This window comes from Rhodococcus sp. NPDC059179, assembly GCF_042754885.1.
In the GTDB taxonomy this organism is placed as follows: Bacteria; Actinomycetota; Actinomycetes; order Mycobacteriales; family Mycobacteriaceae; genus Rhodococcus_G.
The window spans coordinates 1-53,917 of the sequence record NZ_JBHZBV010000019.1 but is presented as its reverse complement, the minus strand read 5'-3'; the positions used below and the strand labels follow the sequence as shown (position 1 = coordinate 53,917).

The 53,917-nt window shown below is 69.6% G+C and carries 48 protein-coding genes and 1 pseudogene; 22 read left to right on the top strand and 27 right to left on the bottom strand.

Annotated features, from left to right (window positions below):
* Positions 1-91: 91 nt before the first annotated feature.
* Both ACFXMV_RS22665 and ACFXMV_RS22660 read right to left on the bottom strand, forming a co-directional pair.
* The gene (locus tag ACFXMV_RS22665) at positions 92-1,321 is read right to left on the bottom strand and encodes a hypothetical protein (protein WP_378500818.1); all 1,230 of its coding nucleotides are present in this window, start codon (positions 1,319-1,321) and stop codon (positions 92-94) included.
* A 76-nt stretch (positions 1,322-1,397) separates the two neighbouring features.
* Entirely contained in the window at positions 1,398-3,047 is a 1,650-nt protein-coding gene (locus ACFXMV_RS22660; protein ID WP_378500817.1) for an NERD domain-containing protein, read from the bottom strand.
* Between the two features lie 115 nt (positions 3,048-3,162).
* Here ACFXMV_RS22660 and ACFXMV_RS22655 point away from each other — a divergent pair, with 115 nt between their 5' ends.
* The 4 genes from ACFXMV_RS22655 (at position 3,163) to ACFXMV_RS22640 (ending at position 6,627) form a co-directional block, all read left to right on the top strand.
* Positions 3,163-3,738 (top strand): histidine phosphatase family protein, encoded by a 576-nt coding sequence (locus tag ACFXMV_RS22655; protein WP_378500816.1) that lies wholly within the window; start codon positions 3,163-3,165, stop codon positions 3,736-3,738.
* A gap of 142 nt (positions 3,739-3,880) precedes the next feature.
* A complete protein-coding gene (locus tag ACFXMV_RS22650) occupies positions 3,881-5,467 on the top strand; it encodes a hypothetical protein (protein WP_378500819.1) in 1,587 nt (528 codons plus the stop codon).
* Between the two features lie 39 nt (positions 5,468-5,506).
* Entirely contained in the window at positions 5,507-5,995 is a 489-nt protein-coding gene (locus ACFXMV_RS22645) for an SgcJ/EcaC family oxidoreductase (protein ID WP_378500815.1), read from the top strand.
* Positions 5,992-6,627, top strand: coding sequence for a hypothetical protein (locus ACFXMV_RS22640; protein ID WP_378503180.1), 636 nt, complete (start codon positions 5,992-5,994; stop codon positions 6,625-6,627). The genes ACFXMV_RS22645 and ACFXMV_RS22640 overlap by 4 nt, the downstream gene beginning before the upstream one ends.
* Positions 6,628-6,658: 31 nt before the next feature.
* Here ACFXMV_RS22640 and ACFXMV_RS22635 read toward each other — a convergent pair whose 3' ends face one another.
* Together ACFXMV_RS22635 and ACFXMV_RS22630 are read right to left on the bottom strand one after the other, a co-directional pair.
* Positions 6,659-9,166 (bottom strand): ABC transporter permease, encoded by a 2,508-nt coding sequence (locus ACFXMV_RS22635; RefSeq protein ID WP_378499733.1) that lies wholly within the window; start codon positions 9,164-9,166, stop codon positions 6,659-6,661.
* Between the two features lie 33 nt (positions 9,167-9,199).
* Entirely contained in the window at positions 9,200-10,000 is an 801-nt protein-coding gene (locus ACFXMV_RS22630; protein ID WP_378499732.1) for an ABC transporter ATP-binding protein, read from the bottom strand.
* A gap of 179 nt (positions 10,001-10,179) precedes the next feature.
* On the opposite strand from ACFXMV_RS22630, the gene ACFXMV_RS22625 reads away from it, so the two are divergent.
* On the top strand, positions 10,180-13,311 hold the full coding sequence (locus ACFXMV_RS22625) for a BTAD domain-containing putative transcriptional regulator (RefSeq protein WP_378503181.1): 3,132 nt from the start codon (positions 10,180-10,182) through the stop codon (positions 13,309-13,311).
* Positions 13,312-13,313: 2 nt separating this feature from the next.
* On the opposite strand, the gene ACFXMV_RS22620 is transcribed toward ACFXMV_RS22625, so the two are convergent.
* Genes ACFXMV_RS22620 through ACFXMV_RS22610 form a run of 3 tightly spaced genes read right to left on the bottom strand, consistent with a single transcriptional unit; the run spans position 13,314 to position 15,891 of the window.
* The gene (locus tag ACFXMV_RS22620; RefSeq protein WP_378499730.1) at positions 13,314-14,150 is read right to left on the bottom strand and encodes a DUF4097 family beta strand repeat-containing protein; all 837 of its coding nucleotides are present in this window, start codon (positions 14,148-14,150) and stop codon (positions 13,314-13,316) included.
* Between the two features lie 59 nt (positions 14,151-14,209).
* On the bottom strand, positions 14,210-14,953 hold the full coding sequence (locus ACFXMV_RS22615; RefSeq protein WP_378499729.1) for an ABC transporter permease: 744 nt from the start codon (positions 14,951-14,953) through the stop codon (positions 14,210-14,212).
* Complete coding sequence (locus tag ACFXMV_RS22610) at positions 14,950-15,891, bottom strand: ATP-binding cassette domain-containing protein (RefSeq protein WP_378499728.1); 942 nt, start codon at positions 15,889-15,891, stop codon at positions 14,950-14,952. Before ACFXMV_RS22610 ends, ACFXMV_RS22615 begins: the two co-directional genes overlap by 4 nt.
* A gap of 163 nt (positions 15,892-16,054) precedes the next feature.
* Here ACFXMV_RS22610 and ACFXMV_RS22605 point away from each other — a divergent pair, with 163 nt between their 5' ends.
* Both ACFXMV_RS22605 and ACFXMV_RS22600 read left to right on the top strand, forming a co-directional pair.
* On the top strand, positions 16,055-16,831 hold the full coding sequence (locus ACFXMV_RS22605; RefSeq protein ID WP_378499727.1) for a deoxyribonuclease IV: 777 nt from the start codon (positions 16,055-16,057) through the stop codon (positions 16,829-16,831).
* 73 nt (positions 16,832-16,904) lie between these two features.
* A complete protein-coding gene (locus ACFXMV_RS22600; protein ID WP_378499726.1) occupies positions 16,905-17,423 on the top strand; it encodes a hypothetical protein in 519 nt (172 codons plus the stop codon).
* Between the two features lie 46 nt (positions 17,424-17,469).
* On the opposite strand, the gene tatA is transcribed toward ACFXMV_RS22600, so the two are convergent.
* Genes tatA through ACFXMV_RS22585 form a run of 3 tightly spaced genes read right to left on the bottom strand, consistent with a single transcriptional unit; the run spans position 17,470 to position 19,941 of the window.
* The gene (gene tatA / locus ACFXMV_RS22595) at positions 17,470-17,664 is read right to left on the bottom strand and encodes a Sec-independent protein translocase subunit TatA (RefSeq protein WP_378501580.1); all 195 of its coding nucleotides are present in this window, start codon (positions 17,662-17,664) and stop codon (positions 17,470-17,472) included.
* Entirely contained in the window at positions 17,664-18,335 is a 672-nt protein-coding gene (locus ACFXMV_RS22590) for a Rid family hydrolase (protein ID WP_378501579.1), read from the bottom strand. Before ACFXMV_RS22590 ends, tatA begins: the two co-directional genes overlap by 1 nt.
* 28 nt (positions 18,336-18,363) lie before the next feature.
* The gene (locus tag ACFXMV_RS22585) at positions 18,364-19,941 is read right to left on the bottom strand and encodes a flavin monoamine oxidase family protein (protein WP_378501581.1); all 1,578 of its coding nucleotides are present in this window, start codon (positions 19,939-19,941) and stop codon (positions 18,364-18,366) included.
* A gap of 268 nt (positions 19,942-20,209) precedes the next feature.
* Here ACFXMV_RS22585 and ACFXMV_RS22580 point away from each other — a divergent pair, with 268 nt between their 5' ends.
* The 3 genes from ACFXMV_RS22580 (at position 20,210) to ACFXMV_RS22570 (ending at position 23,213) form a co-directional block, all read left to right on the top strand.
* Positions 20,210-21,709 (top strand): APC family permease, encoded by a 1,500-nt coding sequence (locus ACFXMV_RS22580; RefSeq protein WP_378503182.1) that lies wholly within the window; start codon positions 20,210-20,212, stop codon positions 21,707-21,709.
* The gene (locus ACFXMV_RS22575; RefSeq protein WP_378503183.1) at positions 21,709-22,479 is read left to right on the top strand and encodes an IclR family transcriptional regulator; all 771 of its coding nucleotides are present in this window, start codon (positions 21,709-21,711) and stop codon (positions 22,477-22,479) included. Before ACFXMV_RS22580 ends, ACFXMV_RS22575 begins: the two co-directional genes overlap by 1 nt.
* 140 nt (positions 22,480-22,619) lie before the next feature.
* On the top strand, positions 22,620-23,213 hold the full coding sequence (locus ACFXMV_RS22570; RefSeq protein ID WP_378500726.1) for a hypothetical protein: 594 nt from the start codon (positions 22,620-22,622) through the stop codon (positions 23,211-23,213).
* 55 nt (positions 23,214-23,268) lie between these two features.
* Here the strand turns inward: ACFXMV_RS22570 and ACFXMV_RS22565 are convergent, their stop codons facing one another.
* Entirely contained in the window at positions 23,269-25,017 is a 1,749-nt protein-coding gene (locus tag ACFXMV_RS22565) for a DEAD/DEAH box helicase (protein WP_378500725.1), read from the bottom strand.
* A 38-nt stretch (positions 25,018-25,055) separates the two neighbouring features.
* Positions 25,056-25,481 carry a GyrI-like domain-containing protein gene (locus ACFXMV_RS22560; protein WP_378500724.1) on the bottom strand — a complete coding sequence of 142 codons (426 nt, stop codon included), beginning with the start codon at positions 25,479-25,481 and terminating at the stop codon, positions 25,056-25,058.
* A 107-nt stretch (positions 25,482-25,588) separates the two neighbouring features.
* On the opposite strand from ACFXMV_RS22560, the gene ACFXMV_RS22555 reads away from it, so the two are divergent.
* The 3 genes from ACFXMV_RS22555 (at position 25,589) to ACFXMV_RS22545 (ending at position 29,061) form a co-directional block, all read left to right on the top strand.
* A complete protein-coding gene (locus ACFXMV_RS22555) occupies positions 25,589-26,386 on the top strand; it encodes a carbon-nitrogen hydrolase family protein (RefSeq protein WP_378500723.1) in 798 nt (265 codons plus the stop codon).
* Between the two features lie 91 nt (positions 26,387-26,477).
* Positions 26,478-27,104, top strand: coding sequence for a phosphoribosyltransferase (locus ACFXMV_RS22550; RefSeq protein WP_378500722.1), 627 nt, complete (start codon positions 26,478-26,480; stop codon positions 27,102-27,104).
* A gap of 169 nt (positions 27,105-27,273) precedes the next feature.
* Positions 27,274-29,061 (top strand): AMP-dependent synthetase/ligase, encoded by a 1,788-nt coding sequence (locus ACFXMV_RS22545; RefSeq protein ID WP_378503184.1) that lies wholly within the window; start codon positions 27,274-27,276, stop codon positions 29,059-29,061.
* A 247-nt stretch (positions 29,062-29,308) separates the two neighbouring features.
* Here the strand turns inward: ACFXMV_RS22545 and ACFXMV_RS22540 are convergent, their stop codons facing one another.
* Positions 29,309-30,064, bottom strand: a complete 756-nt coding sequence (locus ACFXMV_RS22540; RefSeq protein ID WP_378503185.1) for a maleylpyruvate isomerase N-terminal domain-containing protein — start codon at positions 30,062-30,064, stop codon at positions 29,309-29,311.
* On the bottom strand, positions 30,061-30,675 hold the full coding sequence (locus ACFXMV_RS22535; protein ID WP_378503186.1) for an alpha/beta hydrolase: 615 nt from the start codon (positions 30,673-30,675) through the stop codon (positions 30,061-30,063). The genes ACFXMV_RS22540 and ACFXMV_RS22535 overlap by 4 nt, the downstream gene beginning before the upstream one ends.
* A gap of 60 nt (positions 30,676-30,735) precedes the next feature.
* On the opposite strand from ACFXMV_RS22535, the gene ACFXMV_RS22530 reads away from it, so the two are divergent.
* Complete coding sequence (locus ACFXMV_RS22530) at positions 30,736-31,374, top strand: hypothetical protein (RefSeq protein WP_378502197.1); 639 nt, start codon at positions 30,736-30,738, stop codon at positions 31,372-31,374.
* An 18-nt stretch (positions 31,375-31,392) separates the two neighbouring features.
* Here the strand turns inward: ACFXMV_RS22530 and ACFXMV_RS22525 are convergent, their stop codons facing one another.
* Complete coding sequence (locus tag ACFXMV_RS22525) at positions 31,393-32,157, bottom strand: NAD-dependent deacetylase (RefSeq protein WP_378502198.1); 765 nt, start codon at positions 32,155-32,157, stop codon at positions 31,393-31,395.
* Between ACFXMV_RS22525 and ACFXMV_RS22520 the strand changes: the two genes are divergently transcribed.
* The gene (locus ACFXMV_RS22520; RefSeq protein WP_378503187.1) at positions 32,156-32,659 is read left to right on the top strand and encodes a hypothetical protein; all 504 of its coding nucleotides are present in this window, start codon (positions 32,156-32,158) and stop codon (positions 32,657-32,659) included. The two genes, ACFXMV_RS22525 and ACFXMV_RS22520, sit on opposite strands and share 2 nt — an antisense overlap.
* A gap of 133 nt (positions 32,660-32,792) precedes the next feature.
* On the opposite strand, the gene ACFXMV_RS22515 is transcribed toward ACFXMV_RS22520, so the two are convergent.
* Positions 32,793-33,257, bottom strand: coding sequence for a hypothetical protein (locus ACFXMV_RS22515; protein WP_378503188.1), 465 nt, complete (start codon positions 33,255-33,257; stop codon positions 32,793-32,795).
* A gap of 785 nt (positions 33,258-34,042) precedes the next feature.
* Here ACFXMV_RS22515 and ACFXMV_RS22510 point away from each other — a divergent pair.
* Entirely contained in the window at positions 34,043-37,522 is a 3,480-nt protein-coding gene (locus ACFXMV_RS22510) for a TM0106 family RecB-like putative nuclease (protein WP_378503189.1), read from the top strand.
* Here ACFXMV_RS22510 and ACFXMV_RS22505 read toward each other — a convergent pair.
* Both ACFXMV_RS22505 and ACFXMV_RS22500 read right to left on the bottom strand, forming a co-directional pair.
* Entirely contained in the window at positions 37,519-38,697 is a 1,179-nt protein-coding gene (locus ACFXMV_RS22505; RefSeq protein WP_378498653.1) for an amino acid deaminase/aldolase, read from the bottom strand. The two genes, ACFXMV_RS22510 and ACFXMV_RS22505, sit on opposite strands and share 4 nt — an antisense overlap.
* Positions 38,698-38,772: 75 nt before the next feature.
* Positions 38,773-39,429: a TetR/AcrR family transcriptional regulator gene (locus tag ACFXMV_RS22500; protein ID WP_378498648.1), complete on the bottom strand. Its 657-nt coding sequence runs from the start codon at positions 39,427-39,429 to the stop codon at positions 38,773-38,775.
* 76 nt (positions 39,430-39,505) lie between these two features.
* On the opposite strand from ACFXMV_RS22500, the gene ACFXMV_RS22495 reads away from it, so the two are divergent.
* A complete protein-coding gene (locus tag ACFXMV_RS22495; RefSeq protein ID WP_378498647.1) occupies positions 39,506-40,819 on the top strand; it encodes a D-arabinono-1,4-lactone oxidase in 1,314 nt (437 codons plus the stop codon).
* Positions 40,820-40,864: 45 nt separating this feature from the next.
* Here ACFXMV_RS22495 and ACFXMV_RS22490 read toward each other — a convergent pair whose 3' ends face one another.
* The 6 genes from ACFXMV_RS22490 to ACFXMV_RS22465 are packed head-to-tail and all read right to left on the bottom strand — an operon-like array spanning position 40,865 to position 46,966.
* Positions 40,865-41,833, bottom strand: coding sequence for an adenosine deaminase (locus ACFXMV_RS22490; protein WP_378498646.1), 969 nt, complete (start codon positions 41,831-41,833; stop codon positions 40,865-40,867).
* A 39-nt stretch (positions 41,834-41,872) separates the two neighbouring features.
* Positions 41,873-43,252 carry a DUF1254 domain-containing protein gene (locus ACFXMV_RS22485; RefSeq protein ID WP_378503190.1) on the bottom strand — a complete coding sequence of 460 codons (1,380 nt, stop codon included), beginning with the start codon at positions 43,250-43,252 and terminating at the stop codon, positions 41,873-41,875.
* Positions 43,253-43,254: 2 nt separating this feature from the next.
* Positions 43,255-44,016 carry a crotonase/enoyl-CoA hydratase family protein gene (locus ACFXMV_RS22480; protein ID WP_378498644.1) on the bottom strand — a complete coding sequence of 254 codons (762 nt, stop codon included), beginning with the start codon at positions 44,014-44,016 and terminating at the stop codon, positions 43,255-43,257.
* 46 nt (positions 44,017-44,062) lie between these two features.
* Positions 44,063-44,860 (bottom strand): enoyl-CoA hydratase/isomerase family protein, encoded by a 798-nt coding sequence (locus tag ACFXMV_RS22475; protein ID WP_378498643.1) that lies wholly within the window; start codon positions 44,858-44,860, stop codon positions 44,063-44,065.
* Positions 44,861-44,864: 4 nt separating this feature from the next.
* The gene (locus ACFXMV_RS22470; protein ID WP_378498642.1) at positions 44,865-46,361 is read right to left on the bottom strand and encodes an MFS transporter; all 1,497 of its coding nucleotides are present in this window, start codon (positions 46,359-46,361) and stop codon (positions 44,865-44,867) included.
* Positions 46,358-46,966 carry a PadR family transcriptional regulator gene (locus ACFXMV_RS22465; RefSeq protein WP_378498652.1) on the bottom strand — a complete coding sequence of 203 codons (609 nt, stop codon included), beginning with the start codon at positions 46,964-46,966 and terminating at the stop codon, positions 46,358-46,360. The genes ACFXMV_RS22470 and ACFXMV_RS22465 overlap by 4 nt, the downstream gene beginning before the upstream one ends.
* A 126-nt stretch (positions 46,967-47,092) precedes the next feature.
* On the opposite strand from ACFXMV_RS22465, the gene ACFXMV_RS22460 reads away from it, so the two are divergent.
* Both ACFXMV_RS22460 and ACFXMV_RS22455 read left to right on the top strand, forming a co-directional pair.
* Positions 47,093-47,797: a GNAT family N-acetyltransferase gene (locus tag ACFXMV_RS22460; RefSeq protein WP_378498641.1), complete on the top strand. Its 705-nt coding sequence runs from the start codon at positions 47,093-47,095 to the stop codon at positions 47,795-47,797.
* 4 nt (positions 47,798-47,801) lie between these two features.
* Positions 47,802-48,845: a glutathione S-transferase family protein gene (locus ACFXMV_RS22455; protein ID WP_378498640.1), complete on the top strand. Its 1,044-nt coding sequence runs from the start codon at positions 47,802-47,804 to the stop codon at positions 48,843-48,845.
* Here the strand turns inward: ACFXMV_RS22455 and ACFXMV_RS22450 are convergent.
* Both ACFXMV_RS22450 and ACFXMV_RS22445 read right to left on the bottom strand, forming a co-directional pair.
* Positions 48,815-49,228, bottom strand: coding sequence for a VOC family protein (locus tag ACFXMV_RS22450; protein WP_378498639.1), 414 nt, complete (start codon positions 49,226-49,228; stop codon positions 48,815-48,817). The two genes, ACFXMV_RS22455 and ACFXMV_RS22450, sit on opposite strands and share 31 nt — an antisense overlap.
* Positions 49,225-50,073 carry a helix-turn-helix domain-containing protein gene (locus ACFXMV_RS22445; RefSeq protein WP_378498638.1) on the bottom strand — a complete coding sequence of 283 codons (849 nt, stop codon included), beginning with the start codon at positions 50,071-50,073 and terminating at the stop codon, positions 49,225-49,227. The genes ACFXMV_RS22450 and ACFXMV_RS22445 overlap by 4 nt, the downstream gene beginning before the upstream one ends.
* A 132-nt stretch (positions 50,074-50,205) precedes the next feature.
* Here ACFXMV_RS22445 and ACFXMV_RS22440 point away from each other — a divergent pair, with 132 nt between their 5' ends.
* The 3 genes from ACFXMV_RS22440 to ACFXMV_RS22430 all read left to right on the top strand — a co-directional run bounded on the left by ACFXMV_RS22440 (position 50,206) and on the right by ACFXMV_RS22430 (position 52,133).
* A complete protein-coding gene (locus ACFXMV_RS22440) occupies positions 50,206-50,883 on the top strand; it encodes a hypothetical protein (RefSeq protein WP_378503209.1) in 678 nt (225 codons plus the stop codon).
* 24 nt (positions 50,884-50,907) lie between these two features.
* A complete protein-coding gene (locus ACFXMV_RS22435; RefSeq protein WP_378498637.1) occupies positions 50,908-51,441 on the top strand; it encodes a hypothetical protein in 534 nt (177 codons plus the stop codon).
* 65 nt (positions 51,442-51,506) lie between these two features.
* Positions 51,507-52,133, top strand: a complete 627-nt coding sequence (locus ACFXMV_RS22430) for a DUF305 domain-containing protein (RefSeq protein WP_378498636.1) — start codon at positions 51,507-51,509, stop codon at positions 52,131-52,133.
* A 66-nt stretch (positions 52,134-52,199) separates the two neighbouring features.
* Here the strand turns inward: ACFXMV_RS22430 and ACFXMV_RS22425 are convergent.
* Positions 52,200-53,917 (bottom strand): annotated as a pseudogene (locus tag ACFXMV_RS22425) (hypothetical protein); the annotation flags it as partial.

The following is a 53,917-nucleotide window of genomic DNA, read 5'->3' as shown; positions in this document are numbered from 1 at the left end:
CTCGAGTACTACAACACTCGACGCCGCCACAGCGCACTCGGAGGGCTCCCACCGGTCAGCCGCCTGGCACCAACCTGATGGCCGGGTACACCTAGGGCCGGTCCCGGCCCGGTTCCGCGCGCGAGGTCAGCGCGAGGATGTCCCCGTACAGCACGCTCTGGTACGTCCCCATCAGCTCCTCCACCCCGTCGAACTGGTCGCCGACATGATGGGTGTTCTCCGCCGACAGTTCCCGGCTGCCCGAGCGTGCGATGAGGTCGTCGATCCTCGAATCGAGGCTCATCGTTCGCTGCACCGCCGCGATCGACTGCAGCTGATCCTCTGCCTCGGCGAGCAGGTCCCCGATCCGGGCCAGCGCCGCCACCCGGTCAACCAGCTGGTCCCACACCGGCTCGAGCGCCTGCTGACGGGCCCGGATCTGGGCGCGAGCACCCTCGCTGCGGGCCGCGTGCAGCGCGCCGAACAGTTCACCGCCGATCCCGCGCAGCGCGACGGCGTCCACCGCGATCTGGATCAGCTCGTCCGGCAGGTCCAGCTGGGCACGCTGGATCGCGAAGTGGTCGGAGTGCCAGGCCGCGGAGCCGTTGATCCGGTCGAACAGGGTGCCCGCCAGGAACAGGAGCGCGTCGAAGCGGTCCGAGAACCGGTCCCCCGGCTGCCCCGCGACCCCGCCGAGCGCCTCCGCGGCGCGGCGACCCGCCGCCGCCCACGGGGTGCGCTCGGCCAGGACCGCCAACCGGTCGGCCGCCGCGGCCAGCGCGGCCGCGGTGACCTGGTCGGTCGGCACGCGGCCCTCCACCAACGGGACGGGAGTGCGCGCCAGCGCGTCGAACAACGCCTCGCGCTGCGCCGGTTCCAGGTGCACCCCGTCCCGGCGGTCCCGGCGGATGGTGCGGACCCCGTTCGCGTAGTGCGCAGGCGAGTGCACGAAGCTCGACCGCGCCGAGAGCAGCCGCCGCTCGACCTCCCCCGCGCGGTGCGCGGCGACCGCCTGCAGCACCCCGGGTCGCATGCCCTTGGCCTTGCGGTCCAGCCGCGCGTGGTCGTCGGTCAGCAGCCGCAGCGCGCCGAACCCCCCGACGTCCGGGAGCGCCCGGCCTGCGCTGCGCCGCGCGGCGAGCACCGCGCGGGTCGGCTCGTCGAGGTACCCGGCCGCGATGAGCACCGCCGCCTCGTCGGACAGCTCGCGGCCCAGTCCGATCGCCGACGGCGTGTCGCCGATGTGCGCGTCGTCGCACCACGTCCGCACCTGCGCGGTGATGCGGGCCCGCCGCTGCGCGGCCGTCTCGGCCGGTGCCGGTGAATGCGTGCCGTCGGACATGGAGCCTCCCCGAGTCGAACCTCTCCAGCACCACTGTTCCAGAAGTCCGACGCGTGTGCCCGGGCCACCGGTGCCGTCAGATCCCCAGCCTGCGCAGCAGTTCGTCGCCGCCGACCTCACGGATGAGTTCGGGGTCCCCACACACCACCAGCTGATCGCGAGCCCGGGACAGCCCCACGTACAGCCGTTCCCGCGAACGCTCCTGCGCAACCACTTCGTTCACCGCGAGCACCACCGCCCGACGCTCGAGGCCCTTGAACCCGAGGACGTGACCGTAGAACACCTGTTCGTTGTCCCAGAAGCTGTTCCAGTAGGCCTCGCTACCGGCAGCCTGCCTGGAGACCTGCTCCGGATGGCGGCTGCCCGTCGCGAGCAGCGCCAGATCCTCGGGCCGCCAGCCGGCGTCGAGCAATACCTCGATCTGGTCGTCGGCGACGCCGAGCGCGTCGGCGGATCCGCACGGCACGAAGCGCACCTCCGGACCGTCCCCGCCGCGCAGCCGCATCCGCTGTCCGACCAGCGGCGTAAACGATTCCGCGATCTGCCGGGTGTTGCGCAGGTTGTGGTCGAGCACCAGCGGAACCAGTTGCACTGGCGGAACCCCCTGCCGGTCGAACACCCGCTGCCCCTCGTCGCTGAAGACGTAGATGCCTCCGGCCTCCTCGTCCTTGAGGGCCGCCAACACCGGCTCCCACCAGGCATCGGCGAAGTCTTGCGCCTCGTCGATGACCACCGCGTCAAACCGCTGCCCCGGCGGCAGGGCCGCCGCCAACTCGGCCATCTGCCGCGGCAATTCGTGCTCCCAGAAGTCCTGATTCCGGGGGCTGCGCACGCTCTCGTCCGGCCCCTCCGCCGCCGCCCACTGTCGCCCGAGCGTATGGAACTCGCCCACGTATGCGGGCTTGTCCCGTCGATGCCAGTTCGCGGTGAGCCTGCGCAGGTAGGAGGCGAGGCCGTGCGAGTAACAGATCAGCGCCACCCGCTGACCCGACTTCGCCAGTCGCCGAGCCTGTTCCACCGCGAGGAAGGTCTTGCCACTGCCCGCGCCGCCGCGCACCTCGACCCGCTTGAGCAACCGGACGGCGTCGAGGATGACGGCCTGCTGCGCGGTCAGCGCGTCGGCGGCATCCTCGTTCGCGATTGCCCGCGAGACAACGTCGCGCTGCGGCAACCCGCGCCCGGCGAGCACCTCGGCCAACTGCTCGACGCCGTCAGCGCCCAGGGCTGGCCGATCCAGCTGCTGCCCGGCAAGCACCTTCCACAGCATCGCGGCCAACTGGTCGAGCTCGTTGCGGTCGACCACCTTCCACCGCGGGCACTCCGGCAGCGCGAAGTCGGCCGCGATCTCGGCGTTCGGGAACACCACGATGTGGTCCCAGCGCACCCGGCCCGACGACCAGCGCGGGTCGTTCTCGACGAAGCTGCGCAGCGCGTAGCACCCGTCGCGGGCCTGCCGGACCGGATGGATGACGGCCGGTCCGGTACGGCGCTCCTGATACCAGTCGACGCCGTCGTGCCAGATCTGTCCGCCCTTGACCTCGACGCAGATGATGCCCTGGCCCTCAATCGCGACCACGAAGTCGATCTCATGGTCCTTCTGGTGATCGGTGACGCGCTGGTTCGCCACGACGAGGTCGCCGTCGCCGAGATTCCTCGTCAACGCCTGCCACACGGCGGTCTCCGCTGCGTTGACCAGGCGCGGGTTCTCGGGGATGCGGATCGGCATGCAGTCAGCTTGGCATGTCGCTCCGCGGCGCCATCGGCGGCCGGGAGAACAGCACCGCCTGTCGCACGGCGATTCGGGTGGCGCCGTCCCCGCCCGGTGTTAATCTGCCGCGACCATGACCTACCTGGCGCTGATCCGACATGGCGAGACCGAGTGGAACGCGCACCGACGACTGCAGGGTTCCTCGGACATCCCGCTCAACGACACCGGCCGCGTGCAGGCCCGCGGGGCCGCCGACGCCCTGACCGGCCGGACGTGGGATCTGCTGGTCAGCTCGCCGCTCTCGCGCGCCAGCGAGACCGCCGACATCATCGGGGCGCGGCTCGGTCTCGCGCGCTCCGCCGCCCACTCCGAGCTGGCCGAACGGCATCTCGGCGAGGCCGAGGGCGTCACCGACTACGAGGCCTACGACCGCTGGCCGCACGGGCGGTATCCGGGACTCGAGCCGAAGCCCGAGGTCGCGGCGCGTGGGCTTCGGGCCATCGACGACCTCGCGCGACGCCACCCGGGGTCCGCCATCATCGCGGTCACACACGGCGGGGTGATCCGCGCGATCCTCGACACCGTCCACTCTGCTCGCGCGCCGCGGATCCGCAACGCGGGTATCAGCACCCTCAGCCACGACGGGCGTCGGTGGACCGTGCACAGCATCAACGGGATCGACGTGGAACGGTCCCGGGCCAAGGGCTGAGGGTCTCCCCCGCTCGCAGCCCGTGGATCTTCCGCACCCGAGGTGCGAAACTCAGGGGGTGAGGCAACCACCTGAACGTGGAAATGCACGCCGGATTCGTCCGTCACTGCTGCGCTTCTGGGGTATCGCGGCGGTAGGCCTGCTGTGGCACGCTCCCGTCGCCGAGGCCGCGCCACCGCCGAGTCGGCCCGCAAGCTGTGTGCCGTTCGGGACCGCCCAACTGCCGCCGGGACTGCCGTCCGGCGGGGGCAGGATCGGGCTGACGATCCTGCCGGTGTTCACCGGGCACTCCGCCCCCGCAAGCGTCGAACTGCGCACCCCGACCACGCAGTTCAACCGGTTCTCCGATTTCGCGCTGGTCGGCCGTGACCTGCTGACCCGCCCCCGAACGCCTGGCAGTCCCACCGCGCAGCCGTGGCGCTACGTCCCGATGCCCGAGTGCCTGCGGGGTCGTCTGGTCGGAATCTCCCTGGACGACGACGAGTTGATCGCCGTCGACGCCAACGGCTGGATCTATACGATGGACAACGCATCACAGGATCCGATCCTGTGGAACTGGACCTCCGCGTGGGGCTCGCCGCTGTGGTTCGGTCCTGGACAACAACTTCCGGGCGCGAACGGGAACGGCTGGGCACTGAGCGTCTCCTCCCCGTGGGACAACCAGACCTACACCGACATCGCGGGACGCATTCACTACGTCGGGCTGGGGAAGATGACGATGGTGCCCGCGCTGACCGGCGACGGCAGCCGCATCACCTTCGCGGACCCGTGGCTGCCCAACGACAACAGCTACGAGATCGGCGGCCCACTCGGCGGGCGATTCCGGTCCACCGCACTGTCCGCGGCCGGGTCGACGACCTTCGTGATGAACAGGTACGGCGACATGTACGCCCGCAGTTTCGACTTCGACTCGTCGGGATCGGACTCGATCTTCTTCCGGTACAGCTGGGAGAGCCAGGCCGGCAGGCCCACCGCGCCAAGCATTTTCGCCGAGTCCCTCGATCGGGGCACCGCCGCCATCCAGTTGCCCGCACCCGACTGGACCCATCAGCCCAAGATTCCCGGCGAGATCACCACGGCGATCAGCGTCAACTCCACCGGGCCTGGACCGGACCAACGCGAACTGCGGGTGGAGGGCGGCCGGGACGGCGTCACGGGCTTCTGGCACAAGCCCCTGACGGCACCTGCCTGGGAGTTCACCCGCACGGACGCGGCCAGGTTGGGCACCCCGGTGGACAACCCCCCGACGGACCGGTCGACCGACACCCTGGCACCGCCCGCGCCCTGGCATCTGTCGGGAAGCCTGCCCGCCAGGAACGGCGCGATCGACGGTCAGGCGATGATCGACATCGGTTACCCGTATTCGGTCGTCGACCCACGCCTGCTCGACGCCGTCGGGCAGCATGCGGCGCCGTCGGGATACCGCCTCTCGGTTGCACACTTCGACCCCGCGGCCACCAGCAGGAAGGCCACGGTGACCGCCCCCGACGGCACCGAACTCCCGGTCGTGCTGCACACCGCCGACGGACTGAGACTGGTCGGCACGCGGGGTCCCGGACTCGACGGCGATCCGCGCCATCTCATCGGCGCCATCGAGATCCCCCGAGACGCATTCGACTCGCGCGGCGACGATCCGGCGCTCGACGAGTTCGTCCGGGACTGGATGCGCGGCAGGCAGTTCGCCGCCATCACCCTCAGTGCCACCGACCACGACCTGGTGGTGCGGTAGACCCCCGAATCCGACCAATCGACGAAATCAGGCGCCGCGATGCACAAGTCAACCGTTCGATTCATCGCACTGGCCGCGGGCGCCATTGCGTGCGCCACTGCGTGCGCGGACCCCATTTCCGGAGTCGCGCAGGATGATCCGCCGTCGCCGGAACAGGTCACCGAGTTGTTCGACACGTGGAACGACACCCTGGCGAGCGGTGACCCCGAGGCCGTCGCCGACCTGTACGCCCCGGACGCCGTGCTCCTCCCAACGGTGTCCAACGTGGTGCGCACCGACCGCGCGGGCATCGTCGACTACTTCACCGGGTTCCTGCCCACCAAGCCGAGCGCGGTGATCGAGCAGTCCACCGTCAACGTGCTCGACTCGGACAACGCGATCGACACCGGCGTGTACCGGATCACCCTGAGCAAGTCCGGCGTCCCGGAGGTCATCGACGCCCGCTACACGTTCGTGTACGAGAAGCGAGACGGCGAATGGCTGATCGTGAACCACCATTCCTCCGAGATGCCGGAATCCGAATCATGAACCGCCCGACCACGCCCCGCACACGCCTCCTCGGGCGGGCCGCGACCGCACTTTGTGTCGTGCTCACCTTGAGCGGCTGCGGCGACGGCAGCGACGGCGGCGCGATCTCCACGGGATCCGTCACCGCGGCGCCGGTGGACTCCCCCACCTCGGCAGCCGTCACCGCCGCCCCGGCGTCGACCACCCCGAGGCCGACGGGGAACACCGGCCCCCAGCGGGCCGACGCGTCCGACGACGCACACCTGACGGTCACCGGCCTGCGGGTCGGCGCCCACGACGGATTCGACCGCGTGGTCTACGAGTTGGGCGGCATCGGGGTCCCCGGCTGGGCGGTCCGCTACGTCGACCTCGCCGTCCAGGAAGGCAGCGGCGACGTGATCCCGATCTCCGGCAATGCGATCCTCGAGGTCCTGATCACCGGCAGCGGCTACCCCTTCGACACGGGCGTCGCCGAGTACGACGGGCCCAACCCGCTGCCGGGCGAGGACACCGAACTGGTCACCGAGGCCCGGATCTCCGGGGTGTTCGAGGGGACGACCCAGTCGTTCGTCGGCCTCGACAGTGGCGGCCATCCCTTCACGGTGTCCACCCTGAGCGACCCGACCAGGCTGGTCGTCGACATCGAGCGTTGATGTCGACGACCAGCCTGCGGCAGCCCCGCGATCACACCCCGGCGATCGCCTCCAGAGGCTTGGTGCGCGCCGCCCGCGCGGCCGGCCACAATGCGGCCAGCACGCCGACCACCGCGGAGCCGAGCAGCATCGCGACCACCTGTGCCCACGGCACCGCGATCACGTCGAGGCCCTGATCGGCGAGCGTGCTCACGAAACCCCAGCCGAAGGCGAGGCCGAGCAGCACCCCGACCGCCGCCCCGAAGACCGCGATGAGCACCGACTCGAGGTAGATGGTGCGCCGCACCTGCGGGCGTTGCATCCCGACGGCCCTGAGCATCCCGATCTCACGGCGCCGCTCCACCACCGACAACGCGAGGGTGTTGATGATGCCGAGGATCGCGATCACGATGGCCAACGCCAGCAGTCCGTAGAGCACCGCGAGCAGGGTGTCGATCTGCTGGCTCTGGCTGCCCTTGAACTCGTCCCGGTCCTTGACCTGCACGACCAGGAACTTGTCCGTCGCCGCCGCCAGGTCCCCGCGCATCGCCGCCAGGTCCGCGCCCGGCTGCGCCGCGATCAGTACCGCCCAGACGGCTCTGGCCGCGGCCGGGGTCACCTGCTCGTACACCGATTGGGGCACCACCCAGTCGCCGAGCAGTTGGGTGTCGGCGTAGATGCCGGTGACCGTGGTGGTCACCTGCTCGCCGTCCCGGTCGGTCATGACGACCGGCGAGCCGAGCTGCCAACCCTTCTCGGCGGCGGTCTTCCCCGAGACGAGCATGTTGTTGCCCGACAACGCCGCGGACCCCTCCTCCAGGGTGTAGTCGAGGACACCGTCGAGCTGGCCGTCCAGCGCGGTGCCGACCTGCGCCTCGTCGTCGATCTTGACCGAGACACCGTGCAGCGCAACCGCGTCCGCCACGCCGGGCACCTCCTTGACCGCGGCGGCCGCGCCGAGGGGAACACCCATCATCTCCGGGCCCGCGAGGATGTAGTCGGCGCGAACGCCGTTGTCCACCAGCGAGTTCACGCTCTCCTTCGCGGAGGACCCGAACACCCCGATCACCGACACCAGCATCAGCCCGAGGGTCAACGCGAACGCGGTCGCCGCGGTGCGGCGGGGATTGCGCACCGCGTTGGTCCGGGCCAGCCGACCCACCGGACCGAACGGCTTGGCCAGCACCGCACCGAGCGCCCCGACCACCGGGCGAGAGAGCGCGGGCGCCGCGAGCAGGACGGCGACGATCAGTGCGGCCGCACCGAGCCCGACGATCGCGGCCGCACCGCCCCCGGTTCCGCGCGAACCGGCCAGCAGCAGGCCGCCACCGATCACCGCGGCGATCACACCGACCAGCGTCCGCACCCGCAGCGAGTCACCGGTGGACGAGAACTCCTCCCGCATCGCCGCGACCGGCGGCACCTTGGCCGCCCGGCGCGCGGGCGCGTAGGCACTGACCACCGTGACGAGCACGCCGATGACGAGGGCCACGATGATGGTGCGCGGCTGCAATTGCAGTGGTCCGGAAGGCAATCCGACGTCGAAGGTGTTGAGCAGCGCGCGCAGCCCGTAGGCCAGCCCGACGCCAGCGGCGATGCCAACGGCGCTGCCGAGCAGGCCGACGATCAGCGCCTCGAGGACCACCGAGCGTCCGACCTGCTGGCGGCTGGCGCCGATCGCCCGCAGCAGCGCGAGCTCGCGCAGGCGCTGGGCCACGATCATCGAGAAGGTGTTGTAGATGATGAACGTCCCGACCAGCAACGCGATCGCACCGAACGCGAGCAGGAAGTAGTTCATGAAGCTGAGGGCCGAGTTCACCTCCGCCTTCACGTCCTCGCGAACCTGATCGCCGGTGTCCACCTTGAGGTCCGGCAGCGCCGCGGCGACCCGGTCGCGCAGCTCTGACTGTGACTCGCCGGAGCCGGCCACGTCGATGTAGTCCACATGGCTGCCGTCGGTGAACAGCTCACGTGCCTGCGCACCATCGAACACGGCCCCGATGAATCCACCCGTGTCGGAAGGTGTTTCGTAGATGCCGGAGACGGTGACGTCGACGACGCCGTGCGCCGAGACGAGCACCTGCGTGCTGTCCCCGACGGCGAGTCCGGCCTTGCGTGCACCTGCCTCGTTGAGCGCGATCTGACCCGGCCCCGTGGGAGCCGTTCCCTCGACCATCACATCGGGGTCGCCGAGCGCCTGCTCCGGCGGGGTGTAGGACAGACCGATGCTGGGCGCACCACCGGTCTGCACCGGCTTCTTGTCCGAACCGAGCAGCACGATCTGACCGTCGACGGCCGGCACGACCGCACGCACCCCGTCGACGGCCTCGAGCGTCGGGATGTCGGTCAGCGGTACCCCGCTCGAGCCCTCCTCGGGGCTGCTGACGCGGACGTCGACGCCCTTCGCCGCGTCCTCGAACAGTCCGTTGAACGTCTTCTGCAGCGTGTCGGTGAACACGAACGAGCCGGCCACGAAGGCGGTGCCGAGCACGACCGACAGCACCGTGAGCGCCAGCCGGACCTTGTGCGCCGCGAGGTTTCGTAGCGAGACCTTGCGCATGGGTGATGCTCTGTTGATGGGTGATGACATGCCTCAGCCCTGTCCGTCGACGCTGATGGTGTCCAGTCGCTTCATCCGGTCCAGGACCGTCTCGGCGGTCGGGTCGCGCAGCTCGTCGACGATGTGCCCGTCGGCGAGGAACACCACCCGGTCCGCGTAGCTCGCCGCCCGCGGGTCGTGGGTGACGATCACGACGGTCTGGCCGAACTCGTCGACCGCCGCGCGCAGGATGGCGAGCACCTCCCCCGACGAGCGGGAGTCCAGGTTGCCGGTCGGCTCGTCGCCGAAGATGATCTCCGGCTGGCCCGCGAGGGCCCGGGCGCAGGCGACCCGCTGCTGCTGGCCACCGGACAGCTCGCTGGGGCGATGGTCGAGCCGGTCCTTGAGCCCGAGCCGGGTGAGCACGTTGTCGAGCCAGGACGCGTCGGCCTTGCGTCCCGCGATGTCGAGCGGGAGGGTGATGTTCTCGAGCGCGGTGAGCGTCGGGACCAGGTTGAACGACTGGAATACGAACCCGATCCGGTCGCGGCGCAGCTGCGTCATCTGCTTGTCGGACAGGGTCGTCAGCTCGGTGTCGCCGATCAGCACCGACCCCGAGGTGGCGGCGTCCAGCCCGGCCAGGCAGTGCATCAGCGTCGACTTGCCGGACCCCGAGGGGCCCATGATCGCGGTGAACTCGCCGCGCGCGAAGTCCGCCGACACCCCGTCCAGCGCCCGGACCTGGGTGTCCCCCGAGCCGTAGGTCTTGGTCAGGTTCTGCGCGCGGGCCGCGACGGTGGTGGGGGCGGGCGTTTCGGTTGACACCGCTACGGCGCCGAGGGCATGCGAGCTCATGACTGCCTTTCGTCCTTGGGGCTGGGCTGACACTGCGACCGCATCAGTCTTGTCGGAGCCGGTACCCGGGCGCCATCGGGGACCACCCTGATCTTTTGCTCAGGGTGGTCCGGCGCGGGGCACTAGAGCATTCAGAACGGATTGCCGGTGAGGGCGAGCCGCCGTGGGAGAGTTGCCGAGTGCAGATCGGGATACTTGGATCATTCGAGGTTCGCACGGACGACGGCGTCGTGGCCGACGTGCCGGGTGCCCGGCTGCGCGCGCTGTGGATCGCCCTCGCACTCGAACCGGGCCGCGTGGTCCCGAAGTCGACGCTCATCGACTGGATCTGGGGCGAGAACCCGCCAGCCGATGCGGCGAATGCCCTGCAACGCTTGGTTTCCCGGCTGCGGAAGGCACTGCCGGACGGCTTGGTCGAGGGGCAGACGGGCGGCTACCGCTCGGTGGTCGACCCCGACGCTGTCGACGCCCTTCGGTTCGAACGCCTCATCGGCAGGACTCGCCAGGAGGAGGGTCTCCAGCGAGTTCGGCTGCTGCGCGAGGCCCTCGCGTTGTGGCGCGGTGCGGCCATGCAGGATGTCGGGCTGGAGGACAGTGACGCGTTCGACGCGGCGGCGACTCGGCTCGAGGGGCTGCGCCTGACCGCGATGGAGGATCGCTTCGAAGCGGAGGTCGGTCTCGGCCGCGGCACCGAGGTGGTCGCGGAACTGACCGACGCGGTGTCCGCGCATCCGCTGCGGGAACCGCTGGTTGCTGCGCTGATGCGGGCGCTGGTTGCGGCCGGTCGCGACTCCGAGGCCGTGCTCGCCTACGAGCGCCTGAGGGAGGCCCTTGCCGACGCGCTCGGCATCGATCCCTCGCCGGAGTTGTCGGCCCTGCACGTCGCGTTGCTGCGGGGCGAGCTGGGGCGGCGCGAGGAGAACCGGCAGACCAACGTCCGTGCCGAGCTCACAAGTTTCGTCGGCCGGGACGCTGATGCCGCCGCCGTCCGCGACCTCGTCGCGGAGCATCGGCTGACCACCTTGATCGGGCCGGGCGGTTCGGGCAAGACCAGGCTGGCAACGGAAACCGCGCGCACGCTGATCGGCGACCTGCCGGACGGGGTCTGGTTGATCGAGCTCGCCGCCAGCGGCGCTGACGGCGACGTGGCGCAGGCCGCGCTCACCGGACTAGGGCTCCGGGATGCCTTGCTCGGCGCGGCACCGAGCGCGGACCCGGTTGATGGGCTCATCGCCGCGATCCGCGAGCGGGAAGCGCTGCTGATCCTGGACAACTGCGAGCACGTGATCGAGGCGGCGGCCAGGTTCGCCGATCGGGTGCTCGGCGAATGCCGCCGGCTGCGGATCCTGGCGACCAGCAGGGAACCGCTCGGCATCACAGGTGAGGCGCTGTGGCAGGTCGAGCCCCTGTCCGTGCCAACCGACGCAGGCCTTGCCGAGATCGCGTCCTCGCCTGCCGTCCGGTTGCTGCGCGACAGGGCGGGCGCGGTGCGCAGGGACCTCGGAGTCGACGACCACACCTTGTCGACGATGGTGCGCGTATGCCGGGCGCTGGACGGGATGCCGCTGGCGATCGAACTGGCCGCGGCGAGGCTACGCACCATGTCCATCGATCAGCTCGCCAACCGGCTCGATGACCGGTTCCGCCTGCTGACCGGCGGGAGTCGTACCGCATTGCCGCGACACAAGACGCTGCGCGCGGTGGTCGACTGGAGCTGGGAGTTGCTCACCGATGCCGAGCGGACGGTTCTGCGCCGGCTGTCGGTGTTCTCGGGCGGGGCGAGCCTGGAGGCGGCCGAACGGGTCTGCGTCGAGGCGGTCGAACAGGACGAGGTGTTGGAACTACTCACCTCGCTGGCCGAGAAGTCACTGCTGGTCACCGAGGGCGACGGCGCCCCGCGCTATCGGATGCTCACCACGATCAAGGAGTACGCCGCGGATCGGCTCGCCGAGGCGGGGGAATCGGACGTGGCTCGCCAGGCGCATCTCGCCTACTTCACCGACCTCACCGAGACCGCGGAACCACATCTGCGCCGCGCCGCGCAACTGGAGTGGCTCGCCACGCTCGAGGCCGACCACGACAACATCGGTGCCGCGATGCGGGGGGCGCTCGCGGCGGGTGAAGCACAGGCGGCGATGCGGCTCGCGGCGGCCGCCGGTTGGTACTGGTGGCTCGGCGGGCGCAGGGCCGAAGGCATCGAGCTGTTGATCGCGGCCGCCGACGTTCCCGGCGAGGTGACCGATGACGTCCGGGCCATGACCTACGGGTTGGTGGTGCTCTTCGTGACCTCCGGGCGGGGTGACGAACACCTGGGCGCCGAATGGATCCACAAGGCGTATCGGTTCAGTCGGCAAAGTCGGCACCGCAACCCGCTGCTGGGATTGGTGACACCGCTCGAACGCTTGCTGCAGGCGCCGGACGAAGCGGTGTCCGCGTTCGAGTCGTTGCTCGACAGCGAGGACCCCTGGGTGCGCGCCCTGGCGCGGCTACAGGCGGGCAAGATGCGGATCATGCTCGGCCAGGGCGGCCGGGACGCGGAGGCCAATCTGGAGATGGCGTTGGCCGAGTTCCGGACGCTCGGCGAACGATTCGGGATTTCGTTGGCCCTGTCCCAGCTGGCGGACCAGCTCGCCATGCGCGGTGAGTTCGCCGGTGCGTGCGAGCACTACGAACAGGCGGTCACGGTCATCACCGAGGTCGGCGCCATCGAGGATGTCATCCGGCTGCGGACCCAACAGGCCCAGCTGTACTGGCTGCACGGCGATCGGGACTCCAGCGCGGCCGCCATCGCCGAGGCCGAGCGGTGCGCCAAAGGGGTCACCTGGCCGCATGCGCTGGTCGAGCTGGCGCTCGCCAAGGCGGAGCTCGCTCGGTGGGGCGGTGACGCCGAGGAGGCTCGCCATCAACTCGGCGTCGGGACCGCCCTTCTCGGCGACGAGGCGGAGCTGGCGAACATCCGCGCGGTGATACATGACGCGCTCGGCTACCTGGCCGACGATCTCCGTGAGGCCCGTACACATCGTGTGGCTGCTTGGCAGGCGGCGTCCGAGGCGGGATACGCACCCACGATCGCCCAGATACTCGTCGGGGTCGCGGACCTGGCAGTTCGCCTCGACGAGCACGAACAGGCGGCGCGGTTGCTCGCGGCCAGCGTCGGGGTGCGCGGACTGCCGGATCGCTCACGCCCGGATGCGGCCAGGATCGAGCAGAACGCGCGACGTCACCTCGGCGAAGCACGGTTCGCCGAGGTGACGCAGGAGGGTACGCAGGCGAGCTGGTCTCAGCTGATCGAGGTCACGCTCGCTTCGTGAGGTCAGCTTGCTGCGCGTTGAATGATGATGTCGCCGTGCCGAGTTCGGGCGTGAACCATGACCTTGGCGTCGGATGCGCTCGGCTCTCCCAGCGACGAGACGAAGTTGTGCACGGCCCCTCGCTCGCTGTTGCCGTCGATGGAGGCTGCGGTGCCCTCGCCGATGCCGACCTCGATGTTTCCCGAGCCGTTCATCAGCTTCGCCTGACCCTGTGTCATCCGGCCGATCCGAATCGCGCCGCTGGCGGTCTCGGCGGTGACGCTGCCATCGGCGCGGTCGATGTCGAAGTCGCAGCCGGCGCTGCTGAGATCGAGGTCGGCCGAGGCGTGGCCGATCCAGACCTGTCCGCCCGAGTTCGAGAGCCCGACCGTCCCCGTGGACTCACCGATCCGCATCGTGAACGCACCGCCGCCGATGTCGGCGCGCCCGGCGATGTGGCCGATCGCGACCTCACCGGACGCGATGCTCGCCCGCAGCGCGTCGATGCGACCCAGCTGGACCCGACCCGATGCCATGTGCAGCTCGCACTCGCCGAATGACCCGTCAGCGTGCACGGCCGAGTGCGCCAGGTACGCAGCCAAACTGGAGCCGGTGGGCAGGTCGATCGTGATGGCGACCGACCCGGACTTGTCCCCGGAGGCGGTCGTCTTGACCGACAACTGACCGTCGACGAAGTCGATCGTGGTCTTGTCGGCCACCTTGACGTCCTTCCGGCTCGCCCGGTCGATGGGTTCGACCAGCACCACGGTGTCGGTCCGGTCGCTCGCGGTGACCCGCACCTGGGCACCGGCGACCTCCACGATCGCGGCGATGGGTCCTGGCGTGACGAATGTGGGCATGACGAATTCTCCTTGTGTCTCGTGCGTGAGGTGAGGTGGGCCGTCAACGGCCCAGTTGGTCAGGCTCGCTTGTTGAACGTGGAGAGCGACCACGCATACCCGACCAGCGCGATCCCGACGCACCAGGCGACGGCGATCATCGCGCTGCTCGCAGAAGGCTCACCGGTCAGCAGCCCGCGCAGTGTTTCGATGATCGGGGTGAAGGGCTGGTACTCGGCGAACTGCCGGACACCGGGCCCCATCGTCTCGGCCGGCACGATCGCACTGCTCAGGAACGGCAGCATGATCAGCGGCACGGTGACCAGCCCCGCCGATTCCGGTGATTTCGCAGCCAATCCAAGGGCGACCGTGATCCAGCTGGTCGCGAAACTGACCAGCACGATGAAACCGATCGCGCCGAGCCATTCGAGGAAGCTTGCGGCCGGCCGGAATCCCAGCGCGAACGCGACTCCGATGATGGCCGCAATGGCGACCAGACTGCGGAGCATGCTGGCGGCGACCTGAGCGCTCAGTACGGCACCACGGGAGATGTCCATCACCTTGAACCGGTTGATGATCCCCTTCGTCATGTCGGAGTTCACGGCCAGCGCGGTCGCGCTCAACCCGTAGCAGATCGCCAACACGATCATGCCCGGCGTCACGTAATCGATGTAGTCGCCAGCGATGTCGAAGGCGCCGCCGATCACGTAGACGAACATCAGCATGATCACGATCGGGAACAGGACAGCGTTGAACACCGTCGTCGGGTCCCGGCGGGTGTGCTTGAAATTGCGGCGCAACATGATCGTCGAAGCAGTACTCATCGTGCGTTCACCTCCGTGGTGCGGCCGGTCAGGGCAAGGAATACGTCATCGAGGTCCGGCGTGTGCACGGAGAACTCTTCGGCGACGATCGAATGGTCATGGAGCTCGTTCAGCAGCGCCCGCACCGGTTCCGCCCCACCATCGCTGGGAACCCGCAAGGTCAGGTCCTCGTCGTCCCTGGTGGAGCCGGCCAGGACCCGCGTCGCCGCGTCGAGGGAGGCGACGTCGGTGAACCGGAGTCGGACATGACTGCCGGGGACCTGGCGCTTGAGCTCGTCGGGAGTACCCTGCGCGACCAGGCGGCCCTGGTCGAGTACCGCGACCCTGTCGGCGAGCTGATCGGCTTCCTCGAGGTACTGGGTGGTGAGGAAAATGGTGACACCGTCGGCCACCAACTCGCGGACGATCTCCCACATCGTGCGACGGCTGCGCGGGTCCAGTCCCGTCGTCGGCTCGTCCAGGAAGATGATCTGGGGGTTACCGACCAGCGTCATCGCCAGATCCAGCTTCCGGCGCATTCCCCCGGAATAGGTCGCCACCAGCTTCTGCGCCGACTCCGCCAGATCGAACCGCTCCAGCAAGTCGGTGACGATCCGCCTACCCACGCCGGAGTCCACACCCTTGAGATCCGCCATCAACTGCAGGTTCTCCTGGCCCGTCAGCAGCTCATCGACCGCTGCGAATTGACCGGTGACCCCGATTGCCGCGCGCACCGCCTTCATCTCGGTCGCAATGTCGTGCCCGGCAATGCGGACGGTCCCACCGTCGGGCTTCATCAAGGTGGTCAGCATGTTCACCGCCGTGGTCTTGCCCGCCCCGTTCGGGCCGAGCAGGGAAAAGACCGTGCCCTCACGAACTTCTAGGTCGATGCCATCGAGGACGATCTTGTCCCCGAAGGCCTTTCGCAGCCCTGACGCTGCGATCGCTGTGTTTGTCATGTGACGACCATCGAGGCCCGGCCTGACACCAACCTGACACGCCCCTGACACGACCACTGACACCGAATTCCACCTCGTTGCGCCACGACCCGGTCGGGTGAAGATCGGCTGGTAGAAGGGTTATCGAAGTCGTCTGTCCGACCCAGGCCCTACCCTGGTAGCCATGCGCATCGGAGCACACGTACGCGAGGACGACGATCCCATCGGCGCGGGCGAGCGGCTCGGCGCCGACCTGGTGCAGTTGTTCCTCACCGACCCGCAGAAGTGGAACAAGCTGGTCCCGCACCCGCGGACCGAGCAGATCCGCGAGAGCCCGATCGACGTGGTGGTGCACTCCTCCTACGTCATCAACGTGGCCAGCCTGAACAACCGGATCCGGATCCCGTCGCGCAAGTCGGTCGCGGATCAGGCGAAGGCCGCAGCCGACATCGGCGCGATCGGCCTGGTCGTGCACGGCGGGCATGTCCGCGACGGCGAGGATCCCGGTGCCGGTTTCGACAACTGGCGCAAGCTGTTCGAGCGGCAGGCCGACAAGGGCGGCTTCGAGGTGCCGATCCTGATCGAGAACACCGCGGGCGGGGAATCCTCGATGGCGCGGCGGTTCGACGACATCGCCCGGCTGTGGGACCAGGTCGGCGAGTTCGGCGCCGGGTTCTGCCTGGACACCTGCCACGCGTGGGCTGGTGGCGAGGACCTTGTCGGCGTGGTGGAGCGGATCAAGGCGATCACCGGACGCATCGACCTGGTGCACCTGAACAACTCGCGCGACGAGTTCAACTCGGCGCGCGACCGGCACGCGAACCTGACCGACGGCACCATCGACCCAGAGGTGCTGGCGGCGGTGGTACTGGCCGCGCAGGCGCCGGTGATCCTCGAGACCCCGGCCGAGGGTGTCGCCGACGACCTCGCCTACCTGCGCGAGGCGGTCGGCGACGCCTGAGTCGCATCAATCGGCCGCGTGTCGCCGTCCGTCTCGGACCGGAATTCGCGATGCCGATTGTTAGGATCGGCAAGTGAACTCGCTGGTCGAGGCCCTGAGCTCCGATGCCGCCCCGTGGTGGGCTGTCCCGGTGTCGATGATCGTCGGGATCCTGCTCGGCGTGTTCGCCGTCCGCCGGGGCAGGCCGGCACCGAAGCCGGTCCGCGCCGTGCCGACGGACCCGCAGATCCGGTCCACCTACGTGCGCTTCCTCGCCGCGGCGGACCGGGCGCACAACAGCATCGTCGAGGTCGACCACGCCGTGCTCGCCGAGGCGGACCTCGAGGAGTCGCTCGACTCCGATGACCCGAAGCTGAAGGCCCTGGCCGGGTCCATCGTCGAAATGGACGCGATCGCGAACGAGCTCCGGATCTGTGCCCCCGGACCTGTGGTCGGCGCGACCGTCTCGCTGTTCGGGTTCGTCACCGACTCCACCATCGACGGCGTCTCCGACCGGGACGCCTTCCGGACCCGCTACAACGACAAGAAGTCCGCGCTGATCGGCGCGATCCGGGAATCGCTTGGGGAGCAAGCGCTCACGTCGGGACGATGAACGGCGGGTCCGACGCCAGTCGATGGCGCCGGACCCGGCCCGAGCACTACTCCCCCGTCACTGCGGCGCGCCGATCAGGTGCCGCGGCGGCAGGTTGCTCATGCAGTTCGCCCACCTCACTCTTGAGGATCCGCATCGAGCGGCCCAGGCCACGGGCGGCCTCCGGGAGCCGTTTCGACCCGAACAGCACCAGCACGACCAGTGCGACGATCGCCCAGTGGCCGGGGCTGAGCGCCCCCACTACTGCGGCCCCTTCCCCGCCGGGTACACCGCGTCCACCTCGACCTCCACCAGCCAGCCCGGCACCGGGAGGCTGCCCACCTCGAGCGCAAACCGCGTGGGACGGGCCCCGTTCCGCTCCAGCGGGGCGGCCGGTTCCCCCGTCCCCATCGCCACCAACTCGGTGTCCCCGGTGTCGAGGTTCGTGTTCGCGAAGAACTGACGGTAGGCCCGGTTCCAGCCGGCGTAATCGGCTCGGTCGGTGCCGGGAGCGTTGTCCAGGAACACCCGCATGGTGGTCACGTCACCCAGCGTCAGTCCCTGTGCCTCCAGGTTCTCCCGGATCTTCTTCAAGACCCCGATGCCCTGTGCCTCGGTGACGCTGACCCCGGGCGGAAGCGCACCGCCGGAGAACTGTGCGGTGTCGATGTACGACTCCGGGCTGCCCTCCGGCGCGGCCTTGTTCATCGCGGACGGCCCGAGGCCGCTGGTCTTGTAGACGGCGCTCCCGCCGGCGATCGTGACACCCTGGGCGATCATCGGATTTGCCTCGCCTGGCTCGAGCACCGATGTCGACGCGGCACCGGCGACGGGCTCCGCCGTGTCCTCGGTGTCCGACGAGCAGGCGGTGAGCGTGATCGCGGCTGCGGCGAGCATCGCGACGGCCGCGCGGTTTCGGGTGGAACGGTTCATGAATGGTCTCCTTCGGTCGGGTCGAGGGTCAGGCCGCGGCGACGCGCTGGTGCAGCGAGGTGACGACGTCGCGGGCGGAGGTGAACGCACCGTGCTGCCAGGCGATCGCGTTGGACAGGTGGTCGCCGGCGAAGTAGATCCGCTCGACGGGTTCGAGCAGCTTGGTGTACTCGGGGGTTGCGGCGCCGCCGTGCGAGTCGCCCGCACCCTTCCACCCGACCCAGGCACCCTCCGAGTACCGGGCCCGGCGCCAGCTCCCGGAGAAGGACGAGGCGATGTCGCGGCCGTACTTGTCGCCGTGGATCGCCGTGCCTTCCGCGACGGCCTTGGCCAAACGCTGTTTGTGGGTGAGGGATTCGAAGGCGAGGTGCCTCTTGCCGGTGTTGTAGTACCCGACCACCACACCCCGGTCGGAGCCGAAGTGGTCGTACGGGAACATGATCTGGGAGATGTCCTTGTCGGTGTTGCTGGCGCCGCCGTAGATGCGGTCCTCCGTCTCCCACCACCGGCGGGAGTACTCGATGCCGAGCTTGCCCGACGACACCGGGATCGCGGCCTCTAGCGCGGTCAGCACGTCCGCCGGCAGGTTGTTCGCGAAGCGGCCCACCAGGTTCGGCGGCACCGTGCAGATGCAGTAGTCGGCGGTGACGGATTGCGCCTTGCCGTCCTGGGTGTACTCGACGATGACGCCGTCGGGCACGTTCTTCATCGCGGTCACCTCGGCGCCGTACTGGATCCGATCGGTCCCGATGGCCTCCTGGAAGGCGTGGTAGATGCGGTCCATGCCGCCGACCGGGGTCATCATCATCGTGGCCTGGTCGTACCCGAACTCGAAGCTGAAATTGCGGCCGATCCCGCTGCGGATCACCTCCGACATCGCGAACGGCTTGGTCTCGGAGCCGAAATTCAGCCCGGCGCCGGGCTCGGATTCGTAACCACGGCGCGAGGATCCGAGGTAGCGGCCGTCGCTGGACAGGTCGCCGAAGTCGCTGAGGAACGATGCCAGCGCCTCCTTGTCCTGCGGCGAGAGGACGTCGTCGAGCGCCCCCATCGAGGCCGCCTTGTTCAGCAGCTCCGACATGTACCCGAAGGTGTCCGCCTTGGCTGCGCGGTACCGGACGGACTGGCCGGAGACCGAGGTGTCGCTCTTGTAGTGCACGACGGTATTCGCGTTCTGGTTGCCGAACGGCTGGATCTCGACCCCCAGCTCACGGCAGTAGTCGAGGGTGATGTGGCTCTGCGGGATCCGGGTGGCGCCGAGGTTGTAGAAGTGGCCCTCCGAGAAGGTGCAGGTCTGGGTCTCGCCGTTCAGGTCGGTCTCCGTCGTGCCGCGACGCACCGAGAACACCCGGCCGCCGGGACGGGTCCGCGCCTCCAGGACGGTGACGTCGTAGCCGGCCTTGCGCAGCTCGTAGGCAGAACACAGGCCGGCGGGCCCGCCGCCGAGGATGACCACGGAATGCTTGCCGGGTACCTGGCCGATCAGGTCGCTCATCGCCGGGGACTGGAAGCGTCGGGGCGCGGCCGCGGCCGCCGGGGCGAGGCCGAGGGTCGACATCGCGCCGTACGCCAGGCCGACGCCACCGGAGATGCCGAGGCCCTGCATGAATGATCTTCTGGTGACTGCCAATTCGCGCTCCCATTCGTGCTCTCGGGTGACCCGAGGTGGATGTTCGGCGCCAATCCTGTGGTGGCCGTGAGTCGCGGCCGCTACGCCAGCGAAAAGTTCACGGAGCGTCGAGTGAGAACGGGAGGGACCGGGTTTCTCACTCGCGGAGCGACCGCGGACTCACGACCGCAACGTCCGTGAAACACGCCCCGGATACGTTCGCCGGACCGGCTGTCCTTCCGGGTCTCGACGGTGTGGAGGTGAGATGACTGCCTTGGCCGACGCGATCGCGCGGTCCTTCTCCGCGGGCGAACCCGAACGTCCCGCGGTGTCGCCGCTGCGCGCGCTCGGGCGTCGTCAGCTCTCCGGCGCCGAGGTGCTGGCGCAGGCCGTCGCGACCACTGCCCCCGCCGCATCGATGGTGCTGCTCCCGGTCACCATGCTGACCCACGACACACTGCTCGCGGGGCTGGTCACCATCGTCGTGGCGACCGTGGCGATCTCGCTGATCGCGTGGTGTGTCACCCAATTCACCAGGCGACTGGCCGCGGCAGGCGGCCTGTACACCTTCGTGTTCCAGGGCATGGGAACCCGCGCCGCGCTCACGACCGGCGTCGCGATGCTGACGAAATACCTGGGCAGCGGGGCCCTGACGATGTACCACGGGGGTCAGGCGCTCATCGCGCTGCTCACCGAGCTCGGTCTGCAGCCGCGGGGTCCGGGGGTCGCCGCGGTCTACCTCGCGGTGGGCGCCGTCATCCTCGCCGCCCTGGTCCGCGGGGTCCGGTTCGCGGCCGTCGTGATCCTGGCCGCCGAGGCGTGCTCCCTGGCGTTCATCGTCGGGCTCATGCTGGTCTCCGGATCGTCCGCCCAGGTGGCGCAGGTTGGCACCGCCGGCGGCACGCACGGGCTGCTGCTCGTGGTGCTGACCGCGTTGTTCGCTCTTGCGGGTTTCGAGAGCGCCACCTTCTTCGGCCCGGAGGCCAAGCGCCCGCTCGTGACCGTGACCCGGACCGTGCTGTTCACCCCGATCATCTGCGGCGCGCTGTTCATCTTCGCGGCCTGGGCCGCCTGGTCCGGGCGCGCCGACACTCTGGTCAACGCCTACCTGCACGGCACCGGAACCGGGGTGAGCCCCGCCGTGGTCATCATGCTCAATCTCGGGTTGAGCTGTTCCTGGCTGGCCTCGTCGATGGCTTCCTCCAACGCCGCGTCGCGGCTGGTCTATTCGATGGGCATCGAACGCGTGCTGCCGAGGGCATTCGGGGCGGTGCACAGCCGACTGCGGACGCCGCATCTGGCGCTCGCGGCGATCGTCGCGACGGTGATGTCCACAGGAATGGCGTTCGCGGCGTTCGACGCCGTGATCGCGGAGGTGAAGGTCGGGGTGCGCTGCGCGCTGATCGTCGCGTACCTGTTGGTGACAATCGCGTCCCTACGATTCCTGCGCCGGATCCGCGAGCTGACCCGGCCCGTGGTCTACGCCGGGTGGGTCGGCTGCACGGTCGCGACGGCGACCCTCGGCTACATCGCGGGACTCAACGCGAACGACGGCCGGTACTGGGCCGCGGCGACGGTCGCGGCGGTGATCCTGGCCGGGACGGTGTGGCAGCGCCACCTGCGGCGGACCCGGCCGCGCGCGCTCGCCGCAATCGGGGTCTTCGACAGCCCCGAGTCCGCGGACGTCCTGCCCGGTTCGGGAGCATTCGCGGTGAACGCCCGCGGCACGATCGCGTTGGTCGGCGCGGACCACGGCGGGCGTTGATGGCAGCACCGAGGACCGCCGAACTCGGTGGGCACGAGCCGCGGGCGGTACAGAAGGCACTGCTTTTGCTCGAGGCGGTGGCGCAGATCGGCCCGGGCGCGGCCGCGAGGGAGATCGCCGCGCTGACCCGCATCCCGCCCGCCACCGCCTACCGGCTCCTGAATCTGCTCGTCGCCGACGGATTCCTGGTCCGGGTCGAGGATCTTTCCGGATTCGCCCTCGGGCGCCGGACCCGCGAACTGGCGGGCGCGGACGTCCCGCCCGAACCCGACACCGAGCGCGACAGGGTCCTCGAGGAACTTCGATCCCAGGTCCGGTTCGGCATCTATCTGGCGTCCTATGCCGACGACCGGGTCCGCCTGCTCGACCGCGACCCCGATCACGAATTGAATGCCGAGTCCGCCATCACCGCACACCCGCACGCCTCGGCGATCGGAAAGCTGATGCTGGCCAGGCTCCCTGAACCCGCCTGGCCAGGGCCGCTGCGGCGGGTCACTGCGCACACGATCACCGATCCGGTCGCGCTCGCCGCCGAGCTCCTGCGGGTCCGCGACGCCGACGCGGCGGGCGAGGTGGACGAGTGCCGGGTCGGCCGAACGGCGGTCGCCGTCCCGGTGCGGACACCCGACGGACGCGTGGCCGGATGCCTCGCCGCTATCGGGAAGACCGGCCGCCTCGAACCCGCCGACCGGGACGTCCGCGATCTGCTGCGGTCGTTCGCCACCCGACTATGTGTGTCGACGGAGCGGACCCCGTTTGCGCGCCGCTGAGTCGCTGATGATCGAGGAGGTCATGGCGATGCTCGGCGTCCCGATCACCTGATAGCCCAACCGTGAGAACATCCCTCGCCGTGGTGACACTTATCCGGTACCTTCTCCTCGGAGCAGCACACGACTATGAGGAGCATTGAGTGAACGGCAAGAACCTGGCACGTCGCACCACCGCCGTTTTCGCGATCGGCGCGACCGCCACACTCGTGTTCGCGGGCACCGCTGGCGCCGATCCCCAGTCGGACGGCATCCAGGATCTCCGCAAGGCCGCGGCCAACTCGGAGGCGAACAGCGCCGCCGTCGACGTCCTGGTGGGCTCTCCTCTGGTCACCACGAACATCGCGAGCTCCTTCGGCCTGTTCGCGTTCACCTCGCCGACGATCGGCTGCGGCCCCGGCGTCCCGATCACGCTCACCGGTGCCTCCGCCAGCAGCGGCGGCGACCTCAAGGCCGGCCAGATCCGGTTCCAGGCCTCGCCCCGGGTCTCCGGCGTGGCGAAGGGATCCGGCCTGACCGCCGTGTGGGTCAACACCAGCACCGGCGCCAGCGGCATCGCCCCCATCGACGGCGTCACCGAGTTCGGCACGCCGTCCCTGTCCAAGGTGGTCGACTCGGGCCCGGGCAACGTGGCCGCCGCTCTGTTCGGCACGGTCAGCTACGCGGACGCGACCTGCGTGGTGCTGCCGACCGTCGGCATGTTCACCGTCGCCGCGCCTGCCGCACCGGCCAAGTAGCCCCAAACCAAACAACGCCCGGCCACGAAGGTGGCCGGGCGTTGCTGTTGTTGTGTCAGTACCTGTCGCGCTTGGGCTTACGGTCGAACTTGCCCTTGCCGCCGTCGCGCGAGGGCCGGTGCCCGGGCGGGCCCTGGTCAGGGGTCAGCTGGATGAGCACGCCGGAGATCCTGGTCCGCCGCAGCGCCTCGAGGGTCTCGTTCGCGAGGTCGGCAGGCAGCTCCACCAGGCTGTGATCGGGCCGAATACTGATGTGGCCGAAGTCGCTTCGCCGGAGACCACCCTCGTTGGCGATCGCACCGACAATCGCGCCTGGCGCCACCTTGTGCCGCTTACCGACCGCGATCCGGTAGGTGGCGAGCTCCTGGCCCTCCCGGCCGAGCTTGGGTGCGTCGTCGAACTTGCGGGCCGGGCGCTCCGCCCGGGGCTCGCGCTCGCGGCGCGGCGGTGCGGGCGGCTCGGGCGCCATCAGGAACGTGTCGCCGTCGCGCGAGAGCACGGCCAGTGCCGCCGCGATGTCGGCGAGTGGAACGTCGTGCTCGCGCTCGTAGTCCTCGATCAGCTTCCTGAACAGCGCCAGGTTGTCGGAGTTCAGGCTCTCGGTGATCGAGTCGCCGAACTTGGCGACGCGCTGCGCGTTGACGTCCTCGACGGTCGGCAGCTGGATCTCGGTCAGCGGCTGCCGGGTGGCCTTCTCGATCGCCTTGAGCAGGTGCCGTTCCCGCGGTGCGACGAACAGCAGCGCGTCACCGGTGCGACCGGCCCGGCCGGTGCGGCCGATGCGGTGCACGTAGGACTCGGTGTCGTGCGGGATGTCGTAGTTCACGACGTGGGAGATGCGCTCCACGTCGAGACCCCGGGCGGCGACGTCGGTAGCGACCAGGATGTCGAGCGCACCGCTCTTGAGCTGCCCGATGGTGCGCTCGCGCTGTGCCTGCACGATGTCGCCGTTGATGGCGGCGGCCGAGAACCCGCGCGCCCGTAGGCGTTCGGCGAGGTCCTCGGTGGCCTGCTTGGTCCGGACGAACATGATCATCGCCTCGAAGGACTCGACCTCGAGGATCCGGGTGAGCGCGTCGAGCTTCCGCTGATGCGCGACCTGCACGTACCGCTGGGTGATGTTCGGGGCGGTGGACGTCTTGGTCTTGACGGTGATCTCGACCGGGTCGTGCAGGTACTGCTTGGAGATCTTGCGGATCGCCGGGGGCATGGTCGCCGAGAACAGCGCCACCTGCTTGTACTCGGGGGTGTCGGCCAGGATCCGCTCGACGTCGTCCTGGAAGCCCATCTTGAGCATCTCGTCGGCCTCGTCGAGCACCAGGTAGTCAAGGTGCGAGAGGTCGAGGGTGCCCTTCTCCAGGTGATCGATCACCCGGCCAGGCGTGCCGACGATGATCTGCGCGCCGCGCCGAAGCCCGGACAGCTGCACGCCGTAGGCCTGGCCGCCGTAGATCGGCAGCACGCTCAGCCCGGGGATGTGCGCCGAATACTTGCCGAACGCCTCCGCCACCTGCAGCGCCAGCTCGCGGGTCGGCGCCAGCACCAGGGCCTGCGGCCGCTTCTGCTCGGTATCGATGCGGGACAGGATCGGGACGGCGAACGCCGCGGTCTTGCCGGTGCCGGTCTGCGCGAGCCCGACGACGTCATTGCCGGACATCAGCGGCGGAATGGTCGCCGCCTGGATCGGCGACGGCGACTCGTAGCCGACGTCCGAGAGTGCCCGCAGCACCCGTTCATCGATGCCGAGGTCGGCAAAGGTGGTGGTGTCGGTTTCCGGCTCGGGGTTGTGCTCGGTGTCGCTCATCTCACCAGGAGTTTAGTACGTTGCCGCCGCGTCGCCCGTCAAGCCCTCAACCGCGCCGGGTCAGCGCCTGCGCCGGACGGGTTGGCGGAGCACCGTCCGCAGCTTCTCGGGCACGGTTTTCCTGGGGTCCCGAGATAGATCTCATGGTGCTCGCCATTGAATTCGAGACCGTGACCGGGCAGGAACTCGGTGTGCAAACGCTTCAGGGTCGGCGCCTCGTCGTCGTAGGACCCGACGTGCATGATCTGCGCCGACAGGCCTTCCTCGAACCGCTCGTGACGCAGCTGCCCGACCGCGGGCAGCTTCTTCTTGGACGCCGTCTCGGACGCGATGGCCGCGACCTCCTCCGTGGTCATCCAGTCCGGCTGCCGGATCTGCATGGTCCAATTCCATTCCGACTTGCTGCGGTCGACGAAGACCGCCGGATCCTCCGACCACCACCGCCCCTCCAGCGGCCCGACCACATAGTCCGCCTCGGTGGAATGACCCGAGGCTCCGCCCGAAGGAGCTCTACGCGCCTGCGGCCAAGGACGTAGTAAGGATATGCGGCACCTGCGCCATACTCGGAGCCATGGTCGAGATCGCAGTGGCCCAGTTCGCCCCTGGCATGGACAAGCGAGAGAACCACCTGACCCTGCGCAACCTCGTCGGCGAGGCCGCGGCCAGGGGTGCCCGGGTGGTGGTCGCCCCCGAGTACGCGATGTTCACCGCGCCGCGCACAGACGAACGGATCGTCGAATCCGCGGAGCCGCTCGACGGACCGTTCGTCGGCGGGCTGCTGGAAATCGCCGCACAGTTCGGGGTGCACGTCGTCGCAGGCGTCAACGAGGCGCTGGCCGACGACGAGCGGATCTCCAACACGCTGGTCGCCGCGGCGCCCGACGGCAGGATCGCCGCGGTCTACCGCAAGCTGCACCTGTACGACGCGTTCGGCTACAAGGAGTCCGACGTGATCCGGGCCGGGGCGATCGACGACCCGGCGACCTTCGAGGTGGACGGGCTCACCTTCGGCATGCAGACCTGCTACGACCTGCGTTTCCCGGAGGTCACCCGGCGGATCGTGGACGCGGGCGCCGACGTGCTGCTGCTGCCGGCGCAGTGGGTGCCCGGCCCCTTGAAGGAGGACCACTGGACCACCCTGGTGCGGGCCCGGGCTATCGAGAACACCATCTACGTGGCGGCCGCCGACCAGAGCGCGCGGACCGGGGCGGGCAACTCGATGATCGTCGACCCGATGGGCGTGGTGCTCGCGTCGCTCGGCGATCAGGTCGGAACCGCGCGCGCCGAGGCCACGGCCGAGAGGATCGCTCAGGTGCGCGAGACCAACCCCGCGCTGACCTTGCGCCGGTTCGGCATCACCGAACGCTGACGCCCGAAACTGTGCGCGCGTTCTACCCCGATTGGGTGCAACACGCGCACAGGCGCCGAAGGCGCGCGGGCGGCGTAGCGTCAGACTCAGGATGCTGTACGAGACCCGCGCGAAGGCCGGTCGCGTATTGGCCGGATCGCTCGGCCACCTGCGCGACGCGGATCCGCTCGTGCTCGGGCTGCCAAGGGGCGGGGTGCCGGTCGCGGCCGAGGTCGCGCACGAGCTCGGCGCCGAACTCGACGTGATCCTGGTCCGCAAGCTCGGCGTGCCGTGGCAGCCGGAACTGGCGATGGGCGCGCTCGGCGAGGGCGGCATCCGGGTCCTCAACGAGGACATCCTCACGCAGACGGGAATCAGCTCGCTTGGACTCGCCACCGTCGAATCGCGGGAGCGTCGCGAACTCGAGCGGCGCGCGCGGGTGCTCCGGGGCGATCGGGGCCGGATCCCACTGCTCGACCGCACGGTGGTGATCGTCGACGACGGCATGGCCACCGGGGCGACGGCGGCCGTCGCGTGCCGCGTGGCCAGGGCCGAGCGGGCCGCGCGGGTGGTGGTCGCGGTGCCGGTCTCCGCCGAGGAGGCGGTCACCCGCCTGGCCGCGGAGGCGGACGAGGTGATCTGCCCGCTGGTCCCGCGGTGGCTGGGCGGGGTCGGCGGCGCCTACCGCGACTTCCACCAGCTCACCGACCGCGAAGTGACCGACCTGCTGGATAAGTGATCCACGCCTCACCTCGACGAAGAACCCGCAGTTCACGAGACTCAGAGTTACAGATAACTGCTCGCGGCGGGGCGTACCCTCGCATTCCGGACACTCTTGGGAGTGCGCATCGATCCCAGATGTGATCCAATGCACACTCCACACGTCAGCAGTACCTGGAGGGGTCACAGTGCGAGAGTTCGAAGTTCCGGCGTCGTTTTCCATCCCGGAAGACATCTCCATGGCCGATACGGTGTTCCGGTTCGAGAAGGAATGCCCCCAGCACGTGCCCTTCAAGCGACTGGTCAACGGCGCCTGGGTCAACGTCACCGCCGCCGAGTTCGCCGCGCAGGTCAAGTCCGTCGCCAAGGGCCTGATGGCCTCCGGCATCGGACTCGGCGACCGCGTCGCCATCCTGTCCGCAACCCGCTACGAGTGGGTCGTGCTGGACTACGCCATCTGGACCGCGGGCGGCTGCACCGTCGCCATCTACGAGACCTCCTCGGCCGACCAGGCGCAGTGGATCCTCGAGGACTCCGAGACCGCACTGCTGGTCGTCGAGACCGCCAAGCACGCGGCCACCGTCAAGGACGTCGCCGAGGCCGCTCCCGCACTGAGGGAGATGCTGCAGATCGAGGCGGGCGCGCTCGACGAGCTCACCGCCCGCGGCTCGGCCATCACCGACGAGGAACTGCACGAGCGCCGCGGGCAGGTGGGCGCCTCCTCCGCCGCCACCCTCATCTACACCTCGGGCACCACCGGCCGCCCCAAGGGCGTCCAGCTCACCCACTCGAACTTCTACGCCGAGTCCAAGGCCGTCAAGATCGCACTGAGCGACGCGATGTACGAGGGCCGCAGCACCCTGATGTTCCTGCCGCTGGCACACGTGTTCGCGCGAGCCATCTCCTTCGGTGCCTTCGACAACAAGGTGACCGTCGGCCACACCGCCGACCTCACCACCCTGCTCGAGCAGTTTGCGACGTTCAAGCCGAACTTCATCCTGTCGGTGCCGCGCGTGTTCGAGAAGGTGTACAACTCGGCCAAGCAGAAGGCCGAGGACGGCGGCAAGGGCAACATCTTCGCGAAGGCCGCCGACACCGCGATCGCCTGGAGCGAGGCGCAGGACACTGGCGGCGCGGGCCTGGGACTCAAGCTCAAGCACGCCCTCTTCGACAAGCTCGTGTACGGCAAGCTGCGGGCGGCCCTCGGCGGCGAGTGTGACCGCGCGGTGTCGGGCGGCGCGGCGCTCGGCGCGCGTCTCGGCCACTTCTTCCGTGGCATCGGACTGCCGATCTACGAGGGCTACGGGCTCACCGAGACCAGCGCCGCGATCACCGTGAACACCACCGACGCGCAGCGGATCGGTTCCGTCGGCAAGCCGATCAACGGTCACGCCGCGAAGATCGCCGAGGACGGCGAGCTGCTGGTCAAGGGCCCGGTCGTGTTCGGCGGCTACTGGCACAACGATGCGGCCACCGCGGATTCCATCCGCGACGGCTGGTTCCACACCGGCGACCTGGGCTCCATCGACGCGGAGGGCTTCGTCTCGATCACGGGTCGGAAGAAGGAGATCATCGTGACCGCCGGCGGCAAGAACGTCGCCCCGGCCGTGCTCGAGGATGCGCTGCGCGCCCACGCCCTGATCAGCCAGTGTCTGGTGGTCGGTGACGCGAAGCCGTTCATCGGCGCCCTCATCACCATCGACCCGGAGGCCCTGCCCGGTTGGCTCGAGCGCAACGGCATCGCCGCCAACACCCCGATCTCGGAGGTCGTCAAGCACGCCGACCTGGTCGCCGAGATCGACGCCGCCGTCGCCGAGGGCAACAAGAAGGTCTCCAACCCGGAGCAGATCAAGAAGTACCGCATCCTCGATGTGGACTTCACCGTCGAGACCGGCGAGCTGACCCCCACCCTCAAGCTCAAGCGCAACATCATCCACCAGGAATTCGCCACCGCGATCGAGGCGATCTACTCCTGAGCGGTCCCCACGCATGAGTGAATGGGTCGTCCCTCCGGTCGGGGGGGACGACCCATTCGGCAATGAGGAGGAAAGCCAGATGCTCAGCCCGCAGGACGTGCTCGTGTACGACCCGGTGACGACGTTCTTCAACAACCTCGCCCTCGCCTTCGGATCCACCGACGCGATCATCATGACCTGATCGGCGCTCAGAAGGTCGCCGGCAGATCCGCGCGCAGCTCCGCGGTGATGTCGGCGACCCGATCGCCTAGATCCGGGCCGCGTCCACCAACCGCTGCGCCACGGTGACGTCGCCGAACACCTCGAGCGCCGCCAGCGGACGACGACGCCACATCGTCAGCAGCAATTCCTGTGCGGTGCCACGGACCGCGACGTCGCCCTTCCCGTGCCCGGCCTCGACCTCGACCCCCTCGGGCCCGAACCGCAGCAGCCATTCGGCATCCTCGGTGTCGGTGCCGTGCAGGTGCACCGTCCTGCCGTGCAACTCCTGCGGGATACGGTCGGCGGGCAGGGCGCGGACCAGCATCAGCCTGGCCCACTCGTCGACCCCGTCCGCGGCCGACTCCGCGGAGATGTCCGCAGGCGCAGGGCCACCCGCGGCGTGCAACGCGTCCGCCGCGTCCATCCGGTGTACCGCCACCTCGTGTGCCTGCCGACGCGCCCAGAACCCGACGGTGCCGGGACCGGCGAACGTCGGTGCGCCGCGGCCGAAGTCGTGCGTGTGGATCTCGGCCAGCAGCTGCTCGAGGGCCTCGCGGTACGCGGGCAGGCAGTCCGGGCCGCGGGGCAGCGACTCCGGCTGCTCGGTCTCCTCCAGCCCGGCGCCCGGGCCCGCCGCGAGAGTTGCCTGCACCCATCGGTGCACCCGCCCGGTGTGACGCACCACCCGTTCCAGCGTCCAGCCCGGCACAGTGGGGACCTGCGCGTCGAGTGCCTCGGCTGGCATCGCGGCGAGCCGCAGCCCCTCGGTCCGCAGGATCTCGAGGTGTTGATCGGGCGTCATTCCTGAACCGTACCCAGTACGAAGGCCGCGACGTCGGAGGTCACCACACGCTGCACCGGTTCGTGCAGCAGATCGTGACCTGCGTCGGGGTACTCGCGCAGCACGACGGTGGGTGATGATTCTGCCCATGCCCGAACCGCGTCGATCGGGGCTCGCCTGTCGTCCACGCCGTGCACGGCCAGGATCGGCAACCGCGCGGAGCCCGGCGTCGCCGCGGCGGCCGCGCGCGGCAGTCCGCACAGCACGACCGCGCTGAACCTCCCCGGTTCCACCTCGAGTGCGGCGAGCGCGGCGGCGGCGCCAAGCGAGTGGCCCATCAGCACGAGGGGCAGTCCCGGCCGCTGCTCCTCGGCGATCGCGGCCAGCCGCAGCGCGTTCTCGCCGAGCCCGGGCACCGGTCCCGGAACACCGAGCTCGCCCTCCGTCAACCCGTGGCCGACGTGGTCGAGGGCCCACACCTCGATCCGTGCGGCCCCCAGCGCCCGCCCGAACCGGTGATACTGCCCGCTGTGCTGGCCCATCCCGTGCAGGAACACCATCACCGCAACGGGATCCGGCACGGGCCAATGTCGGTAGTGAACCTGCCCACTTACCCCAATGAAGAACGGCATCGGCCCATTGTGCCGCCCACGCACCGCCCCGCCGCACCGACGATCTGAGATAGTCGTCCGATGCCGCGCCGGTTCCTCGCATGTACCCCCGCCCTCGTCCGTGCCCTCGGCGCCGCGTCCATCGGCGTGGCGATCAGCGGTTGTGGCGGCGCGGGAATCGAGGGAACCCCGGTCGCCGACAAGGACTGGGGCGCCCCCGCCACCGCCGCGAATCCCGCACCGACGCAGCCACCGAACTCGGGCGGCTCCGCCGACCTCGCCCGGATCGCGACCGGGTCCGCGGTCGACCCCGAGACCTATCACGACGCCAAGGAGACCGAGTCCTCCCCGGCCGCGCCGACCATCGGATTCCACTTCACCACGCCCAGCGGCAACATCCGCTGCTCGACGCCGAAGGAGCCGACGGTGCTGCTGTGCGAGGTCACCGACCACACGTACCCGGCCGCAACCAAACCCGCCGACGTCAAGGAGCCGTGCCAGTGGTTCCCGGACTACGCGATGCTCACCGGGGAGGGCGTCGGCGCGGGTGTCTGCCTGCCCCGGCCGCTGGTCACCCGCGGCAGCAAGGTGCTGCCCTACGGCAGCAGCATCCGGATGGGCGACATCGGATGTCTGAGCACCGAGGCCGGATTACTCTGCGCCAACCATGTTTCCGGGCGCGGCTACCAGCTGAGCCGCGACGCGTTGCGAACCTTCTGACCTCCCGCGGCGGGCGGTTCAGCCCCCGGTGCGGCAACTCGCCACCAGCGCAGGCAGCGCCAGCGCCGCGGTGGCCCGCCAGGAATGCGTCACCACGGAGGTCAGATCGGTTGGCTCCGGGTTGATCTCGACCACCGTCGCACCCGACGCGGCCGCCCGCACCGGAAGCTCCGCGGCCGGGTAGACGACCCCCGAGGTGCCGACGACCACCATCAGATCGCACCGGTCCACCGCGTCCTGAGCGATACTCCAGGCTGCCTGCGGCAACTCCTCCCCGAACCACACCACGCCCGGCCGCACGGGCGCCCCGCAGTCGGCACACAGGGGTGGCGAGAGACGTTCCACCGGTTCGCGATCCGGATGGACGTCGACCTGTGCCTGCGCCCCGCACGCGCTGCACCGCGGCGCGAACAGGCTGCCGTGCAGGTGCGCGGCGACGGTCGCGCCCGCCCGCTCGTGCAGGTCGTCGACATTCTGGGTGATCACGGACAGTTCGGCGCACCGCGCCCAGTCCGCCACGGCCCGGTGGCCGGCGTTCGGCTGCACCCGCTGCACGAGCGCGCGGCGCCACTCGTACCAGGCCCACACGAGCTCACGATCGCGCTCCCATGCCTGCGGGGTGGCCAACTCGGCCGGGTCGAATCGTTCCCACAGCCCCGAGAGCGCGTCGCGGAACGTCGGCACACCGGACTCCGCGGACATGCCGGCCCCGGAGAACACCACCACCCGGCGGGCCCCGCGGACCGCATCGACCAGCGCCGGATCGGGTTCAATGGGACTCATGTCGACGATTGTGCCCGGGTATGGCGACACCCTGCCCAAACTGCTGATAGTGGACCCGGCACCCGACGCAGCCGCGGAGGACCGGATCGCCCGGTCGCTGCACCACATCGGTGTCGCCTCCCGGCCGACGGGGCTGCGCGAGTCCCGCCAGCGCCTGTTCGGAACCCGGATCGTCTCGGCCGTCGGCGACGCGTCGTGGCTGGACCGGGAGTTCGCCGACGTGCGCCGCTGGGTCCGGGTGATCGTGGCACTCGGGCCGGCCGGGTGGGATGCGACGCTGCGGGCGCTACACACGGCAGGCGTCGCGCTGCCGGAGCCGGCACCCGCGTTCGAGCACGGTGCCCGACTGACCCTCTCCCCCGCCGACGGTCGGGCGGTGACGGTGCTCGGCATCCATCATCCGGCCGGCCCGGACCCGATCGACGACACGACACTCGACGCCGTATTGGCGTCCGCGCAGGCCCTGGCCGGCGTGTCCGCGGCCTGCGGCGGCCGCGGCTAGTCGGTGTTTCGGCGGTGGCCGGCGACCTGAACCGCATCCAGGTTCAGGTCGCCGACCGCCGAACGCGCCGACCGGGGCTCACCGATCTACCCGGTGCAGGACCGAAGCTGACCGGCCGACCAGTCCGATCGACTCAGTGTCGGCAGAGCCACTCGGTGCCGTAGTGCGCGGCGTTCCCGCCCTCGGCGTGGACCCACGTTCCGTCACCCTCACAGGGAGCGCCGGCGACCGGGCCCTGATCGGACCCCTGGTCGCCGCCGTTCTCACTGGGGTTGGTCCCGGCACCGGAATTCGGGTTGGTGCAGATCGTTCCCTCACACGGAACGTAGCCGGGATCGCCGTTGGGGTTCGCAATGGCATTGGGTCCGACGTAGCTGCCGATCGGGCAACCGGGATCCTGGTTCTGGGCGCAATATTCCGCCGACAGGTTGTTCCCCGTCGAACCGTCCGCGCCCACTTGGCCCTGGTTGGTTGGTACCGGGTTCGGTGCCGGGACATTGTCCTGCTGGTTGTTCAACGGCGCACCCGAATTATCGGTCGGCCCAACGGGATTAGGCGCAGGCGCGGGAGCGCTGCTGACCGTGGTCGTCGTTGTCACCGGGGTCGTTGTGGTGGAGGTGTCAGAAGATGTGTTACTCGAACACGCCGCGCCGGTTGCCAGTGCACCGGCGAGCGCAACGATCATCGTCCAGCGTTTCAATTTAGCCTCCTACATAGTGGCGGCCGCCCCGTCGGCCACTGTGTACAGGGCTACGAAACTGCGATGACGCCGCCCGGTACAGGGCCGCGCATCGCAAGAGGTGGTCAGCTCAGCGCTTGAACCGCATCGCCGACGGGGGTCGGCGGCAATGCGCGGACCAGAGCCATCAGCGGCTCACAATAGACGGCGGTCGAACCGCACACGAAAGCGCCCGTCTTGTCGTAATTGAAGGCACTGCCGTGGAACGCCCACGTCAAACCATCCTCAGACGGACTCATCGGGCACTGATCCGGGGTCTTCCCGGCGCACGGACCCTCAACACCGTAGGGACCGACCGGATACGCCGAAGCCGCAGGCGCGAATGCCACGCCTGCCAGAGCGATACCAGCGGTAGCCACTATTGTGCCGAACAATCGCCTCACAATCGAATCCCCTCTGTAGATGAATTGCGCCCTTTCGCGCGCCCGACAATCATGCAGCAGAATCACGGCTTTCGCGCGAGAAGGCCGAGAACGATTCTCTCCAGGATTCACGAAATCATTGTCAGCGACGCGCGCTCGAATAACTCCGCGCATTGACAAACACGGAGGCACCCTTGTGCTCTCGACGAAACCGATTCCAGGTCAGGGCGCGTCCGCGCGGCCCACCGCGACGTGTCGGGGCCGTCTGCGATAGTCGTCCCCGTGTTCCTCCTCGACGACGTGTTGATCTACAGCGCCAGTGACCTGTCCCAGGCCGCGGAGTGCGAGTACGCACTGCTGCGCCGACTCGACGCGAAGCTCGGCCTGATCGAGTCGGTCGGGCCGGAGCAACCGGACCCGATGCTGACGCGGACCTCGCATCTCGGCGACGCACACGAGCGCAGGCACCTCGACCGGTACGTCGAACGGTTCGGCGACGGCGTGGTGCGGATCGAGCGCCCCCGCCACGACTGGGATGCGCTGACCGCGGCGAACCGCGCGACGGTGGACGCGGCCCGGGCCGGTGCGGATGTGATCTACCAGGGCACCTTCTTCGACGGCCGGTTCCTCGGCTTCTGCGACTTCCTGGTGCGCGAGGACGACCGGTACGCGGTGTTCGACACCAAGCTCTCCCGCCACGCCCGGGTACCTGCGCTGTTGCAGCTCGCGGCCTACGCCGATGCCCTGACGGCCGACGGGATCGCGACGGCCCCACACGCAACGCTCATCCTCGGCGACGACAGCGAGGCCTCGTACTCGCTGGAGGACATCGCACCGGTGTACCGGCAGCGACGCGACGAGTTGCTGCGGGTGCTCGACGAGCACCGCCGCGAGGGTGCGCCCGCGCAGTGGGGCGACCCGCGCCACAACGCCTGCGGCCGCTGCGAGCACTGCGGTCCGGAGGTGACGCGGACCCGAGATCTGCTGCTGGTCGCCGGGATGCGGGCCTCGCAGCGGGACCGGCTGATTCGCGGCGGCATCGTCGACTTGGACGCGCTCGCCACGGCCGCTGCCCCGGTCGACGGGATGAGCAAGCGCATCTTCGAATCACTCCAGGGCCAGGCCGCCGCGCAGGTCCGCCAGGAGCGGTGTGGCGCACCGGTCTTCGAGGTGATCGACGGCGCGGAGTCGCTCGCCTCGATCCCGGCCCCCGACCAGGGCGACATCTTCTTCGACTTCGAGGGCGACCCGCTGTGGGCCGAGAACGGCTCCCCCGAATGGGGACTCGAGTACCTCTTCGGGGTGATCGAGGCGGACACCGGCGCGTTCGTCCCGTTCTGGGCGCACGACCGCGCCCAGGAACGCCGAGCCCTGCTCGACTTCCTCGATTACGTTGCGGAGCGCCGGAAACGCTTCCCGGACATGCACGTTTACCACTACGCGGCGTACGAGAAGACCGCCCTGCTGCGCCTGGCCGGCCGGTACGGCGTCGGCGAAGAGTCCGTGGACGCCCTGCTTCGGGAGAACGTCCTGGTGGACCTGTACCCAGCGGTCCGTGCCGCGGTCCGGGTCGGGGCCCGCTCGTACTCGATCAAGAAGCTCGAACCGCTGTACATGGGCGATCAGCTGCGCGGCGGCGACGTCACCGATGCGGCCGCCTCGATCGTCGCGTACGCCGACTACTGCGAGCTGCGCGACGCGGGACGGGATGCGGAGGCCGAGTCGCTGCTCAACGACATCGCCGACTACAACGAGTACGACTGCGTGTCCACACATCGACTACGGGACTGGCTGCTGGGCATCGCCGCCGAGCACGGGGTGTCGCCGCACCCCCAACAGACCGCGGTATCGGTGGTCGAGGAACCCGATCCGTCCGAGCAGGCGCTGCGCGCGTACGTCGGCGACGCACTGCCGGGCCTGCGAACCGACGACCAACAGGCGGCTGCACTGATGGCCGCCGCGGTCGGCTACCACCGACGCGAACGGAAACCGTTCTGGTGGGCGCACTTCGACCGGCTCGTGCTGGACGAGGACGAGTGGGCGGACACCGCCGACGTCCTGGTCGCCGAGTCCGTCGAGGTACTCGAGGACTGGCACCGCAAGACCGCGCGGCAGAACCTGCGCCGACGGCTGCGACTGGTCGGCAGCTGGGGCACCGGGTCCACCGCCCGCTCCGGCGATGTCCACCTCCTGTACGACAAGGGGACAGGGGTCGGCGCCGAGGATCCCGGCACCCGCGGGGCGGTGGGCGCGAAGGTGATCTCGACCGGGGAAGAGGTGATCGGCGGCGAGGCGCGCGACGTGGTGGTCGTCGAGGAGGTGTTGCGCCGAGGCGCCGAGGAGCACCTGGCACTGCCGATCGCGGTGACGCCCGGCCCCCCGATCCGCACCAACCGAATCGAGGCCTCGATCGCCGAACAGGCCGCCGCGATGGCGGCGGGCTTGCCCGCGATGCCGGCCACCGCGGCGGTCGACGTGCTGCGCCGGACCCCGCCCCGGACCCGGTCGGGCAATCCGTTGCCGATCCCGGTCCAGGAGAATCGGGCGGCCGCGATCACCGCCGCACTGCTGGACCTCGACAACTCCTACCTGGCGGTGCAGGGACCGCCGGGGACCGGTAAGACCCACACCGGCGCGGCGGTGGTGGCCGAGCTGGTGAACCAGCACGGCTGGCGGGTCGGCGTTGTCGCCCAGTCGCATTCGGTGGTCGAGAACATGCTCGACGCGGTCGTCCGCACGGGTGTCCCGGGCGAACGGGTGGCGAAGAAGGCCGGAGCGGAGCCTGCGGAGCGATCCAAAGGCGCAGCCTCGAGCCTGTCCGACGACCCGGCCTGGACGAAACTCGAGGCCGACGGCCTCGCCGGCTTCCTTGCCGAGAACGAGCAGACCGGCTGCGTGATCGGCGGCACCGCATGGGATCTCGCGCACACCGACCGGGTGCCTGCCGACAGCCTTGACCTACTCGTGGTCGACGAGGCAGGCCAGTTCTCGCTGGCGAACACCGTCGCGGTGGGGATCTCGGCCCGCAACCTGCTGCTGCTCGGCGACCCGCAGCAGCTCCCGCAGGTCAGTCAGGGCACCCACCCCGAGCCGGTGGACACCTCGGCGCTCGGCTGGCTGGCCGACGGCCACGGCGCGCTGCCGCCCGAACTCGGCTACTTCCTCGACCGGACGTGGCGGATGCATCCGGCGGTGTGCGAGGCGGTGTCGGTGCTCTCCTACGACGGCCTGCTGCGCTCGCAGGAGTCCGTCACCGCCGCCCGGTCGCTGGCGGGCGTCGAACCCGGCGTGGCGGCGCTCTACGTGGACCACCACGGCAGTTCGACGGAGTCGGTCGAGGAGGCCGAGGCGATCACCACCGAGGTGCGGTCGCTGATCGGCACCCCGTGGACGCCCGCTGCCTGCGAGCAGGCCCGCCCGCTCGGCGAGGAGGACATTCTCGTGGTGGCGCCCTACAACGCCCAGGTCGGGCTGCTGCGTCGGCACCTCGCCGAGGCCGGCCTGGGGAGGGTCCTCGTCGGCACCGTCGACAAGTTCCAGGGTCGGGAGGCTGCGGTGGTGCTGATGTCGATGACCGCGTCGTCGATCGACGAGGTGCCCCGCGGCATGGGCTTCCTCCTGTCCAGGAACCGACTGAACGTCGCGGTGTCGCGGGGGAAGTGGCGCGCGGTGATCGTGCGGTCCCCCGCTCTGACGCGTTACCTGCCCGCGACCCCTGCCGGCCTGGCCGAGCTGGGCGCGTTCATGCGAACACACGCCTAGCCGAAGCAGTGCCCCTCGCCGCGGTAGGTCGGCACCGTGGTGCGGGTGCCGTCGGCGTCGACCAGGTGCAGCTCGTTGAACCGTTCGCACAGCTCGCCTGCCTTGGCATGCCGGAACCACACCCGGTCCCCGATCCGCAGGGCTGCGGCCGGGTCACCGGCCACAGGCGTCTGCACCTCGCCCGCCCCCTCGTTGCGCGTGAGCCCCAGGCCTGCGGGCCACACCGGGGTCGGCACCCGCGAGGCGCCCGCCGGCCCGGACGCTATGTAGCCGCCACCGAACAGCGTCGCGATGCGGGGCGTCGGCTTGCGGACCGCGGACAGCGCGAAGTACAGCGACGGGCGGGGGGTGAACGAGTGGTACCGGTCGAAGAGCGTCGGCACGTACAGGCCGGAGCCTGCGGTCACCTCGGTGACCGAACCGTCTGCGGAGCTGACCTCGAGGGAGCCGGTGCCGCCGCTGTTGACGATCTGCAGCTTCCCGACGGTGGCGGTCACCGCGTCCACGACCGCCGAGCGTCGGGTCGCGAGTTCGGCCGCGGAGGCGCGCTTGATCAGCCGGATCGGCGCGCTGGTGTCCTGCAGACCGGCGATCTGCGCCTCGTAGAACATCACCCCCACCACCGCGAACCCGCGACGCTTGGCCTCACGGGCGACGGCCGCGGCCTCGTCGGGGGTGCGTAGCGGCGACCGGCGGACGCCGAGGTGCAGCGGCCCCACCCGCAGCGAGGCGTCGATGTCGAGGCACACCCGGGCGGGCACCGAGGTGCTGCCTGCCGCGTCGTGCACCACGTCGAGCTGAGCCGGGTTGTCGACCATCAGCGTGATCGATTCGAGCAGCAGCGGGTCGGAGGCGAGCTCGGCGAGCGCGCCCCGGTCGACGGTCGGGTACCCCATCAGCACGTCGCGCGCGCCGAGCCGCACCAACCAGATCGCCTCACGCAGCGAATAGGACATGATGCCGCGGAATCCGCCCTGCTCGGTGAGCCCGGATCCCAGCGTTTCCTCGAGCACCGCCCGGCAGCGAACCGATTTGCTGGCCACCCGCACCGGGGTGCCCCCCGCGCGCCGGACCAGGTCCGCGGCATTGGTGCGCAGCGTCCCGAGGTCCACCGCGGCCAGCGGCGGGTCGAGCTCGCGGGTCGCGGCGTCCAGGCGTTCGCGGGTGGGGGTCATGGCGTAGGAGTCCAGCCGATCGCGAGTCGAGGTCATGGGGTCAGAGTCAACCACCGACCTGGACGACTGTCCAGGTTATGCCTCTTCGGGCTTCGCCTCGACGGCCTTCACGGCGATCATCTGCACCAGGTCGTCGAGCTGGGCGATCACCAGTTCACCGTCGCGGTCGACCAGCCAGCGCAACACGATGCCGTCGATCACCGCGAGGCAGAAACGGGCGATGTGCGCGACCGGCTCGGTCCACGTGGTGCCCGTATACCGGGCCGTCTCCTCGAGAAACGCGATCGCCTCGAGATCCATCGTCCGGTACTGCATGGCGGCGATGGAGCCGGCCAGTTCGGCACCCGCGGCCTGCTGCCGAAGCCCGTACGCGGTGATCTCGTAGGTGAGCAACTGCCGGTTCGGCGTCACCTCGATGATCGGCCACATGTTGGACAGGCCGCTGTGCAGCACCTCACGCAGGCCACGCAGTCCGCTCTGGTCGCCATCACCCTGCGCGGTGCCGAATGCGTACCGCAGGGCACCGCTCAGCTGGAGGACGAGGGCCTCCCCCATCGCGGCGACAAGCGCCTCCTTGTTCTCGAAGCAGTAATGGACCACCCCGAGCGACACCCCCGCCTCCTCGGCGACGGCGCGGATAGTGACGGAGTTGATCCCGGTGCGCTCCGCAATCCCCATCGCCGACTCGACGAGTTGGGCGCGACGTTCATCCGCAGGAAGCCGATTCAGCATCTGCCGATCCTAGAACGCCGGAGCCCGATCCGTGTCAGGTGTTGACCTGGACGAACGTCCAGTAGATTATGAGTGAATGGAATCACATTTCTGGCAGAACTGGGCCGGCTGCGCCACCGCACGGCCCACTCGCCTCGCCGCGCCCGCGACCGTCGCGGAACTCAGTGACGAGATCACCCGCGCCGCGGCGGAAGGCCTGCACGTCAAGTGTGTTGGCGCCGGACATTCCTTCACCCCCGTCGCCGTCACCGACGGCGTACTGATCAGCCTGGACAACCTTACGGGCATCGAATCCGTGGTCCCGGTGGAACCGTCGGGTGCCCTCGTGACGGTTCGCGCGGGCACCCGACTGAGCGAACTCAATCCCGCATTGTGGGAACTCGGTCTCGCGATGACGAATCTCGGAGACATCGACGCGCAGTCCATCGCCGGCGCGATCTCGACCGGCACCCATGGCACCGGGTCCCGCTTCGGCGGCCTGGCCACCCAGGTGCGCGGGCTACAGATCGTGCTCGCCGACGGCGCCGTGGTGAACTGCTCCGGCGAGGAGAACACGGAACTCTTCAACGCGGCCCGGCTCGGACTCGGCGCGCTCGGCGTCATCGCGACGATGACGCTGCTGTGCGAGCCCGCCTACGCCATGCGCGCCGTCGAGGCCCCCGGACTGCTGAGCGAGACCATGGAGCGGGTCGGCGAGCTTGCCACAAGCGTCGACCACTTCGAGTTCTACTGGTTCCCCCACACCGACCGGGTGCTGACCAAGCGCAACACCCGCCTGTCCGCGGACACGCCGCTCACGCCCGTCAGCAAGATCCGCGGATACATCGACGACGAATTGCTCTCCAACACCCTGTTCGAGGGCATCAACCGCGTCGCCACCCGGTTCCCGACGGCGATCCCGCAGATCAACAACTTCACCTCGAGGGTGCTCTCGGCGCGCGATTTCACCGACCGCAGCTACGAGGTGTTCGCCTCCCCCCGCCGGGTGAAGTTCCGCGAGATGGAGTACGCGATACCGGTCGAGGCGCTGGGCGAGACGCTCAGCGAGATCGACGGCTGGCTGACGAAGTCCGACACCCGGGTGGCGTTCCCCGTCGAGGTTCGCTTCGCCGCCGCCGATGATGTCTGGCTCTCGACCGCGAACGGCCGCGACACCGCCTACGTGGCCGTGCACCAGTACCACCGTCGCGATCACGGCGAGTACTTCGACGCGGTGGAGTCGATCACCCGGGCCGTCGACGGACGGCCGCACTGGGGCAAGCTGCACTCGCGCACCGCGGCGGACCTGCGCCCGACCTACGCGCACTTCGACGAGTTCTGTGCGGTGCGGGACAAGTACGACCCCACCCGCGTGTTCGACAACGCGTACCTCCGCCAGGTACTGGGTTAGGCGCTTCGCGCCTGTGAGTGATTCGTACCCCGGTTGGGGTACAAATCACTCACAGGCAGCGAGCTGCGCCTTGCGTTCCGGGGAGGCGAACGAGGCCCGGATGGAGTTGCGGGCCAGGGTTTCCCGCTCCTGTTCGGTGAGCCCGAGCTCCGCCTGCAGCCGGGCGAAGTTGTCATCGAGGTACCCGCCGAAGTAGGCGGGGTCGTCGGAGTTCACCGTCACCAGCAGGCCGGCCTCGAGCATGCGGCGCAGCGGATGCTCGGCCAGGGTGTCGACGACGCGCAGCCGCACGTTCGACAGCGGGCAGACGGTGAGCGGGATCTGCTCGTCGACGAGCCTCGCGACCAGCGCCGGATCCTCCAGGCACCGCACGCCGTGGTCGATCCGCTCCACCTCGAGCAGATCCAGGGCCTGCCATACGTAGTCGGGCGGACCCTCCTCGCCCGCGTGCGCCACCGTGTGCAGCCCGTTCGCCCGTGCCCGCGCGAACACGTCCACGAACAGCGACGGCGGGTAGCCGACCTCCGCGGAGTCCAGGCCGAGGCCAAGGACCGGGACGTCCAGGCGGAGCACCTCGTCCAGCATCGCCTCGGCCTCGGGCACCGGCCGGTCCCGCAGCACCGCCGCGATCAGGTCGCTGGACACCCCGAACTCGGCCTCACTGCCGCGAACGGCGTCGGCCAGGCCGTCCAGCACCGCGCGCAGCGGCACCCCGCGGACGGTGTGCGCCTGCGGGTTGAAGAAGATCTCGGCGTGCCGCACGCCACCTGCCGCCGCGCGCGCGAAATACGCACGCGCGAGGTCGGCGAAGTCCTGCTCGGTCCTGAGCACGGCCATGTTCGCGAAGTAGAGGTCCAGGAACGACTGCAGATCGCTGAACTCGTAGCGTCCGCGCAGGTCATCGAGGTCCCGGTAGGGCAGCTCCACCTTGTTGCGCTCGGCGAGCGCGAAGATCAGCTCGGGTTCGAGGGATCCCTCGATGTGCATGTGCAGCTCGGCGAGCGGGGTCGACACGGAGTCCTCCTGAGATCGTCAGGTGCCCAGTATCCCGCGTCAGCGCAATCGCTCCGGGACCGGTGGGGTCCAGGCCTGGTCGGTCGGCAGGTAGGAACGCAGCATGATGACGAACTCGCCGGGCGGCGCCGGCAACCAGTTGGAGGTCCCGGACGCGGGTGGCTGCGCGCCGATCCACAGGTCGAGCGAGCCGTCGTCGCCGCGCACCAGGCCGGGGGTGCGATCACCGATCGCGTAGCGGCCCAACGGGTTCGCCACGAAGAACATGTCCGGGCCGTACATGGTGACGGACCAGAAGCCGCGCTCGTCGATCGGCGGCAGCCCGCCCGCCGGGAAGTGCAGCCGGTAGCCACTCGCGGCGCGCTGCGGGGCGTCATCAGCGCTGCGCCCTCGCAGCTCGGCGCCACCTGCATCGGTCCTGGCCACGTAGTACATCGACTCCTCGGGCACGTTCGCCCCGAGCCCGATCTTCGCGACCCCGGCGCGATGCAGGTAGTCGGTGCCGTACCGGCCCGCGTCCTGCAGCGAGCTCCAGGCCCCGCCGCCGAACGAGGTGTGCGCGAGCCCGACGATCTGCTTGTCCCCACGGACCACTCCCGCGGCCAGGGCCGCGACGTCCTCGGGTTCGCCCCGGCTCGGCGTCGCGCCGGGGGCCACCCCGAGGGTCGCGAGCTGCTCGAGCATCGGTGCGTCCTCCGCGGGCGGCGGGTTCGCCGCCAGGATCGCGGACAGCTCGTCGAAGAACGGTGGGCCCGCCGCGGCGATCGCCTGCGGCGCCGGGTTGTTGCCGCAGTCGGTCGGCGGCAACGACGGCGGCGCGTCCGGGACCGGGGACTCGAGGACCGTCATCCGGTACTGCTGCTGGGCGGCGCGCGCCGCGGCCAGGTCCGCGTCGGACTCGACCAGCGTGCGCCCGATCATCCAGGCGTCCCAGGTCGGCGACTCGATCACCACGGCGCCTGCGGGCGTCTCGCCCCGCCACCCCGGCGGCACGATCGCGTGCGATCCGGCCGCCTGCCCGGTCTGCCGGGTACCGATGGTGTCGAACACGTTGGTGTACATGTCGAGAAGTTGGAAATCGAAGTACCGCTCCCCCATCGCGGGGTGGGTCAGCAGCACCGGTCCGGCCCGGAGGTCCAGCCACGCAATCGAATACAGGGTGTCCGCGTTCGGGGCGACGACCACCCGGGTCTCCGGTCCCGACATCGCGGCCTGACTGTAGAGCTGGTTGACCGGAAGCAGACAGATCATGTTGGCCCGGGTCCGGGCCAACGCGATCGGCGCGTAACCGTAGACGTAGCCGTCGGCCGCGACCTCGGCCGGCTCCCGCGTCGAATCCTGTTCCCGCGCAGCGCAGCCGCCGAGCAGCCCGGCCACCAGCGCGAGGGCTGACAGCGCGGCCACCCGACGGCCGCGCACTGCTAGCGGCCCTTCCAGACCGGGGCGCGCTTCTGCGCGAACGCGATCGCGCCCTCCTGCGCGTCCTCCGAGGCGAACACCGGACCCATCAGCTCCAGCTGCCGGGTGAACGCCTCGTCGTCGGTCCAGCCGGACGACTTGACGATCACCTCCTTGGTGGCGGCGACGGCGAGCGGGCCATTGGCGGTGATCCGCTCGGCCAGCTCCAGCGCGCCGTCGAGGGCCTTGCCTGGCTCGGTCAGCCGATTGACGAAGCCGTAGCCGTGCGCCTCCTCGGCGGTGAAACTGTCTCCGGTGAGCGCCAATTCGAGCGCCTTCTGGTACGGGATCCGCTTCGGCAGCCGGAGCAGCCCACCGCCGGCCGCGACCAGTCCCCGCTTGACCTCGGGGATGCCGAACCGGGCCTCGGAGGAGGCGACCACCAGGTCCGTCGCCAGCACCAGCTCGGTGCCGCCCGCGAGCGCGTATCCCTCGACGGCGGAGATGATCGGCTTGCGCGGCGGCGCCTCGGTGAATCCGAGACCCTTGCCGGGGGCGATCACGTTCTCCCCCGCGACGAAGGCCTTGAGGTCCATCCCCGCGCAGAAGTTGCCGCCCGCACCGGTCAGGACGGCGAGCGAGAGGTCCGCGTCGGCGTCGAGTTCGTCCACGGCGGCGGCGAGGCCGTTGCTGACCGCGGCGTTGATCGCGTTGCGCGCCTCGGGACGGTTGATGGTGATGACCAGGATTCGGCCGCGGCGTTCGAGCAGCACTTCATCAGACATGCCGCTCACGCTAGCCGTTGCAGCGCAACTGCGAGGCGGCTCCGGCTCAGCGTCCGGTGTACGTGGCCTTGCCCGGTCCGACGTCGAGGAAGCTACGGACCGCGCCCTTGAGGTCGTCGGTGTCGAACAACGCAGCCGACACCTCGGGGGTGATCGAGTCCGCGTGCGCGACACCGCCGGACCGCCAGGCCTCGATGATCTGCTTGGTGGCGTGGTGCGCGCGGGTCGGGCCGTCGGCGAGCCGGGCGACCAGGGACCGCGCGGCGGCGTCCACGTCGTCGTGCACCGCGTTGACCACGCCCCAGGACGCCATCGTCGCGGCGTCGTACAGGTCGCCGGTCATCACCAGTTCCCTGGCGCGGCCGGAGCCCGCGCGCTCGGCGAGCCGCTGCGGCCCGCCCATCGACGGCGTCAGGCCGACGACCGTCTCGACCAGCCCGAACTTGGCCCTTGGCGCGGCGAGGATGATGTCGCAAGCCAGCGCGATCTCGAAGGCCGCGGTGAGCGTCAGCCCGTGCGCTGCGTAGACGACCGGGCAGGGCAGCGCCTCGATCTGGTGGATGATCTCGGCGAACAGGGTCCGCCACAGGTCGGCGCCCTGCTCGGCACTGCGCCCCTCGAAGACGTGCACGTCGACGCCGCCGGAGACGACCTTGCCCTCGGCGCGCAGCAGCACCGCGCGCGGCGGGTCCGCGCTGAGTGCGTCCACGTCGGCGGTGATCGCGTCGAACATGGCCTGGTCGAACAGGTTCAGCGGTCCGTGCGCGAACGTCAGCACGGCGATCTCCGCGCCGCCGTCGGTGGTGAGGCGCTCGAGTCTGGTCGGCTTCGCGGGCTCGGTCATGGCGTCAGCCTGCCATAGGTTGCCGCTGTTCCTCGGCTGTGTCCGCCGGGCGCTCGTCGGTGGCCCGGACGGGACGCGAGAAGCACAGCGAGGCAACGAAACCGATCAGCAGCACACCCGCGGGCAGCAGCACGGCCTGCGCCATCGAGGTGCTGAACCCGTCGACGATGAAGCTCGGCAGCGTGCCGCCCGCTTCTGGTCCACCCTCGGCCGGCACGCCGTTGGCGGACAGCCGTGAGGTGATCAGGGCCCCGATGCCCGCACTGCCGAGCACCGCACCGACCTGGCGAGTGGTGTTGTAGACGCCGGATCCTGCGCCCGCCGCGTTCATCGGCAGATTGCGGGTGGCCGTTGCCGCCAGCGGCGACCAGATGAAGGCGTTCGCGACGCCCATCAGAGCAATGGGGAGCAGCAGCTCCCAGATCGCGACGGCCGGCTTCATCACCAACGCGAGCCAGCCGAGCGAGATCGAGAGCATCAGGAAGCCGGGCGCGGCGATGTAGCGGGGGTGCATCCGATCCACCAGCTTGCCGACGTTCGGCGCCAGCACGCCGGTGAGCACCGCCATCGGCACCATCAGCAGCGCCGAACCGGTCGGCGAGAGCCCGCGGACCTCCTGTGCGTAGAACATCAGCGGCAGCACCAGCGCGGTGATCGAGAAGCCCATCGAGGTGATCGCGATGTTCGCCAGCGAGAAGTTGCGGTCCTTGAACAGCCCCAGCGGCAGCAGCGGCTCGTTCTTGTTCCACGACTGGTACCAGATGAAGGCCGCGAGCAGGATGAGGCCGCCGACGATCGACATCCACACCAGCGCGGACCAGTCGTAGGTGTTGCCCTCCTGCAGGCCGAAGACCAGGAAGAACATGCCTGCGGCGCTCAGGATCACACCGGGGATGTCGAAGCGGTGCTGATGCGTCTCGAGCGACGGCACGAACTTCACTGCGGCGAGAAAGGCGATCACGCCGACCGGCACGTTGACGATGAAGATCCACTGCCAGCCGAGGCTGTCCACCAGCACGCCGCCCGCGAGCGGGCCGACGAGAGTGGCCACACCCGCTACCGCACCCCACAGGCCCATCGCCGTGCCGCGCTTGTCCGGCGGGAAGATCCGGGTGATCACGGCCATCGTCTGCGGGGTCATCAGCGCGGCGCCGAAGCCCTGGAACACCCGCGCGACGATCAGCATCTCGACGTTGCCGGACACACCGCACCAGAGTGAGGAGGCGGTAAAAAGGGTCAGTCCGAGCAGGTAGAGGTTCTTGGGACCGAACCGGTCGCCGAGCCTGCCCGTGATGAGCAGCGGGACCGCATAGGCCAGGAGGTACGCGCTGGTCACCCAGACCACGCTGTTGATGTCGGTGTGCAGGTCCTCCATGATCGCGGGATTCGCCACCGCGACGATGGTGGAGTCCACCAGGATCATGAAGAAGCCCAGGCACAGCGCCCACAGCGCCGGCCATTGTTTGATCTCGGAGTTCTGGTTGAACTCGGTCACGGTCATCCCCTTGCCGGTTGGCTGAGTCGTTCTCTGATGAGTTCTGGCGTGAGCCAGGGCAGTTCGCCGGACTCGATCTCCGCCACCAATGCGGTCATCCAGTCCAGCTCGGTGGCGGCGAGCGCCCGCTGGTAGTCGAGCCCGAACCAGAAGACGCGCGGGCGGTCCGCCGCGGTGTGCATGGCACGCACTGTGTCGAGTTCGTCCAGGTCCGCCTCGACCGCCGCGATCCGGTCCCGGAGCAACCGGCAGACGTCGGCGGCCGGGAGGTTGTGCGCCTCGGCCAGCGCAAGCGGGAACTGCGGGTATTCGCGAACCGGGGCGCCGAGCAACTCCGCGATCCGAGCCTCGAGCGCGATCCGGCCGGCGGCGGTGACGTCGTAGGTGGTGCGTTCCGGACGATTGCCCTCCCGCTCGGTGCCACGAACCGCGATCAACTCGGCCCGCTCGAGCCGCGCGACGGCGTGGTACAGCGAGCCGGGCCGAACCTTGACGACGCGGTCGACGTGACGCTGGAGCAGCAGCTGGTGCATTTCGTAGGGATGCATCGGCCGCTCGTTGAGCAGCGCGAGCACGGTGATCGCGAGCGGCGTCAACGCTGCAGTCGCCATGCTCACCCCACATACTCCGCACCAATTAGTCCAGATGGAATATACGGCGCGGAGTTGGCCGCTGCAACGGCCTTCTCCCGGCCGCCCGCATGGGCGCCGAACGCGCGGACCGATACCGTGGCCGGGGTGGATGCCCATCAGATCGACATCATCGCGCTGGCCTGGTCCCGGGAGCTGGGTCTGCCCGACAGTGGGCTGGCCGGCCCTGGCACCCGGCACGTGCGGGTGGACCAGACCGCCGACCGGGTCCGGTTCCTTCGGCTGGCCGGGGCGAGCGCGCTGGTGGGTCCCCAATGGGCGATCGAACGGGCTGAGGGCTACAGCGACGACGAGCTGTCCGGCGGGGCGGCGATGCTCGCCATCACAAAGGACCACGGCGGCACGTGTTCCGGCCCGAGACTGCTGTCCTTCGCCGCCGACGTGGGCACCGAGATCGGCCGCGAGGATCCGCTGATCTCACACGACCTCGAGCACGTGCTCGCCCTGCAGTCGGCCTGCCCGCCCGACGACGTGGCGGAGGCCGACCTCACCGACAGGCGGAACTGGTTCACCCTCGTCGACGACGCCGGGACGCCTCTGTCCTCGTCCGGGTACTCGGAATGGCAGGGCATCCTGGCCCAGATGGCCGTCCTCACCGCGCCGGAGCACCGCAGGCGCGGACACGGCGCCGTGGTGGCCCGGCTTACCACCAACGACGCCATCGACGGCGGCCTGATCCCGCAGTGGCGCAGCCACCCCGGGAACACGGCCTCGCGCCGACTGGCCGCGTCGCTCGGCTACGAGGAGCTGGGAATCCACACCGTGGCCGCGCTGACCGGCAGTAGCGTGTGAACCCATGACCGACGAGAACAGCATCACCGGCTCGTACGTCGAAGCGGGTCAGGGGTTCACCCGCGACACCCGCTACATCGAGACGCGGATCACCGCGGACGGACGCGACGGCTACCCGGTCGAGCCGGGGCGGTATCGACTCGTGGTCGCGCGCGCCTGCCCGTGGGCGAACCGGGCGATCATCGTGCGGCGCCTGCTCGGCCTCGAGGACGTCCTGTCGATGGGCGTCTGCGGGCCGACCCACGACCAGCGGAGCTGGACTTTCGACCTCGATCCCGGCGGGGTTGACCCGGTGCTGACGATCCCGCGCCTGCAGGACGCATACTTCGCCCGCTTCCCCGACTATCCGCGCGGGATCACGGTGCCCGCCATCGTCGACATCCCCACCGGCCGGGTGGTGACCAACAACTATCCGCAGATCACCCTCGACCTCTCCACCGAGTGGAAGCAGTTCCACCGCGAGGGTGCCCCCGACCTGTACCCGGAGGCGCTGCGACCGCAGATCGACGAGGTCGCCGAGCTGGTGTTCACGGACGTCAACAACGGCGTGTACCGGTGCGGGTTCGCCGGCTCCCAGGAGTCCTACGACGAGGCCTACGACCGGCTCTTCGCGCGGTTGGACTGGCTGACCCACCGACTCGCGACACAACGATTCCTGGTGGGCGACACCATCACCGAGGCGGATGTCCGCCTGTTCACCACCCTGGTCCGGTTCGATCCGGTGTACCACGGGCACTTCAAGTGCAACCGCAGCAAGCTCACCGAGATGCACGTGCTGTGGGACTACGCGCGGGATCTGTTCCAGACTCCCGGCTTCGGTGACACCATCGACTTCGCGCAGATCAAAGAGCACTACTACGTGGTGCACTCCGATGTGAACCCGACGCAGATCATCCCGAACGGCCCGGACCTGTCGAACTGGCTCGAGCCACATGGCCGGGAAGCCTTGGGCGGCAGGCCGTTCGGCGACGGTACGCCGCCGCATCCGCCAAAGCCCGACGAGGTGGTGCCCGCCGATCACTGGGTCTTGGGTGACTCGCCGCTGTAAGTGCCGAAGCTCCAGTACACGCCCTCGGGGTCGCGGCAGGTGAACCCGCGCGAGCCGTAGTCCTCGTCGGTCATCCCCTTGCTGATGGTGGCGCCTGCGTCCACCGCACGACGGAACAGCGCATCCGGGTCGTCGACGACGATGTACACCGAGCCAACCCCGACCGGCAGGTCCCCCACCGCGGAGTCCGCGCGCGGCGAGCCGAGCATGACGCCGCCACCGGTCGGCCAGTCGAGTTGGGCGTGATCGACCTGCTCGCCCTCGCCATAGACGGCGGTCTCGATGAATCCGAAGGCGTCCACGAGAAACTTGATGGCCACGCGCGCATTCGCGTAACTGAGGGTGGGCCAGATGGTGGTCGCATTGGCTGTCTGTGCGCTCATGCCCTCGACACTGCTCCCTCGGACGGCTGGTCCGCTTGGATGAATGAGAACAACTCCTCGGCACGCCAGCGCGAGGGCGGGATCCCGGCGATGTCCCGCCAGTCTCGTGCCAGGTGGGCCTGGTCGTAAAAGCCGCACAACGCCGCGGCGTCGGCGAGCGAGATGGACGGCTGGGCACGCAACAGTTGGTGCGAGCGATGGAAACGCGCGAGCTTGGCCGCATCCTTCGGGCTGACCCCGAACTCTGCGGTAAACCGGCCGACCAGGTGCCTTCTGCTCCAACCGATCTCGCGGGCCACCTGTCCGACCCGGACGACGCCGTCCGCGGACGTCAACAACCGCCAGGCGTGCGCGAGGTGCGGGTCGATCTCGGCGACCGCGAGGCGCCTGGAGAGCACGTCATCGAGGACCGCGAACCTGGCGTCCCAGGAGGACTCGGCCGCTATCCGGTCGCTCAGCTCGGTGGCGTCGGCGCCGAGCAGATCCCCCAGGTCGACGACCCAGGCACCGAGCGCGGCCGCGGGCACGCCCAGCAGGGCCCTGGATCCGGCCGGGGTGAGCGCGAGCTGGACACCGTGCTGATTGCCGTCGTGCCGAATTGTCACCGGGGCGGTGGTCAGGCCGCTGGCGAGGGCGCCCCAGGCGCCGGGCTGCTGCCGCGGATCGGACATCCGGGCGAGCTCGAGCGGGGCGTCGAGCGCGACGATCAGCGTCAGGTACGGCGACGGCAGGCCCAGGTGCGAGCCGGGCTCGAATCCCGCCAGTCGGTACCCCTCATAGGGGGCGACGTATGGGCGCAGGGCCTGCGCGGGCGGTGCCCGTCTACCCTCCGAGTGCCCGGTCATGAACTCAGCGTAGGCAGTGATCTGCGTCGCATCCAGGGATGGCGTGCTCGGGCCCGGAACAAACATGACGATGCGGGCCGTTGGTAGAGAGTTCGGCCGCGGACGGTGCTGGCCGTGACGAAGGGGAAGACCATGGCGGAGAAGCTGGGACGGATCGAGCAGGTCATCGTGTCGCTGCTCGACAACGGCGCCAAGCTGCAGGGACCCGCGGTCGCGAAGTATGTGGACCGTGTCCGCCGCGCCCATCCCGACGAGAGTCCTCAGCAAATCGTCGAGCGGATGGAGCGGATGTTCCTCACCGCGGTGACCGGCAGCGGCGGCGCCGTCGGTGCCGCCGCGGCGGTGCCCGGCATCGGTACGGTCGGCTCGATTGCGGCGGTCGGCGCCGAGTCGGTGTTCTTCCTGGAGGCCTCCGCGTTGTTGACGCTGGCGATCGCCTCGGTGCACGGCATCTCGGTCCAGCAGCACGAGCAGCGCCGGGCCCTGGTGCTCGCGGTGGCGCTGGGCGCATCCGGCATGGAGATCGTGGAGAAGGCGGTCGGCGCGACCACGAAGAACTGGGGTTCGCTCATCACCAATCGCCTCCCCGCCCAGACCATGTCGGGGATGAATCAGAAGCTGATCCGCAAGTTCGTCACGAAGTATGCGGCCCGGCGGAGCGCGCTGATCCTGGGCAAGCTGGTGCCCGCGGGCATCGGCGCGGCGATCGGCGGCACGGGCAACCGGGTGATCGGCAAGGGCGTGATCAACAACGCGCGCGATGCCTTCGGTCCCGCCCCCGCCCGGTGGCCGCTGGCGCTCACTACCTGACCCCCGCAGGGTATGTTTGGAACCATGGATCGGCTCCGCCCTGCCCCGAAGCGCGTGACACTGTCGTGCGCGCTCCTGGTCGGCGCCGTGGTGTTCGGGCTGCTGGCGATGCATCACGTCGCCGCCGCGGTACAGCCCGGAGTCGCGGCGCACGGTCCGCAGGTCGCGACGAGCGCCCTGGCCTTGAGCGCGCCCGCGATGGACACTCAGAAGGTGGATACCCCGAGCATGGCGCACGGGGCCATGCCTGAAGCGGCGTCTGCCCACCCCGTGCCGGATCAGCGGACGTCGACTCCTCGGGCGTCGGCCCCTTCAGCCGTGCCCGCCGACCCGCAGCCCGCCGACCACACTGGCGGCCACCACCTGCTCAACGCGTGCGTTGCGATCCTGCTCTCGGTGGTGCTGCTGGTGATGTCGCTGATCTCCCTCGGCCTCCCATCGGGAGCGGGGACCCGGGTGCAGCGCGGCCGGGCCGCCGTCGCACGCACCGGTCGCGGGCCGCCTTTTGTCGCGTCCACCTCGAATCGACTTGCCACTTTGTGCCTTCTGCGGGTCTGACAGGGCCACTGCGTCGCGCTCGACGCAGTTCCGCTCCTGATCACTCGAAAGACCAAGGAAGAACAATGAATACACGTACCAAGACCGCAAGCCTCGTCGCCGCCGCTGCCGCCGCCGTCCTGATCGCGGGCTGCTCGAACGACGATTCCGAACCCGGCCATTCGATGGATTCGATGGGCGGGACGTCCATGACCTCGAGTTCGGCGCCGTCCGAGTCCGCCGCCACCCACAACGACGCCGACGTCGCGTGGGTGCAGATGATGATTCCGCACCACCAGCAGGCCGTGGAGATGGCGGCCCTCGCCGAGGGCCGCACCGACAATGCCGACCTTCTCGCGTTGGCCGGCCAGATCAAGGCCGCACAGGACCCCGAGATCGCGCAGATGACCGGGTGGCTCACCGAGTGGGGCGTGCCGACGATGGCGGCCGACATGAGCCACGCCGACATGGGCCACGGCGACGGCGACGGGATGATGACCGCCGAGCAGATGACGCAGCTCGAGCAGGCATCGGGAGCCGATTTCGACCGGGCGTGGCTGGAGATGATGATCGCCCACCATCAGGGCGCGGTGGATTCCTCGTCCGCGATCCTGAGTGACGGACAGAGCGAGCAGGTCCAGGAGCTCGCGCAGAAGATCATCGCGGGCCAGGAGGCCGAGATCGACCAGATGAAGTCGATGCTGGGCCAGTAGCCGGGCTCGAACCCGATCGCCGCTCGTCCCCGTGGTCGCCACTGGCTGCCGCGGGGACGGGTGCGCTCAGAACGGTGGTGGTTCCGGGGGTATCGACGGCTTCGGCGGCGGGGTGTAGCCGCGGCGGCCGACGATGTGCGGGGCGGGTGTGGCGATGGTGTTGCTGCCGTGGGCGCCTGCCGGGAGGGTCACGGCGGTGGTGCCGGCGCTCGAGGTCCAGAGCAGGGCGTGGCCGGGCAGGGCTATCACCCGCCAGAAGCCGAGCGTCTTGAGTTGGTGATGAAACTGGCACAGGCATTGCAGGTTGGTGACGATGGTCCAGCCGCCGGAAGCCGGGTTGTAGAGCCAGTATTCGATGATGTGGTCGAGTTGGCATTGTGATGCCGGGCGGGTGCATCCAGGGAATCGGCAGTGACCATCGCGGGCGCGGACAAGTGCGGTGGTGGCTGCGTCGGGGCGGTAGGTCAATGCGCCGTCGGGTGGGGTGGTGAGGCCGCCGTGGCCGTCGGGGTACTGCGGTCGGGCCAGGGTCGGGTCGGCCTCAATGGCGGCGGTGATCGCGCCGATCATGATGCCGACGCTGGTCGGGGCGGGTGTGGTCGTCGGGGTGCCCGACTCGACGGTGGTATCCCCGGCGGTGGTGTCGGTGTCGTGTCCGGAGTCTTGTGTGGCGGCCTGCGTCGGCCCGGTTGGCGACCCCTGCCCCGTGGTTCCGGGCGGTGGGTTCGGGTGGCGGCGTTGGGCTCGGGGTGGTGGTGTGGTGCACGGCTGCGCCGGGGGTAGCGTCCCGAATTCGGGGACGTAGCCGGCCTTGCGTCGGCCGCCGCGGGCGAGGAATGAGCGCAGGCAGAACCGCGGCGGTAGCGGCGGGGATGGTGGTGGAGTGCCGGGTTCGTGCGGGTGGGGATCGGGGTTGGGTGGGTCGGGCTCGGCATGGGCAGACGTGTCCGTCTCCGAGTCGACGTCAGGTTCTGACACTGCCTCTGGCTCGGGCTCAGGTTCCGGCTTGCGACCGGGCTCCGGCTCCCGTTCCGCCTCCCGATCGAGCTCCGGCTCCCGTTCCGGCTCCCGTTCCGCCTCGCGGTCCGACTCCGGTTCCGGCGCAATGCCATCGGGCGGTTCGGCGGCCGCAGCCGATTCGGCCGCGTTGAAATTGGATTCGCCGGAATCACTATCGCGGGTACATCTCTGACCGTCTCCGACCCGGCTCGCACCGGCACTGATAGCGCCACTATCGGCCTCGGCCTCGGACTCGGCCTCGGTGTCGGCGTCTGCATCGACCGCACTGTTGTTGGTGTCGGCGTTGGTGTCAGCGCTGGCCGCGCTGTTGCCGGCGCCGGTGTCGCTCTCCGTGTCAGTGTCGGCGTCGCTCTCGGCGTTGGTGTCAGCGCTGGCCGCACTGTTGCCGGCGCCGGTGTCGCTCTCCGTGTCAGTGTCGGCGCCGCTCTCGGCGTTGGTGTCAGTGTCGGCCGCACTACCGGCGTGGGCATCGATGCCAGTGCCAGCTGCGCTGTTACCGGTATCGGCGTTGCTCTCGACGGCGGTGCCGCCGGCTGCGCTGCGGCCGGTGCCGGTGCCGGTGCCGGTGCCGGTGCCGGTGCCGGTGCCGGTGTCGGTGTCGGTGTCGGCGTTGCTGTTGGCGCCAGCGCCAGCGTTGGCTGCGCTGCCGGTGTCAGCTTCGCTGTCATCGTCATCGTCGTCGTGGTTGATCAGGCCGAGCTCCTCAGCCAGATCCAGCGCCTCGGTGAGCAATGCCTGCCACGTCCCGTCCGCGGCCAACCTCC

Excerpts from the sequence above, each read along its gene's own strand:
- ACFXMV_RS22665 (WP_378500818.1), bottom strand. The coding sequence starts at position 1,321 with ATGTCCGACGGCACGCATTCACCGGCACCGGCCGAGACGGCCGCGCAG.
- ACFXMV_RS22660 (WP_378500817.1), bottom strand. The coding sequence starts at position 3,047 with ATGCCGATCCGCATCCCCGAGAACCCGCGCCTGGTCAACGCAGCGGAG.
- ACFXMV_RS22655 (WP_378500816.1), top strand. The coding sequence starts at position 3,163 with ATGACCTACCTGGCGCTGATCCGACATGGCGAGACCGAGTGGAACGCG.
- ACFXMV_RS22645 (WP_378500815.1), top strand. The coding sequence starts at position 5,507 with ATGCACAAGTCAACCGTTCGATTCATCGCACTGGCCGCGGGCGCCATT.
- ACFXMV_RS22640 (WP_378503180.1), top strand. The coding sequence starts at position 5,992 with ATGAACCGCCCGACCACGCCCCGCACACGCCTCCTCGGGCGGGCCGCG.
- ACFXMV_RS22635 (WP_378499733.1), bottom strand. The coding sequence starts at position 9,166 with ATGCGCAAGGTCTCGCTACGAAACCTCGCGGCGCACAAGGTCCGGCTG.
- ACFXMV_RS22630 (WP_378499732.1), bottom strand. The coding sequence starts at position 10,000 with ATGAGCTCGCATGCCCTCGGCGCCGTAGCGGTGTCAACCGAAACGCCC.
- ACFXMV_RS22620 (WP_378499730.1), bottom strand. The coding sequence starts at position 14,150 with ATGCCCACATTCGTCACGCCAGGACCCATCGCCGCGATCGTGGAGGTC.
- ACFXMV_RS22615 (WP_378499729.1), bottom strand. The coding sequence starts at position 14,953 with ATGAGTACTGCTTCGACGATCATGTTGCGCCGCAATTTCAAGCACACC.
- ACFXMV_RS22610 (WP_378499728.1), bottom strand. The coding sequence starts at position 15,891 with ATGACAAACACAGCGATCGCAGCGTCAGGGCTGCGAAAGGCCTTCGGG.
- ACFXMV_RS22605 (WP_378499727.1), top strand. The coding sequence starts at position 16,055 with ATGCGCATCGGAGCACACGTACGCGAGGACGACGATCCCATCGGCGCG.
- ACFXMV_RS22590 (WP_378501579.1), bottom strand. The coding sequence starts at position 18,335 with ATGAACCGTTCCACCCGAAACCGCGCGGCCGTCGCGATGCTCGCCGCA.
- ACFXMV_RS22585 (WP_378501581.1), bottom strand. The coding sequence starts at position 19,941 with ATGCAGGGCCTCGGCATCTCCGGTGGCGTCGGCCTGGCGTACGGCGCG.
- ACFXMV_RS22580 (WP_378503182.1), top strand. The coding sequence starts at position 20,210 with ATGACTGCCTTGGCCGACGCGATCGCGCGGTCCTTCTCCGCGGGCGAA.
- ACFXMV_RS22575 (WP_378503183.1), top strand. The coding sequence starts at position 21,709 with ATGGCAGCACCGAGGACCGCCGAACTCGGTGGGCACGAGCCGCGGGCG.
- ACFXMV_RS22565 (WP_378500725.1), bottom strand. The coding sequence starts at position 25,017 with ATGAGCGACACCGAGCACAACCCCGAGCCGGAAACCGACACCACCACC.
- ACFXMV_RS22555 (WP_378500723.1), top strand. The coding sequence starts at position 25,589 with ATGGTCGAGATCGCAGTGGCCCAGTTCGCCCCTGGCATGGACAAGCGA.
- ACFXMV_RS22550 (WP_378500722.1), top strand. The coding sequence starts at position 26,478 with ATGCTGTACGAGACCCGCGCGAAGGCCGGTCGCGTATTGGCCGGATCG.
- ACFXMV_RS22540 (WP_378503185.1), bottom strand. The coding sequence starts at position 30,064 with ATGACGCCCGATCAACACCTCGAGATCCTGCGGACCGAGGGGCTGCGG.
- ACFXMV_RS22535 (WP_378503186.1), bottom strand. The coding sequence starts at position 30,675 with ATGCCGTTCTTCATTGGGGTAAGTGGGCAGGTTCACTACCGACATTGG.
- ACFXMV_RS22530 (WP_378502197.1), top strand. The coding sequence starts at position 30,736 with ATGCCGCGCCGGTTCCTCGCATGTACCCCCGCCCTCGTCCGTGCCCTC.
- ACFXMV_RS22520 (WP_378503187.1), top strand. The coding sequence starts at position 32,156 with ATGTCGACGATTGTGCCCGGGTATGGCGACACCCTGCCCAAACTGCTG.
- ACFXMV_RS22525 (WP_378502198.1), bottom strand. The coding sequence starts at position 32,157 with ATGAGTCCCATTGAACCCGATCCGGCGCTGGTCGATGCGGTCCGCGGG.
- ACFXMV_RS22505 (WP_378498653.1), bottom strand. The coding sequence starts at position 38,697 with ATGACCCCCACCCGCGAACGCCTGGACGCCGCGACCCGCGAGCTCGAC.
- ACFXMV_RS22500 (WP_378498648.1), bottom strand. The coding sequence starts at position 39,429 with ATGCTGAATCGGCTTCCTGCGGATGAACGTCGCGCCCAACTCGTCGAG.
- ACFXMV_RS22495 (WP_378498647.1), top strand. The coding sequence starts at position 39,506 with ATGGAATCACATTTCTGGCAGAACTGGGCCGGCTGCGCCACCGCACGG.
- ACFXMV_RS22480 (WP_378498644.1), bottom strand. The coding sequence starts at position 44,016 with ATGTCTGATGAAGTGCTGCTCGAACGCCGCGGCCGAATCCTGGTCATC.
- ACFXMV_RS22475 (WP_378498643.1), bottom strand. The coding sequence starts at position 44,860 with ATGACCGAGCCCGCGAAGCCGACCAGACTCGAGCGCCTCACCACCGAC.
- ACFXMV_RS22470 (WP_378498642.1), bottom strand. The coding sequence starts at position 46,361 with ATGACCGTGACCGAGTTCAACCAGAACTCCGAGATCAAACAATGGCCG.
- ACFXMV_RS22465 (WP_378498652.1), bottom strand. The coding sequence starts at position 46,966 with ATGGCGACTGCAGCGTTGACGCCGCTCGCGATCACCGTGCTCGCGCTG.
- ACFXMV_RS22455 (WP_378498640.1), top strand. The coding sequence starts at position 47,802 with ATGACCGACGAGAACAGCATCACCGGCTCGTACGTCGAAGCGGGTCAG.
- ACFXMV_RS22450 (WP_378498639.1), bottom strand. The coding sequence starts at position 49,228 with ATGAGCGCACAGACAGCCAATGCGACCACCATCTGGCCCACCCTCAGT.
- ACFXMV_RS22445 (WP_378498638.1), bottom strand. The coding sequence starts at position 50,073 with ATGACCGGGCACTCGGAGGGTAGACGGGCACCGCCCGCGCAGGCCCTG.
- ACFXMV_RS22440 (WP_378503209.1), top strand. The coding sequence starts at position 50,206 with ATGGCGGAGAAGCTGGGACGGATCGAGCAGGTCATCGTGTCGCTGCTC.
- ACFXMV_RS22435 (WP_378498637.1), top strand. The coding sequence starts at position 50,908 with ATGGATCGGCTCCGCCCTGCCCCGAAGCGCGTGACACTGTCGTGCGCG.
- ACFXMV_RS22430 (WP_378498636.1), top strand. The coding sequence starts at position 51,507 with ATGAATACACGTACCAAGACCGCAAGCCTCGTCGCCGCCGCTGCCGCC.